Raw genomic sequence first — 55,350 nt, 5'->3', positions numbered from 1 at the left:
GCTGGGCTTCGAGGTCGAGGTCCATCCGGTGCCGGCCGAGCTGGCCAAGGCGCATGGCATGATCAGCGCCAGCAACCTGATCGTCCGCCGCCGCTTCGGCGACGGGCCGGTGATCGCGCTGAACGCGCATGGCGACGTGGTCGCGCCCGGCGAGGGCTGGACCCACGACCCCTATGGCGCCGAGGTGGTCGATGGCTGGATGGTCGGGCGCGGCGCCGCCGTCTCGAAATCCGACATCGCCACCTACGCCTTCGCCCTCAAGGCGTTGGAGCAGGCGGGCCGGCTGACCCGCGGCACGGTCGAGCTGCACATCACCTATGACGAGGAATCGGGCGGCGAGATCGGGCCGAAGCTGATCCTGGAGCAGGGGCTGTCGAAGCCGGACTTCGCCATCGCCGCCGCCTTCAGCTATGCGGTGGTGACCGCGCATAATGGCTGCCTGCATCTCGAGGTCGAGCTGCGCGGCAAATCGGCCCATGCCGCGCTGCCGTCCACCGGCATCGACGCGCTGGAGGCGGCGACGCCGATCCTGGCGGCGCTGTACCAGCATCGGAAGGGCTATGCGGCCACGGTGTCGAAGGTGACCGGCATCGGCTCGCCGCAGCTCACGGTCGGACTGATCGAGGGCGGCATCAACACCAATGTCGTGCCCGACCGGGTGGCGTTCCGGCTCGACCGCCGGCTGATCCCGGAGGAGAACGGTGCTGCGGTGGAGGCGGAGCTGCGCGGCGTGATCGAGGATGCGGCCAGGGCGTTCCCGAAGGCGACGGTCACGGTCCGCCGCATCCTGCTGGCCGAGCCGCTGTCGCCGCTGCCGGGCACCGACCGCCTGGCCGAGGCGATCCGCCGCCGCGCCGCGCCGGTGCTGGGGGAGGAGATCCCGGTCAAGGGCGTGCCGCTCTACACCGACGCCCGGCACTATGCCGCCGCCGGGGTGCCGATCGCCCTCTACGGCGCCGGCCCGCGCACCATCGAGGACGCCAACGCTCACCGCGCGAATGAGCGGCTGAAGCTGGACGACCTGTACAAGGCGACCGAGATCGTCGCTTTGGCGGTGCGGGATCTGCTGGCGGAGGGCTGAAACGAAAGGGCCGGGCAATCGCCCGGCCCTTGTGCCTTACATCGCGCCCTGCAGGTGCGGCCACACCTCCATCGCGCCGCGCCAGATCATGTCGACGGCGACGTAGAGGATGACGGCCAGGCCGACATAGGCGATCCAGCGGTGGCGGTTCAGCAGCTTGGCGATGAAGCTGGCGGCGAAGCCCATCAGCGCGATCGACAGCGCCAGGCCGAACACCAGGATCACCGGGTGCTCGCGCGCCGCGCCGGCCACGGCCAGCACGTTGTCCAGCGACATCGACACGTCGGCGATCACGATCTGCCAGGCGGCCTGGGCGAAGGTCTTGCGCGGCGCGCCGTTGCCGTTCACCTCGTGACCTTCCAGCGCCTCCTCGGCCTGATGCTCCTCTTTGGCCGTATGGCGCAGCTCGCGCCACATCTTCCAGCACACCCACAGCAGCAGCACGCCGCCCGCCAGCAGCAGGCCGACGATGGCCAGCAGCTGGGTGGTGACCAGGGCGAAGCCGATGCGCAGCAGGGTGGCGGCGGCGATGCCGATCAGGATCGCCTTGCCGCGCTGCTCCTTGGGCAGCCCGGCCGCGGCCAGGCCGATGACGATGGCGTTGTCGCCCGCCAGCACCAGGTCGATCATGATGACCTGGAGCAGGGCGCTCAGCGCCTCGCCCGTCAGCAGATGTTCCATGCGAAAACCGTCCTCTTCGTCGTGAGGAGCAGCCTGCATGCCTTCCGGGAATGCGAATCGGTGATCGGCAGGCGGGCCACTCCCTGGGGGAGTTCCAGTCCGACATCGCAGATCCCGGAGGAGCTGCCAGAGGGGCCCGGCCTGGTCGCCGCCCATATAGCGAGGAGGCCTCGCCGGCTCAAGCGGCGGGACGTAGACTGCGGCGCGGGCGCCGCAGGTCGGCCCGGAGGTGTTGCCGAATGGATACACATGAACCCGTGATCCGGTCCGGCGCGATCGCGCCGCAGAAGGCGGGGCAATGGACCGGCTTCGCCGCCGGGCTGTTCGCCGCCACCGGCCATGCGGTCGAGGCCGCGCCGTCGCCGGACCTGCGGCTCAGCCTGCATGTCGGGTCGCCGGTCATGGCGCATTGCCGGGCCGAGGGGCTGGTCCAGGATCGGCTGCAGCGCGAAGGCGACATCGACCTGCTGCCGGCCGGCGCGGCCGGGGCCTGGGAGGATGAAGGGCCGGCCCGATTCCTGCTGCTGCGGCTGACCCCGGCGCTGATGCGCGGCGCGGCGGAGGGGCTGGGCCTGGCCACCGGCCGGCTGGAGATCGCGCCGCGGCTGCAGCTGCGCGACCCGCGGATCGAGCATCTCGGCTGGGCCCTGAAGGCCGAGCTGGAGGCGGAGATGCCCTCGGACCCGCTCTATGCCGAGAGCATCGGCCTGGCGCTGGCGACCCATCTGCTGCGGCGCTATGCGGCGCCGATGCCGGCGTCCGCGGCGGGGCAGGCGCTGTCGCGGCGGCAGCTGGCCCGGGTGCTGGAGCTGATCGAGGCGCGGCTGGACCAGCGCCTGACCCTGGCCGAGCTGGCGGCTGCCGCCGGCCTCAGCCCGTCGCATTTCAAGCCGCTGTTCAAGGCCTCGACCGGGCTGGCGCCGCACCAGTTCGTCATCCGCCGCCGGGTCGAGCGGGCCCGGGCGCTGCTGCTGGACGGCCGCCTGCCGATGGCGCAAATCGCGCTCGACGCCGGCTTCGCGCATCAGAGCCACATGGCCCGGGCGATGCGCCGGGTGCTCGGCACCACCCCCGGCGCGCTGCGGCGCGAGCGGGGCTGAACGCCGCCGTCCGAACCTGCTCCCGCCCGTCCGTTCCGGCGCGACCCGGCGCAAGCCGACGCGTCAAGGTCCCGCCCGGCCCCATCCGGGGCATAGCGGGAGAGGTGTCATGTTCGTGATTATCGGAGCGACAGGCCGGATCGGCGGCGCCGCGGCGCGGGAACTGCGGCGGCGGGGCAGGGCGGTGCGGGCGGTGGTCCGCGACCCGGGCAAGGCGGCCGCGCTGGCCGAGGCCGGCTGCGAGATCGCCGTCGCCGACATCGCCGACACGGAGGCGCTGGCGGCTGCGTTGAGCGGCGCCGAGGGCGCCTTGGTGATCGCGCCGCTGAACCCGTCGCGCGGCGACGCCGCGGCCGAGACCCGCAGCCTGATCGACAACCTGGCCAAAGCACTCGAACTGGCGAGGCCGACCCGCACGGTCGCCATTTCCGACTACGGCGCCCAGCACCCGTCCGGCACCGGCATCACCGTGCTGTTCCACGACCTGGAGCAGCGGCTCGGCGGCCTGCCGGGCGTGACCTTCCTGCGCTCGGCCGAGCATATGCAGAACTGGGTGCGGTCGCTGGGCGCGGCCATGGCGACCGGCGTGCTGGCCAGCCTGCACCACCCGCTCGACAAGCGCTTCCCGACCGTCTCGGCGCCCGATGTCGGGCTGATCGCGGCCGACCTGCTGGACGCGGCGGAGGCGCCGCCGCGCATCGTCCATGCCGAGGGGCCGCAGCGCTACACCGCGATGGACGTCGCCGCCGCCCTGTCCGGGCCGCTCGGCCGGCCGGTGCAGGCGGTCGCGCTGCCGCGCGGCCAGTGGGACCAGGCGCTGGGAGCCGGCGGGCTGGGCGACGGTTATGCCCGGCTGATCACCGAGCTCTACGACGCCCACAATGCCGGGCGGATCGAGGTCGAAGGCGGCGAGATTCGCCGGGGAACGACGCCGTTGGCCGAGGTGCTGGCGGCGCTGGTGCGCCGGGCGGGCTGAGCCGGCTCTACATTCTCATTTTATTGTCATCCTCGGGCTTGACCCGAGGGTCCAGGGGCTTTCAAGAGCCGCTCTTGATGGCCCCTGGATTGCCGGGTCAAGCCCGGCAATGACAATAAAAGTTTGGTCCAGTGCCTAGATCTGCAACCCGGGACGCTGAACCGGAGCAGCGTCAGCCCGGGAACTCCTCATACTGCGGCAGATCGTCGGCGATGGTGTACCAGGGCGCCTTGGAGCCGACGAAGATGTGCTCGGTCGGCCGGATGGTCGGGTCGTCGACCAGCGTGCCCATGGCGACATGGACATAGGCGCCGTTGCGGACGACCGAGAACAGCAGCGACCCGCAGGCCCGGCAATGGGTGTTGTTCTGGTCCGGCTCGCCATAGATCATCAGCCCGTCCCGGCCCTGGGTCACCGTCAGCTTGCCGCGCTCGATCCCGGCGATAGGCTTGAACGCCGACCCGGTCGTCCGCCGGCAGTTCGAGCAGTGGCAGTTCAGGGCATACAGGAACGAATCCGCCACCTCGTAGTGGACGGCGCCGCAATAGCATTTGCCGGCCAGCATGCGTGCGCTCTCGGTCACAAGCGTCTCCTCGGGAGATGATCCTTGCGGCCGAGGGTAACGCCCTGCGCCGCCGCTTGACAGGGCGGGGTCGGCGAGACTAGCGTCCGCTCAATAGAGCATGAATTGCTCAAATGTTGACGGACGCGCCACCGTGACCCTCCAGGCCGATCTCGGGCATCGCGTCACCTCGGATGCCCAGCGCGAGCAGTTCATGGTCCAGGCGGCCAAGCTTTATTACGACCTGGACCGCAATCAGTCCGAGATCGCGCAGGAGCTGGGCCTGACCCGCTGGCAGGTCGGAAGGCTGCTGCAGGAGGCGCGCGAGACCGGCATCGTCCGCATCGAGATCGTGGCGCGCGGCCAGCGCCGGCCGGACCTCGAGGCCCGGCTGCAGGCGCGCTGGGGCCTGCGCGAGGCGATCGTGGTGCCCGGCCCGGCCACCGGGGAGGGCGCGGCCGACGAGGCCATCGCCATCGACGCCGTGGCCCAGGCCGCTGCCCAGTACCTCGCCGCGCTGGCGCCCCGGCCGGATCTGGTCGGCGTGTCCTGGGGGCGCACCATGACCGCGGTGGCCCGGCGCCTGCCGCCGCGCTGGAATGAGGGTGTGCAGGTGGTGCTGCTGAACGGCGCCACCGCCATCCGCGGCACCGCCTTCCGCACCAACGCCGTGGCCGAGGGCTTTGCCGAGGCCGGCCCCGGCTCGGCCACCCTGCTGCCGGTACCGGCGATCGTCGGCAACCCGGCCACCCGCGCGGTGCTGGAGGCGGACCCGGTGATCGCCGGCATCCTCGATGTCGCCCGCGCCGCCCCGGTCGCCTGCTTCGGCGTGGGGCCGATGGCCAGCCGCTCGGTCCATGTCGACTCCGGCTATCTCGACGCCGGCCAGATCGAGGCGCTGCAGCGCGCCGGCGCGGTCGGCGACGTGCTGGGCCGCTTCCTCGATGCCGAGGGCCGGATCGTGTCGCCGGAGCTGGATGCGCGCACCATCGGCCTCAGGCCCGAGGCGCTGCGGGAGAAATCCCATTCGATCGGCGTCGCCGCCGGGGCGCAGAAGGCGGGCATCGCCCGCGCCTGCCTCGTCGCCGGCTTCGTCAATGTCCTGGTCACCGACGCGGCCACCGCCGCGCAGCTCCTGGGTGGGGAATAGGATGGCTGAGAGCCTCGCTGTGCGAATGCGATGGATCCTGTCCGGTTGGGAGCGTGGCCTCTCCCGCTTGCGGGAGAGGTCGGAAATCCGTGAGGATTTCCGGGTGAGGGCACCGGCGGCTGGTTCGCCGCGGTCGCGCCCGATGAGCCCTGACCAACTCGGTGCCGTCCTGCTTTTGCGGATGGAAAACCCCCTCACCCGGAGCCGCTGGCGCGGCTCCGACCTCTCCCGCAAGCGGGAGAGGCAACGCGAATGTCTGACGGGAGGCACTTATGCCTGATCAACGCGCCGACGCCGACACGGCGGTCCGGAACACCCATCGCAACCCCGGCATGGCGCTGGAGCTGGACTGGGTCGAGGCGGCGCGGGTCAATCTCAGCGCCGCCGAGCGCCGGGCCGCCACCCTGACCACCCGGCGCACGGTGAAGAAGGAATACCAGGCCGCCTGGCTGGTGAAGGCGTTGACCTGCATGGACCTGACCACCCTGGCCGGCGACGACACGCCGGGCCGGGTGCAGCGCCTCTGCGCCAAGGCCCGCCACCCGTTGCGCGACGACCTGGTCGAGGCGCTGGGCCTGTCCGACCGGCCGCCGACCGTCGGCGCCGTCTGCGTCTATCCCAGCATGGTCGGCGCCGCGGTGAAGGCGCTGGCCGGCAGCGGCATTCCGGTCGCCTCGGTCGCCACCGGCTTCCCGGCCGGGCTGACGCCGCTGCCGCAGCGCCTGGCCGAGATCCGCTATGCGGTGGAGGAGGGGGCGGCCGAGATCGACATCGTCATCCACCGCGCCCAGGTGCTGAACCGCGAATGGCCGGCCCTCTATGACGAGGTGCGGGCGATGCGCGAGGCCTGCGGCGAGGCGCATCTCAAGACCATCCTGGCCACCGGCGACCTCCGGACCCTGCGCAATGTCGAGGCGGCCAGTCTGGTCTGCATGATGGCCGGCGCCGACTTCATCAAGACCTCGACCGGCAAGGAGGACGTCAACGCCACCCTGCCGGTCAGCCTGGTGATGGTGCGCGCCATCCGCGACTATCTGGACCGCACCGGCGAGCGCGTCGGCTTCAAGCCGGCCGGCGGCCTGCGCACCGCCAAGGACGCCATCGCCTGGCTGATCCTGATGAAGGAGGAGCTGGGCCGGCCCTGGCTGGAGCCGGAGTTGTTCCGCATCGGCGCCTCCTCGCTGCTGGCCGATGTCGAGCGCCAGATCGAGCATTTCGTCACCGGCCGGTACTCGGCCGGCTTCCGCCACGCCGCCGCCTGAGACCGTCCGATACTGCTACTGGTGCGGCCGTCTGATGGCGGTTTCTGCGCTTCCGGTGCTCACGGACCCAAACGTCCGCTGCGCTCCGGTTCTCGAAACCACCACCAGCCGACTCACACCAGCGCAGTCTCGAACGATCTCTGAGGAGACCGACCATGCCCCGGATTGCTGAGATTCTCGACACCATGGAGTACGGCCCGGCGCCCGAGGACAGCGGCATCGCCCGCGACTGGCTGGCGCGGCATGAGGCGGGCTTCGGCCATTTCATCGACGGCAAATTCGTCGCCCCGGCCGAGGGCGGGCGCTTCGAGGTGCTGAACCCGGCCACCGGCAAGCCGTTGGCGCAGGTCGCCCAGGGCACCGCCAAGGATGTCGAGGCGGCGGTCAAGGCCGCGCGCCGGGCGCAGAAGGGCTGGGCCGCGCTGCCGGGGTCCGAGCGCGCCCGCCATCTCTACGCCCTGGCCCGGCACGTCCAGCGCCGCGAGCGGCTCTTGTCCGTGATCGAGACCATGGACAACGGCAAGCCGATCCGCGAGAGCCGGGACATCGACATCCCGCTGGTCGCCCGCCATTTCTACCACCATGCCGGCTGGGCCTCGCTGGTCGAGACCGAGTTCCCCGGCTACCGCCCGGTCGGGGTCTGCGGCCAGATCATCCCGTGGAACTTCCCGCTGTTGATGCTGGCCTGGAAGGTGGCGCCGGCGCTGGCCGCCGGCAACACGGTGGTGCTGAAGCCGGCCGAGTTCACGCCGCTGACCGCGCTGCTGTTCGCCGAGATCGCGCAGGAGGCCGGGCTGCCGCCGGGCGTCTTGAACATCGTCACCGGCGACGGCGCCACCGGCGCGCTGATCGTCGAGCATGCGGATGTCGACAAGATCGCCTTCACCGGCTCGACCGAGGTCGGGCGGAAGATCCGCGAGGCGACCGCCGGCACCGGCAAGAAGCTGTCGCTGGAGCTGGGCGGCAAGTCGCCCTTCATCGTCTTCGACGACGCTGATCTCGATGCCGCGGTCGAGGGCGTGGTGGATTCGATCTGGTTCAACCAGGGCCAGGTCTGCTGCGCCGGGTCGCGCCTGCTGGTGCAGGAGAGCGTGGCCGACCGGCTCTACGACAAGCTGAAGCGCCGGATGGCGACGCTGCGGGTCGGCGATCCGCTCGACAAATCGACCGATATGGGCCCGATCGTGGCCCAGGTGCAGCTCGACCGGATCAAGCATTACGTCGAGCTCGGCAAGACCGAAGGCGCCGCCTGCTGGCAGGACTCGGCGACGCTGCCCAAGGGCGGCCTGTACTTCCCGCCGACTTTGTTCACCGAGGCCGAGCCGGCCTCGACCATCGCGCAGGAGGAGATCTTCGGCCCGGTGCTGTCGGCCTCGACCTTCCGCACCCCGGACGAGGCGGTGAGCCTGGCCAACAATTCGCGCTACGGCCTCGCCGCCTCGGTGTGGTCGGAGACGGTGAACCAGGCGCTGCATGTCGCGGCGCGCCTGAAGGCCGGCGTGGTCTGGATCAACTGCGCCAACGCCTTCGACGCCGCGGTCGGCTTCGGCGGCTATCGCGAGAGCGGCTTCGGCCGCGAGGGCGGCCGGGAAGGCATGTATGAATACCTTGTCCCGGGCTGGGAGAAGGACGCGCCGGCGCTGAAGCCGGTGGTCGCGGCCCCGCTGGCGGCGGTGCCGCTGGGCGGCGACCACGACCTGCCCTCGATCGACCGCACCGCCAAGCTCTATGTCGGCGGCAAGCAGGCGCGGCCGGATGGCGGCTACAGCTATACGGTGACCGATCCCAAGGGCCGGGCGCTGGGCCAGGTCGGCCTCGGCAACCGCAAGGACATCCGCAACGCCGTCGAGGCCGCGCACAAGGCCACGGGCTGGAGCAGCCTGGCCGGGCACAACCGCGCCCAGGTGCTGTACTTCCTGGCCGAGAACCTGGCGGCGCGGTCGGAGGAGTTCGTCCACCGTCTGACCGCGATGGCCGGCGCTACGGCGAAGGCCGCTTCGGCCGAGGTCGAGGCCGCGGTGCGGCGGATCTTCTTCTATGCCGGCTTCGCCGACAAATATGACGGCCAGGTGCACGACGCCCGCGCCCGCCAGGTGACGCTGGCGATGAACGAGCCCTGGGGCGTGATGGGCCTGCTGTGCCCGGACGAGGCGCCGCTGCTCGGCTTCGTCTCGCTGGTGGTGCCGGCGATCGCGATGGGCAACCGCGTCGTGGTGGTGCCGTCGCCGCGCCACCCGCTGGCGGCGACCGACCTGTACCAGGTGCTCGACACCTCCGACGTGCCGGACGGCGTGGTCAACATCGTCACCGGCGAGCGCGACGTCCTGGCCAGGACCCTGGCCGAGCATGACGACGTCGCCGCCCTCTGGTATGTCGGCCCGGCCGAAGGCGGCGCGGCGGTGGAGAAGGCCAGCACCGGCAACCTCAAGGCGACCTGGACCAATCAGGGCCGGCGCCGCGACTGGCTGTCCGACGCCGAAGGCCAGGGCCGCGACTATCTGCGCCGGGCCACCCAGGTGAAGAACATCTGGCTGCCTTACGGGGAGTAGGGCGGTCGTCGCCACGGAGTGGCCGGCTCTCCCCCTCACCCTCCCGTCGCCAACGCGACGGGCCCTCTCCCCGAGGAGAGGGAAATAGGAGCCGCGCCCTATACCTCTCCTTAGGGAGAGGTCGAAATCGCGCAGCGATTTCGGGTGAGGGGGCGAGCCGGCCGGCGGTATCAGCACTATTCTGACGGACTCTAGCGGGCAAAGGAGGGGCGATGTCCGACATCTGGGCCATGCCGTCGGGCGTCCCCGACCTGCCGCCGGGTCAGGTCCATGTCTGGCGCCTCAGGACCGACCGCGACCCGCGGCTTGGCGCCGCCCTGCTGTCGGCGGAGGAGCGTCGGCGCGCCGACGCGTTCCGCACCGACCTGCTGCGGGCCCGCTACGTCGTTGCCCATGCGGCGCTGCGGCTGCTGCTCGGCCGCGCGATCGACATCCCGGCGGACCGGCTGCGCCTCCGCCGGAATTCCTGGGGCAAGCCCGAGCTGGCGGAGGGCGACCTGCGTTTCAACCTCTCGCATAGCGGCCCCTGGGCGCTGGTGGCGCTGGCCCGGGGGATCGAGGTCGGTGTCGATGTCGAGGCCGTGTCGCACCCGCCGCCGATGGAGGTCGCGGGCATCGCCTATTCGGCGGTGGAGCGGGCGGCCCTGGCGGGCCTGTCCGGCCCGGCGCTGGCTGCGGCCTTCTATGCGATCTGGACCCGCAAGGAGGCGCTGTCGAAGGGCATCAGCCGCGGCTTCTCCTTCGACTTCACCGGCTTCACCGTCAGCGCCGATCCGGCCGAGCGGACCAGCCGCCCCGTCCTGCCGCCGGACCTCGCCGGCACTGACTGGCACCTGCACGACCTGCCGCCGGTCGAGGGCGCGACCGCCGCCCTGGCCGTGCCGGCCGCGGGCCTCGAGATCTCCACATGGTGCTTCGAGCCGGGTCTCTGGGGGCTGTAGGATAGCGCCCGGGGACAGGGAGGATCGCATGCTGGATCACGTCACCATCCGGGTCGGCGATTTCGAGCGATCGAAGGCCTTCTACGACGCGCTGCTGGCGCCGCTCGGCATCACCCGGCTCTATGCCGATGGCGAGACCTTCGCCGGCTACGGTGTCGGCCGCCGGGCGTTCTTCTGGATCGGCCTGCATGACGGCGCCGTCACCGGCACCCATGTCGCCTTCGCGGCGCCGGACCGGCCGACGGTCGACCGCTTCCACGCGGCGGGGCTGGCCGCCGGCGGCCGCGACAACGGTGCGCCGGGGCTGCGGCCGCACTACCACCCCGACTATTACGGCGCCTTCCTGCTCGACCCCGACGGCCACAATGTCGAGGCGGTGTGCCGCGAGGCGCCCTGAGGAGACTGAGCCCCGCCGGCAGCATTTGCAGGAGGTCTCATACGGGGACCCTATGAAAAGATCGTCATTGCGAGCGTAGCGAAGCAATCCAGGGCCGCTCGCTGTGGCCCCTGGATTGCTTCGTCGGCTTCGCCTCCTCGCAATGACGGTTCTTTTCTAGGATCTGATCACGAACCCTCAGGCCTCACATCGCCAGGAAGCCGCCATCGACCGGCACGATCGCGCCGTTCATCATCGCCGAGCCGTCGCCCAGCAGGTACAGGATCACCTCGGCGACCTCCTCCGGCTGGGCGAAGCGGCCCAGCGGGATGCGGCCCAGCATCGGGCCGGACTTGGCCGGGTCGCTCCAGGCCTTCACCGCCATCGGCGTCAGCGTCACCACCGGGTTGACGCTGTTGGTGCGGATGCCGTGCGGCCCCAGCTCCACCGCCATCACCCGGGTGATCTCGTCCAGCGCGCCCTTCGAGGCGCAATAGGCGGTGTGATCGGCCAGGCCGATCATCGAGGACACGCTCGACACGTTGACGATGGCGCCCTTCTGCCCGCGGCGGATCAGGTCGCGCGCCACCACCTGGGCCACGATCATCGGCGCCCGGGCGTTCACCGCCATGATCTGGTCGAAGCTCTCGACCGAGGTGTCGAGGAAGGATTCCAGCGTGGTGGTGCCGGCGCAGTTCACCAGGGCGTCGACCGGCAGGGCCTCGGTCGCCGCCCGCCGCGTCGCCTCGGCGTCGGCCAGGTCGACCGCGATGGTGCGGCAGCCGATCTCCTGTTCCAGGCCCGCCAGATCCTCCGGGCTGCGGGTCGCGGCGATCACCTCGGCGCCGCGCCGGTGCAGCATCACGGCCGTCGCCCGGCCGATGCCCTTGCCTGCGCCGGTCACCAGCACCCGCCGTCCGGCGAAATCCTGCCTGTCCACACCGTCCTCCCTATCCATCTGCGCCGCCGCCACCCTATATCAGGAGCGGGACGCCGCCGCCTCCCCCGGGGCCGGCCCAGGAGATCGATGATGCCCGAACCCTATCCCGTGACCCGCACCGAGGCCGAGTGGCGCCAGATCCTGACGCCCGAGCAGTATCAGGTGATGCGGCAGCACGGCACCGAGCGGCCGGGAAGCTGCGCCCTGCTGCACGAGCACCGGCAGGGCGCCTTCTGCTGCGCCGGCTGCGGCAGCAAGCTGTTCGAATCGACGCTGAAGTTCGAGAGCGGCACCGGCTGGCCCAGCTTCAACGACCCGGTGCCGGAATCGGTCGAGACCACGGTCGACCGCAGCTGGGGCATGACCCGCGTGGAGGTGCATTGCGCCACCTGCGGCAGCCATCTCGGCCATGTGTTCGAGGACGGCCCGCCGCCCAGCGGGCTGCGCTATTGCATCAACGGCGTGGCGCTGGACTTCCAGCCGGAATAGCAGCTCCGCAACAAAACAGCCCCGCCCTTTGGGGGGCGGGGCTGTTTCGTCACGTCCGCTGCAGGATCAGCAGCGCCCGACGGCGTGGCAGTTCGTCAGGCCGCCGACGGCCGCGCCGCCGACACCGCCGATAATCGCGCCGGTGCCGACATTGCCGCCGGTGATCGCCGCCGTGCCGGCCCCGAGGCCAGCGCCGAGGGCGCCGCCCGAAAGCGCCCGGGTGCCCGGGTCGCGGCCGCATGCCGCGAGCGCCAGCGTCGCGGCGACAATGATCATGGCTGGCTTCAGCATTCCGTTCTCCGTACCTGTTTACCTCAGACACGGAAACAATGCGGAGCGTGCGGCCGTTCCCAGCTTACGGCGGCAAAGGGACGGGGTGTGGCATGGAAGCCTCACACCCCGATGGCGGCCTTCACCTTGGCGGCGGTCAGCGGCAGGTCGCGCAGCCGGTGGCCGATGGCGTCGGCGATGCCGTTGCCCAGCGCCGCGCTGGCCGGGCCCTGGCCGGTCTCGCCGCAGCCCAGGAAGGGCGCGCCCGGCCGGTCGACGATATGGACCTCGACGCTGTCCGGCACGGCATCGAAGCGCAGGATCGGGTAGGTCGACCAGTCGACCGAGGTGATCCGCCCCCGGTCGAAGCCGACGCTCTCATACAGCGTCCAGCTCATCGACTGCAGCAGGGCGCCCTCGATCTGGTTGCGCACCCCGTCCGGGTTGACCACCTGGCCGGTATCGACCGCGGCGACGGCGCGCGGCACGCGGACCGTCCCGGTCTCGCGCTCGACCGCCACCTCCAGCGCCACGGCGCAATAGGCGGCCAGGTTCTTGTAGCGGGCGAAGGCGAAGCCGCGGCCATGCCCCGGCGCGGCGGGCCTGCCCTGGCTCCAGCCGAAGGCCTCGGCGGCGGCGGTGACGACGTCGCGGGCGCGCGGGTCGTCCAGATGCTTCAGCCGGAACTCGACCGGGTCGGCGCCGGCGGCCAGCGCCAGCTCGTCCATGAAGCTCTCGATCGAGAACACGTTCATCTGCGCGCCGAGCGACCGCAGGGCCGAGATGCGCAGCGGCATGTCCGGCAGGAAGTGGTGCACCACCCGGGCGCTGGCCAGGGTGTAGAGCGGGATGGCGTTGCGGTCGCCGCCGCCCTCCGGCTGCGGCAGCGGCTTGGGCGCCGGCAGCGGGAAGGGCTTGGCCAGGTGCCGGGCGGCCAGCAGGCTGCCGGCCGGGCCGGGGCGCATCGAATGGGTGTTGCTCCACACCCCGTAATCCCAGTCGGCGATGCGGCCGGTGTCGTCCAGCGTGGCGCGGGCCTGCGTCACCATCGCCGGGCCGTAGGGCTCCCAGGCATGCTCCTGCTCGCGCATCCACTGCACCCGCACCGGGCGGCCGGGCAGCGCCACCGCCAGCAGGGCGGCGTCGGCCGCGGCGTCGTCGGCGGCGTTGTGGCCGTAGCAGCCGGAGCCCTGGACGTGGATGCAGCGCACCGTCTCGACCGGCCGGCCCAGCATCTCGACGATCGCCTTGCGGTCGGGATAGACGCCTTGGGTGTGGGTCCAGACCGTCAGCAGCCCGTCCTTGTCCTGCTGCGCCACGGCGCAGGACGGGCCGATCGACCCGTGCATCAGATAGGGCTTGGTGTAGCGGGCCTCGATGGTCCTGCCGCCGGCGGGCGGTGCCGCGTCGTGCCTGTCGAGGATGGCGAAATCCTGGGCGGGCAGGGCCAGCAGCGCCTCCGGCAGCCGGGCCTGGTCGGGCAGCGCCGCATCCTCCTGCCACTGCACCGCCGCGGCCAGCAGCCGCATCGCCTTGATCGCCTGGAACTCCTGCTCCGCCGCCACCGCCAGGAAGTCGCCGTCGCGGATCACCTTGACCACGCCGGGCAGGGCCTCGGCCGCGCTGCTGTCCAGCGCCGTCAGCCGGGCGCCATAGCTGGGCGGCCGCACGATCCGGGCGTGCAGCATGCCGGGCAGGCGCATGTCCTGCACATAGGCCTCGCCGCCCGTCACCTTGGCCGGGATGTCGATGCGCGGCACCGGCTGGCCCATGACGCGGAAGGCGGCCGGGTCGGTCAGCGGCGAGTCCGGCCGGGCCTCGACATGCAGCGACAGGCCGGCCGCCAGCGCGCCGAAGGAGCGGCGGTTGCCGTCCGGCGCCAGCACGACGCCGCGATCGATCCGCAGCTGCCCGGCCGGCAGGCCCATCTGGCGCGCCGCCTCGGCCAGCAGGATCGCGCGCACCTGGGCCGCGGCATGGCGGATGGCGGTGCCGCTGTCCTGCATCGAATGGCTGCCGGCGGTGTAGCCCTCATTGGCGGTGCGGCCGGTGTCGGCGGTGACGATGGCCAGCCCCTCGAAGGCCAGGCCCAGCTCCTCGGCCGCGACCTGGCGCAGGGCGGTGGCGATGCCCTGGCCCAGCTCGGCCTTGCCGGTGAACACGGTGACCGTCCCGTCCGGGGCGACCTGGATCCAGGAATCGAGATAGGGCGCATCCTCCAGGCTGCCGGGCAGGGTGCCGCCCAGCTGCGGCGTCTCGGCCGCCTGCTGGGCGAAGGCGGCGGGCGCCAGGGCGAAGCTGACGACCAGGCCGCCGGCGCCCTGCAGCACGAAGCGGCGGGAGAGGGCGGCGCTCACAGCGCGGTCTCCCGCACCGCCGGCCGGTCGGCCGAGGCGCCGCGCATCTCGTCGGCGGCGCGGCGGATCGCGCGCAGGATGCGCAGATGGGTGCCGCAGCGGCACAGGTTGGGCTGCAACGCCTGGCGGATCTGGGCGTCCGACGGGGTCAGCGTCTTCCGCAGCAGGGCATGGGCCCGCATCATCATCCCGGGGATGCAGTAGCCGCACTGCGCCGCCTGCTCGGCGATGAAGGCGCGCTGCAGCGGGCCGGGCTCGTCCTCGCTGCCCAGCCCCTCCAGCGTCGTCACCTCCTTGTTCTCCGCCAGCAGCACCGGGACGACGCAGGAGAAGGCGGGTTCGCCGTCGACCAGCACGGTGCAGGCGCCGCACTGGCCCAGGCCGCAGCCATATTTGGCGGCGTTGAGCTGCAGCTCGCCGCGCAGCACATACAGCAGCGGCGTGTCGGGATCGGCGGCGATGGTCTGCCGGCGGCCGTTGACCTTGATCTCGATCATGACCTCTCCCTAATGGCTCGCGGCGGAAGCGGCGACCTCGCTGTCGCGGGTCGCGCGGATGGCGGCGTCCAGGCCGCTCCAGGCCGGCTTGTCGGCGAAGCGGCCGCGGAGATATCCCGACAGCGCCGCCAGCTGCCGGTCCGACAGGGAGGCGGCGAAGCCGGGCATGATCGGCGCCCGCGCGCCGGCCTGCGCCGGAACGCCCTGGCGGATGATGCGGATCAGGTTGGCCGGGCTGTCGCCGCTGATGGCGGAGCTGAGGCGCAGGTCGAGGCCGCCGAAGGGCGAGGGCCGGCCGCTCTCATGGCAGGCGGCGCAGGTCGCGGCATAGATCGCGGCGCCGGGATCCGGGGCCGTGGCGGCGGGGGCGATGGTCTGGCTGCCGGCCGATTGCGGCCGGGTGCCGGGGCCGGCGGGATTGGCGGTGGCGGCCACCAGCGCGTCGCCACGCTTGCGTGCGTCGGCGTCCGGCTGGCCCATCACCGAGGCGACGTAGCCGGCGATCGCCCGCACATCGGCTTCCGGGATGCCGGCCAGGCTGTCGGCCACCGGCCCCATCGGCCCCTGCGCCGTGCCGTGCTGGCCGTGCCAGCCGTCGCGCAGATACTGGTAGAGCGAGTCCGCCGTCCAGGGCACCGGCGCCGGCGATCCGCTGCCGATCGGCACGGCGTGCCAGCCCTCGGCATCGCCGCCGGCGAAGCGCCGGCCGGTCTCTTCGGCGCCGAGCAGATTGCGCGGCGTGTGGCAGGCGCCGCAATGGGCCAGCCCCTCGGCCAGATAGGCGCCGCGGTTCCAGGCGGCGTCATGCGCCGGGTCGGGCGCGTAGGGGCCTTCCCGCAGGAACAGCAGCTTCCAGCCGGCCAGGACGAAGCGCTGGTTCAGCGGGAAGGGCAGGTCGTTGTCCGGCGCCCGCGCCGGCACCGGCTGCCGCGTCATCAGGAAGGCGTAGAGCGCCTTGTTGTCCGCATCGGTGACAAGGGTGAAGTGGTCGTAGGGAAAGGCGGGGTAGAGGTTGCGGCCCGCGCGGTCGACGCCCTCGCGCATCGCCCGCTGGAACGCCGCCTCCGACCAGCGGCCGATGCCGGTCTCCGGGTCCGGGGTGATGTTGGTGGTGTAGATCGTGCCGAAGGGCGTCGGCAGCGCCAGCCCGCCGGCGAAGGGCCTGCCGCCTGGGGCGGTGTGGCAGGTGCCGCAATTGCCGACCGAGGCCAGCTCGGCGCCCTGCCGCATCAGCGCCGGGTCGAAGCTTGCGGCGGTCGGCGGGTCGATCGGGTCGATCGCCGGGCGCCAGCCATAGGCGGCCAGCCCCGCCGCGCCGCCGACGGCCAGCAGCAGCCCGACTCCCAGCACGATGCGGCCGGCGCGCAGCAGCCCCATGGAGATCCGTCCCTTGCCCGCCGGCCGGACCTCTCACGGGCCTTCAGCCGGTGCATTCCTGGATATGCAATGGTCGGACAAGAATTCCGTCCTGGCGAGGGGCGATTTGTCGCCGCCGCCCTGCGCCCCGCTCATGCAGGCATCGCCGCGCCGGGCGAAGGGGGAGGGCTGCTCCTCCTTCGCCCTGGCCGCTCAGTTCGTCTGCGCCGAAACCAGCACCGGGTCGGTGCGGTAGGAGTCCGGGAACAGCCGTTGCAGCGCCTCGACCTTCGGCAGGTCGTTGATCGCGATATAGGGGCTGGTCGGGTGCAGGGTCAGGTAGTCCTGGTGGTAGTCCTCGGCCGGGTAGAAGGACCGGCCGGGCTCGATCTTCGTCACGATCGCGGCGTCGAAGGTCCCGGCCTGGTTCAGCTGGTCGACATAGGCCTTGGCCACCCGCGCCTGCTCCGCATCGGCCGGGAAGATCGCCGAGCGGTACTGGGTGCCGCTGTCCGGCCCCTGGCGGTTCAGCTGGGTCGGGTCATGCGCCACCGAGAAGTAGATCTGCAGGATGCGGCCATAGCTGATCTGGTGCGGGTCGTAGGTGATCTTCACGGACTCAGCGTGGCCGGTGCCGCCGCCGCTGACGGTCTCGTACTGCGCCGTCCGGGCGTCGCCGCCGGCATAGCCGGAGACGGCGCTGGTGATGCCCTTGACGTGCTGGAACACGCCCTGGACGCCCCAGAAGCAGCCGCCGGCCAGCACCGCGGTCTCGGTCGCCGTACCGGGGGCCGCGCTCTCGTCGACCGCCGGCGGCGGCACCAGCCGCGCCTCCTCGGCCGAGGATTGGGTCACGGCCAGGCCGGCGGCCACCGCCAGCAGGGACAGGGCGCCGGCGAGGGCCGGCAGGCGCCGCCATGCGGCGGAGGGTCGGATCGGGAAGAGGGGCATGTGTCAGCTCCGCTGTCAGCCGAAGGTGAAGGCGAAGGCCTGGACGCCGGGGTCCAGGAACCGGATCTCGAAGGTGCGGTCGGCCACCGTGCCGTCCTGCCGCACCAGCTGGTACAGGCGCTGGCCGGTCACCGTGCCCTGGCCGGCGGCGTCGGTGTCGGTGCCGTGGCTGTCGCCCGGCGCCCGGCCGTCGATGGTGACGCGGAAGCGCACCGGCTTGCCGTCCGCCGCCGGCCCCAGCACCAGGTGCAGGTCGCGGGCGTGGAAGCGGTAGACGATGCCGCCATCCGGCTGGTTCAGCGCCGCATGCTCGCCGCTGACCGTCCAGTCCCCGGCCAGGCCCCACTGGTTCAGCCGCGGCGTGCCGGCGGCGTAGACATGGCTGGCGTTCTGGACGAAGCCGCCGGGCGACACGAAGTTCTCGGCCCGGTTGCTGCCGAGATAGGTCTCGGGCGACCGCACATCGGCCTGGTCCGAGGCCGCCTCGGCGCCCTGGGCGTCGACCGTGGCCAGCCCGCCGGCGACATCCTTGTGCCCGGCCTCGGCCAGCAGCTGCTGGATCACCCGCTCCGACCCGTCATAGTCGCCCTCGCCGAAATGCTCGTGCCGGATCCGGCCCTCGGCGTCGATGAAGTAATGCGCCGGCCAGTACTGGTTCTCGAAGGCGCGCCAGATGGCGTAGTTGTTGTCGATCGCCACCGGGTAGCCGATCTTCAGGTCGGCGATCGCCTTGCGCACATTGTCGACATTGCGCTCGAAGGCGAATTCGGGCGCGTGCACGCCGATCACGACCAGGCCCTGGTCCTTGTACTTCTCGGCCCAGGCCCGGACATAGGGGATGGCGCGCAGGCAGTTGATGCAGGAATAGGTCCAGAAATCGACCAGCACCACCTTGCCCTTCAGCCCGTCCACCGTCAGGGGCGGGGAGTTCAGCCAGTCGACCGCGCCGGCCAGGGACGGGAAGGTGCCCAGCACCGGCAGGGCCTCGGCCTGCGCCGTCATGGCGGGGCCGCCCTTCATGGCGACGGAAGCGGGCGGGTTGGCGGGCGCCGGCTGCAGCTTGTCGATCAGCCCCTGCTCCAGCGAGGTGGTGCTGGCCAGCGAGACGCGGGTCAAGAGGCCGGTGTCGAGGCCCAGGGCGATGGCGGCAACCCCGGCCAGGACGGCGACGCCCAGGCCGCGGCGGATCCATTCGCCGACGCCCAGCGACCGCTTCATCGCCTTGAACACCCGGCCGCCGACCAGCAGGGCGAGGGCGAGGGAGGTCGCCGCGCCCAGGGCATAGGCCAGCAGCAACACGGAGGTGCCGGTGTTGGCACCGTTCAGCGCCGCGCCGGTCAGGATCAGCCCCAGCACCGGGCCGGCGCAGGGGGCCCAGAGCAGGCCGGTGGCGACGCCCAGCAGCAGCGACGCCGCCGCGGGCGACCGCGCGGTGCCGCCCTGCTCGGCCGATTGCGACAGGCGGCCGCCCAGCGCCACCAGCGGGCGGGTCAGACGGTCGGCCAGGTGCGGCAGCAGCAGGGTCAGGCCGAACAGCGCCAGCAGCACGATCGCGGCGATGCGGCCCCATTCATTGGCGGCGACGGCCCAGCCGCCGGCGACGGCAGCCAGGGTGGCGACGATCGCGAAGGTCGCGGCCATGCCGATCAGCATCGGCAGGCCGCTGCTCAGGAAGGGCCGGTCGGCCCGGGCGAAGACGAAGGGCAGCACCGGCAGGATGCAGGGGCTGACGATGGTCAGCACGCCGCCCAGATAGGCCAGCAGGAACAGCAGCATGATGGGTCGTCCCGGCTCAGGCTGCTGCGGGTCTGAAGGTTGGGGCACGGCCGGCCCTGTCGTGGCCCGGCCATGCGGCGCCACGCCGGACGAGGCGCTGTCTGGTCATGTTGCTTCGCTCCCGTTCGGGCCTGTACAGGCCCACGGCGTCCCGACGATCTGTTCGCGGGAAGTCGCCATATGGTTACGGGAGCGATGAAAGCGGGGCCGGTGTCCCGGCCCCGCCGGATCACACGTCCAGGTTCGTCACCTTCAGCGCGTTCTCCTGGATGAAGTCGCGGCGCGGCTCCACCACGTCGCCCATCAGGGTCGAGAACACGTCCTCGGCGTCGTCGGCGTGCTTGACCTCGACGCGCAGCAGCACCCGGGCGTTCGGATCCAGCGTGGTCTCCCACAGCTGGTCCGGGTTCATCTCGCCCAGGCCCTTGTAGCGCTGCACCGCCAGGCCCTTGCGGCCCTGCTCCAGCACCCGCTCGATCAGGTCCAGCGGGCCGGTGATCGGCCATTCCTGGGCGGCGCCCTTCGGGTTCATCCAGGTCAGCACGCCCGGCCGCTTGTACAGCGCCTGCAGGTCGGCGGCCATGCGGTCGAGCTTGTGCGCCTCGACCGAGCGGACGATGTCGGAATCGATCGTCCGGCTCTCGGTCACGCCGCGCAGGGTGCGGCGGAACACCAGCCCGCCCGGCTGGTTGCCGGAGGGCGGCAGCGGCGCCCCCTGCCAGCCGCGCTCGAATTCCGGCTCCAGCGCGTCGAGCCGCTGGGCGACATAGCTCGCGGTCTCCCCGGCCACGGCCGCGTCGTTGACGATGCGCGACGCCAGGGCGCCGGCCACCGCCACCTGCTCGACCACCGCGCGGCTGCCGACCTTGCGGATCAGCGGCGCCAGGCTGTGCTTGGCCTCCAGCGCCTGCACGATCCGGTCCCGCAGATCGTTGCCGGCCACCTGGGCGCCGTCGAACGGCGTGAACACCAGGTCGCGCATGCCGCTGTCGATCAGGTAGGATTCGAGCGCGTCGTCGTTCTTCAGATACACCGCCTCCTTGCCCCGCGCCGCGCGGTACAGCGGCGGCTGGGCGATGTAGAGGTAGCCGCGCTCGATCAGCTGCGGCATCTGCCGGTAGAAGAAGGTCAGCAGCAGCGTGCGGATATGGCTGCCGTCGACATCCGCGTCGGTCATGATGATGATGCGGTGGTAGCGCGCCTTGTCGGCGTCGAACTCGTCGCGGATGCTGGTGCCCAGCGCCGTGATCAGCGTGCCGATCTCGGCCGAGGACAGCATCTTGTCGACCCGTGCCCGCTCGACGTTCAGGATCTTGCCGCGCAGCGGCAGGATGGCCTGGAACTTGCGGTCCCGGCCCTGCTTGGCCGAGCCGCCGGCGCTGTCGCCCTCGACCAGGAACAGCTCGGATTCGGCCGGGTCGCGGTTCTGGCAGTCGGCCAGCTTGCCGGGCAGGGAGGCGAAGTCGAGCGCGCCCTTGCGCCGGGTCAGCTCGCGCGCCTTGCGCGCCGCCTCGCGCGCCGTGGCCGCCTCGACCGCCTTCTGGATCACCCGCTTGGCGTCGTTCGGATGCTCCTCGAACCAGGTCGCCAGCATCTCGTTGACCACGGCCTCGACCGCCGGCCGGACCTCGGAGGAGACCAGCTTGTCCTTGGTCTGGCTGGAGAATTTCGGGTCCGGCACCTTCACCGACAGCACGCAGGTCAGGCCTTCGCGGGCGTCGTCGCCGGTCAGCGCCACCTTCTCCTTCTTCAGGATGCCGCTCTCGGTGGCGTAGCTGTTCACCTGCCGCGTCAGCGCGCCGCGGAACCCGGCCAGATGGGAGCCGCCGTCACGCTGCGGGATGTTGTTGGTGAAGCACAGCATGGTCTCGTGGTAGCTGTCGTTCCACTGCATCGCCACCTCGACGGTGATGCCGTCGCGCTCCGACGTCACCGTGACCGGCTCGCCATGCAGCGGCTGCTTGGCCTTGTCGAGATAGCTGACGAAGGCCTTCAGCCCGCCCTCGTAATGCATCTCGACGACGCGCGGCTCCGGCCCGCGCGCATCGGTCAGGGTCAGCTTGACGCCGGAGTTCAGGAAGGCCAGCTCGCGCAGCCGGTGCTCCAGCGTGCCGAAATCGAACTCGGTCTTGGTGAAGGTGTGCTTCGACGGCAGGAAGGTGACATGGGTGCCGCGATCCTGGCCCTGCGGGCCGAGGGCCGCCAGCGGCGCCTCGCTCTCGCCGTCGTGGAAGCGCATGAACCATTCATGGCCGTCGCGGAAGATGCGCAGGTCCAGCGTCTCCGACAGCGCATTGACCACCGAGACGCCGACGCCGTGCAGGCCGCCCGACACCTTGTAGGAGTTCTGGTTGAACTTGCCGCCGGCATGCAACTGGGTCATCACCACCTCGGCGGCGCTGATGCCCTCCTCCTCATGGATCGCGACCGGGATGCCGCGGCCGTTGTCGGTCACGGTGACGGAGCCTTCGGCATTCAGCGTCACCGTGACGGTGTCGCAATAGCCGGCCAGCGCCTCGTCGATGGCGTTGTCGACGACCTCGTACACCATGTGGTGCAGGCCGGACCCGTCATCGGTGTCGCCGATATACATGCCCGGCCGCTTGCGCACGGCCTCGAGGCCGCGCAGCACGGTGATGGAGCCGGCATCATAGGCGCCGTCGTTATTCGGGATCGCAGAATCCGACATTACTTCTCATCCATTTCAATCGGCGCCCCGGGCCGCCACCCGGGCGTCGTCGACGCCAAGGTGATGGGCCCGGTTCCCGAGCGGCGCGAACAGCGCCGGGTCGGTGCCGGTCATCCAGGCCTGGGCGCCGAGCGCCAGGATCTCCTCGTACAGCGCCACCCGACGGGCCTCGTCGAGATGCGCTGCAACCTCGTCGAGGAGCAGCAGGGGCGGGGCGCCGCGTTCCCCGGCGAGCAGGCGGGCATTGGCCAGGACGATGCCGATCAGGAGCGCCTTCTGCTCGCCGGTCGAGCACTGCGCCGCCGGCATCGCCTTGGACCGGTGATGGACGGAGAGGTCGCTGCGGTGCGGTCCTTCCGTCGCGGCGCCGGCCGCGGCGTCGATGCGTCGATTATCGCACAAAAGGCTGCGAAAAGCCTCTTCGGCGTCGACCGCCGGCCGACCGTCAAGCCACGCCTCGATCCGGCCGTCGATGGCCAGGTCGGCGCGCGGGAAGGGGCCCTCGATCATCAGCGACTCGGCGCCGCGCAGCCGCGCCACCAGCTCGCGCCGGGCGGCGGCGACGGCGGTGCCGCTGGTCGCCATCGTGTCCTCCAGCGCCGCCAGCCAGGCCGGGTCGGGGCGGCCGTCCTTCAGCAGCCGGTTGCGCTCGCGCATCGCCTTTTCATAGGCGCCCAGCTGCCCGGCATGGTCGGGGTGGAAGCCGAACACCAGACGGTCCAGGAAACGGCGGCGCTGGCTGGCGGCATCGCCGAACAGCCGGTCCATCTGCGGCGTCAGCCACACCATCGGCGCCCGGGCGCCCAGCGCCGTCTGGCTCTGGGCCGGGCGGCCGTCGATCTGCACCGCGCGGCGGCCCTCGCCGGGCTCCAGCTGGGTGCCCAGCCGGATCTCGCCGGTCGGGGTCAGCAGATGCGCCGCGACCGCCCAGCCGGCACCGGCCGCCGCCTGGCGGCGCGTCACCTCCGGCAGCGGCGCGCGGCGCAGGCCGCGGCCGGGCGACAGGAAGGACACGGCCTCCAGCAGGTTGGTCTTGCCGGCGCCGTTCGGCCCGGTCAGCACCACCGGGCGCGGGTCCAGCTCGATCCGCAGCTGGCCGTAGCAGCGGAACTCGGTCAGCACCAGGCGCGTCACCGCGATCCGGGCCCCCGCTCCGGAGGGAGAGGGGCGCCCGGACGAGGCGGCCGCCTGCTCCGGCATGGGGTCCTGGGACATGTGGCTCAAGGCATCCGAAGCGGATGCTTCGCCCCACACGCCCGCATTCCTCGGTTCAAGCCGTCACACCCGCATCGGCATCAGCACGTACAGCGCGCTGGAATCGGCGGTGTCGCGGACGATGGTCGGCGACCCGGCATCGGCCATGGCGAAGCGAGCGCCGTCGCCCTCGATCTGCTGGGTGATGTCGAGGAGATAGCGGCTGTTGAAGCCGATCTCGATCTTCGACGCCTCGTAATTGACCTCGATCTCCTCGGTCGCGCTGCCCTGCTCGGCCGAGTTGGCGGAGAGGGTCAGCGAGCCGTTCTCGATCGTCAGCTTCACCGCCCGGCTCTTCTCGGTCGAGATGGTGGAGACGCGGTCGACCGCCTTGGCGAACTCCTTGGCGTCGACCTCGAGGATCTTGTCGTTGCCGCTCGGGATCACCCGCTCATATTCCGGGAAGGTGCCGTCGATCAGCTTCGAGGTCAGGACCACGCCGTCGCCCGCCGCGCCCGGCAGGGTGAAGCGGGTCTTGGTCTCGGACAGCTGCACCTCGACCGTCTCGCCGCTCTCGTCCAGGAGCTTGCGCAGCTCCATCACGGTCTTGCGCGGCACGATCACGCCGGGGATGGCGTCGGCGCCGTCCGGCAGCGGCATCTCCACCCGCGCCAGGCGATGGCCGTCGGTGGCGACGGCGCGCAGCACCGGCACCGTATCGGCCGTGGCGGCGTGCAGGTAGATGCCGTTCAGGTAGTAGCGCGTCTCCTCGGTCGAGATCGCGAACTTGGTCCGGTCGATCATCACCCGCAGGTCGCCCGCGGCGATGGTGAAGCGATGGCTCAGATCGCCGCCCGCCATGCTCGGGAAATCCTCGACCGGCAGGCAGCCGAGCCGGAAGTTCGAGCGGCCGGCGCGCAGCGTCAGCGAGCCGCCGTCGGGGTTGGTCTCGATCTCGACCTGGCTGCCGTCGGGCAGCTTGCGGACGATGTCGTAGAGGGTGTGGGCGGGGGCGGTGGTGCCGCCCGCGGCCTGGATCTCCGCCGGCACGGATTCGACGATCTCGAGATCCATGTCGGTAGCGGTCAGGCGCAGCGCGCCGCCATCGGCGCGCAGCAGGATATTGGACAGGATCGGGATGGTGTTGCGCCGCTCGACGACGCTCTGCACATGGCTCAGGCCCTTGAGAAGGGCAGCGCGCTCGATGATCAGCTTCATCCCGATTCCACTTCGACGATGCCGGCCGCCGGACTGGGTCATCGGGACGGGCAGAGGCCCGGCCGACGCGGCGGGGGCGCACTATAGCCGAAAGCCGGCGGCGGTGGCGAGAGGCAGGCGCAGGGCCGAGGACGAATGTGACAGGCCTCGCCGGCGCGGCTTTCCGTCATTGCGAGGAGGCGAAGCCGACGAAGCAATCCAGGGGCCACGCCAAACTGCCCTGGATTGCTTCGCTGCGCTCGCAATGACGGCCTGGGATTGCACGTTGGCGAAGCGTTCACACCTGCAGCATGCGGCGCAACAGCTCGACATCCTCGGCGAAGGAGCGGTCCTCGCTGCACAGCTCCTCGATCTTGCGCACGGCGTGCATCACCGTGGTGTGGTCCCGCCCGCCGAATTTGCGGCCGATCTCGGGCAGCGAGCGCGGGGTCAGCTGCTTCGACAGGTACATCGCCACCTGGCGCGGCCGGGCCACGGTGCGGGCGCGGCGGGCCGAATGCATGTCGGCGACCTTGATGTTGTAGTGCTCGGCCACCCGCTTCTGGATCTCGTCGATGGTGACCCGGCGGTCGGAGGCGCGCAGCAGGTCGTGCAGCAGCTCCTGGGTCGATTCCAGCGTGATCGGCCGGTGCACCAGCTCGGCATGGGCGGTGATGCGGTTCAGCGCCCCCTCCAGCTCGCGCACGTTGGAGGTGATCTTGTGGGCCAGGAACTCCATCACCTTGGCCGGGATCTCGACCCGCGCCGTCTCCGCCTTGGCCTGCAGGATGCCCAGGCGCAGCTCGTAGGTGGTGGGGTGGATGTCGGCGACCAGGCCCCAGCCGAGGCGGGAGCGCAGCCGCTCTTCCATCCCCTCGAGGTCGGAGGGCGATTTGTCGGCCGAGATCACCACCTGGCGGTTCTGGTCCACCAGCGCGTTGAAGGTGTGGAAGAACTCCTCCTGGGTGGAGTCCTTGCCGGAGATGAACTGCACGTCGTCGATCATCAGCACGTCGACCGACCGGAACATCTCCTTGAACGTCATCGTGTCCCTGAACCGCAGGGCACGGATGAACTGGTACATGAACTTCTCGGCGGACATGTAGAGCACGCGCCGCTCCGGATGCTTCTGCCGGATGTGCCAGGCGATGGCGTGCATCAGGTGCGTCTTGCCGAGGCCGACCCCGCCATAGAGGAAGAGCGGGTTGAAGGTGACGCTGTTGGCCTCCGCCACCCGGCGGGCGGCGGCGTGGGCCAGCTCGTTCGGCTTGCCGACGACGAAATTGTCGAAGGTGAAGCGCTGGTCCAGGACGGCGCCGAACTCGGCGGCCGACTCGGGCGAGCGGTCGTGCCCCGGGGCCGGTGACTCGGCGCGCGACGCCGGGGCGGTCGCGGCCGGGGCGGCCACGGCGGCCGGCTTGGCGGCCAGCCGGTCCGGCACCACGATCACGTCGATGCTGTGAATGTCCGGATTCTCGGAATGCCACAGGCTGCGGATGCGGTCGGCATAGTGGGCGGCGACCCAGTCGCGCATGAAGCGGGTGGGGGCGGCGATGCGGACCTCGCCGCCGTCGAGATCGACGACGACCACCGGGCGCAGCCAGCTCTTGAAGGCGCCTTCGCCCACCTCATCGCGCAACCGGCCGCAGACCCGGGTCCATTGTTGCTCGATCGATGCGATGACTCCCCCCATCGACGACATGCTGCCTTCCGACCCCTCTCGATCCGATCCGCGGCGCGCTGCCCGCCACGCCCCCGACTGTACCTGCTCCCACCACCAACAACACCAGATGCCCGATGCGCGGCTGCCATGCTCGCAGAATTCAAACTGTAATAATCACAGTATCACGACCGACGTGCAGGAACAATTCCCCACAGCTACTTGTGAAGCTGCGAAGGCGGTTAATAAAAAATGTATGAGTATTTCTCAGGGACACCAATAGACTTCTGCCAATCTTCGTGAGGAAGGCTGGTAGCCGGGCAAGTTGTGTCCTGAGGTCATCTTCACCTGCTGATGTGCAGGCGAAAGACGATCATATGCAGGGTGGGCGCGGGCTGGCAACGGAACAAATCCGGACCATCCCAAAACGCAAAAAACGGTCCCGGACGGCGGCCCGTTGTGCCGCATCCGCCGTTATCCCCGGCAATAAGAAAGCCGTTCCGCGGCGGCTGCCGCGGAACGGCTTGTCGGTGATCGAGGCTTAGAGGGCCTTGATGCGGCCGGACAGGCGCGACAGCTTGCGCGCGACCGTGTTCTTCTGCAGCACGCCCTTGGTGACGCCGCGATGCATCTCCGGCTGCGCCGCCTTGAACGCCTCGGCCGCGGCGGTCTTGTCGCCGGACTCGATCGCCGCCTCGACCTTCTTGACGAAGGTGCGGATGCGGCTGACGCGGTTGCGGTTCACGACCGTGCGGCGCTCGGTCTGGCGGATGCGCTTCTCGGCGGACTTGTGGTTGGCCATTGTCGGTCCCAGTTCGGGCCAACGACGGCCCCAAGAAAAACGAGGGCGCTTGATAGTCCCTTCGCGCCCGGGCGTCAAGACGAGTCTCGGCGCCGCCTGCGGTCCCCCATGTGGCCCGCCCGCGAGGCATTGGCAAGTCTGTCGTCATGTTCTATATTTGTTCCATGCCGATCAAGCCGCCAGACCCAGATCTCGACGAGCTGCCCGACCAGCCGCGCAAGGGCCGCGGCGCGGTCAGCAACCGCACCGGCCGCTTCGAGGCCGCCACCCGCCACCGGGTCGACGACGGCTGGGCCGGGCTGGCGCCGGAGGAGGACGAGGAGCCGCCGCTGCGCACGCGGCTGCATGTCGACACCGCCCGCACCATCATCACCCGCAACGACTCGCCGGACATCATGTTCGACCGGTCGATCAACCCCTACCGGGGATGCGAACACGGCTGCATCTACTGCTTCGCCCGGCCGACCCATGCCTGGCTGGGCCTGTCGCCGGGCCTCGATTTCGAGACCCAGCTCTTCTACAAGCCGGACGCGCCGGAGCTGCTGGAGGCGGAGCTGCGGCGCCCCGGCTATGTCCCGGCGGTGATGGCGATGGGCACCAACACCGACCCCTACCAGCCGATCGAGCGCGAGCTGAAGCTGACCCGCCGGGTGATCGAGGTGCTGTCACGCTTCAACCACCCGCTCGGCATCGTCACCAAATCGGCGCTGATCGCCCGCGACATCGACCTCCTGGCGCCGATGGCGGCCAAGGGGCTGGCGGCGGTCTGCATCTCGCTGTCGACCCTCGACCGCGAACTGGCCCGGACGCTGGAGCCGCGGGCCGCGACTCCGCCGCGGCGGCTGGAGACGATGCGGCAGCTGACCCAGGCCGGCATCCCGGTGATCGTGCTGACCTCGCCGATGATCCCCGGCCTCAACGACCATTCGCTGGAGCAGGTGCTGGAGGCGGCGGTGAAGGCCGGGGCCACCGCGGCCGGCTGGACCCTGCTGCGGCTGCCGCTGGAGATCGCCGGGCTGTTCGAGGAGTGGCTGCAGGCGCATGCGCCGGACCGCGCCGGGCGGGTGATGTCGCTGATCCGCCAGACCCGCGGCGGCAAGCTCTACAAATCCGGCTTCGGCGAGCGGCATCGCGGCGAGGGGCCGGTGGCGGAGCTGATCCGCACCCGCTTCAACCACGCCGTCCGCCGGCTCGGCCTCGACCGCAAGCGCTGGGTCCTGGACACCACCCAGTTCACCCCGCCGCCGCGGCCGGGCGACCAGATGAGCCTGTTCTGAGGGCGGGCCGTCGCTCCCGACACCGTCATTGCGAGCGCAGCGAAGCAATCCAGGGGCCGGTTCGCGCTGGCCCCTGGATTGCTTCGTCGGCTTCGCCTCCTCGTAGTGGCGGGCACGCTTCTTCTTGACTTAGATGTTCTTGTTATGTTCCAATTCGGGATGGCCGATGCCGATCCCAGGACCGAGACTGCGCCCACCGCCCCGCCGATGCCGGACGAGGACGCGATCCTGTCCGGCCTGATCGAGCTCAGCGCGGCGATGGCCCGGGCGTTCCAGGCCGAGGCCGTCGCCGCCCTGCAGGCCGACGACCTCGACCGGGCCTGCAAGGCCGAAGCCCGTTTCAGCCGCCTCTTCCTCGGCATCCGCCGCGCCATCGCGCTGAAGGCCAAGCTGCGCCAGCAGCGCCAGGAAGCCCTGCGCGCCGCCGACCAGGACCGGGACGACCRGCGGGACCAGGCGGCCGACCGCCGCCGCCGCGTCGCCCAGGGCGTCACCGGCGCCATCGTGGCCGCGACCGCCGGCGCCACGCCCGACGATACCGAGGCCCGGGAACAACTGACCGCCGATCTCTGGGACCGGCTGGCCGGCGACCATNGCGGGACCAGGCGGCCGACCGCCGCCGCCGCGTCGCCCAGGGCGTCACCGGCGCCATCGTGGCCGCGACCGCCGGCGCCACGCCCGACGATACCGAGGCCCGGGAACAACTGACCGCCGATCTCTGGGACCGGCTGGCCGGCGACCATGCCGACCGTCCCGACACCGCCGACAGGGCCCTGCCGATCGAAGCCCTGATCCGCAGCCTRTGCCGGGCCCTCGGCATCCCGCCCGACCGCGCCGCGATCGCCGCGGCCATCGCCGGGACGGACGAGGCCCCCGACGGGGACAGGGCGGAGACCGCCGGACAAGCGCCCGCACAGGGCTGGCTCCGCCCAGCGGACGCGCCCGTCGCCAGCCGGCCTCCGCCGAGGCCGCCGGGACCGGACAGCAGNTCGCCGCGGCCATCGCCGGGACGGACGAGGCCCCCGACGGGGACAGGGCGGAGACCGCCGGACAAGCGCCCGCACAGGGCTGGCTCCGCCCAGCGGACGCGCCCGTCGCCAGCCGGCCTCCGCCGAGGCCGCCGGGACCGGACAGCAGTTGAAGGATCAGCGGCCCAAACCATAAGCCGTCATGGCGAGGTGCGCAGCGCCGTGGCCATTCAGCGGCTCGATCCCTGGATGGCCACGTCGGCTTCGCCTCCTCGCCATGACGGTTTGGGTGGAGAGCGGGTTGGGTTCGCCTGCCGCGCGCCCGACCTGCGAATGCGCACTGGGGGATGGCGTCCGGGCCTTCTTCTCTCTTGTCACCCTCGGGCTTGACCCGAGGATCCAGGGGCGGCCGGAGCGGCTCCCGTGGCCCTGGATTGCCGGGTCAAGCCCGGCAATGACGATCGGGGTAGCGGCACCAGACACCCTGTTCATCGACCATCCGGGCTTGGCTCTTCGCCCGGCCGGCGCTATGCCCTGGGGCAGGAGGGTGCGGATGCCGGATTGGAGTCTCGAGATCGAGTGCGGCGCGCCGCGGCGGAGCGTCGCCGGGCTGGACGAGGTGGGCCGCGGCCCGCTGGCCGGCCCGGTGCTGGCCGCGGCCGTGGTGCTGACCCGGCCGCTGGACCCCGATCTCGCCTCTCTCATCGATGACAGCAAGGTGCTGACGGCGCAGCGGCGCGAGGCGCTGGTGCCTCGCATCCGGGCGGTGGCGCAGGTGGGCGTCGGCTGGGCCTCGGTCGAGGAGATCGACCGAATCAACATCCTCCAGGCCAGCATGCTGGCGATGCGGCGCGCGCTCGACGCCCTGCCGGAGCGTCCGGACATGGCGCTGGTCGACGGCAACAGGGTGCCCGACGGGCTGCCCTGCGACGGCCGCGCGGTGGTCGGCGGCGATGCCCTGTCGCTGTCGATCGCGGCGGCCTCGATCCTCGCAAAAGTTGTGCGCGACCACGAGATGTTGCGTCTCTCCACCCTCCATCCCGGCTATGGGTGGGAACGCAACGCCGGCTACGGCACGCCCGAGCACATCGCCGCGCTCGACCGGATCGGGGTCTGCGCGCATCACCGGCGGTCGTTCGCCCCGGTGTTTCAGCGACTCGCCATAACCGGCTGATTCGAAGGGGTATTGACGCCGAGTCCTTCGCGACTCATCGTCGCCCTATGAGCGAATCACCCATCCTCACCGAGCGCCTGCCGCCGGGCTGCCGGATCGTCCTCGGCGACTGCGTCTCGGCGATGCGGTCGCTGCCCGCCGGCTCGGTCGATTGCGTGTTCGCGGATCCGCCCTACAACTTGCAGTTGGGGGGAGAACTGCGCCGGCCCGACGAGAGCCGGGTCGACGGCGTCGATGCGGAATGGGACAAGTTCAGCGACCTCGCCACCTATGACCGGTTCACGCGGGACTGGCTGGCGGCGGCGCGCCACGCGCTGAAGGACGACGGCACGCTGTGGGTGATCGGCACCTACCACAACATCTTCCGGGTCGGCGCCATCCTGCAGGATCTCGGCTTCTGGATCCTGAACGACATCGTCTGGCGCAAGTCGAACCCGATGCCGAATTTCCGCGGCACCCGCTTCACCAACGCACATGAGACGCTGATCTGGGCCGCCAAGTCGCCCGACAGCCGCTACACCTTCAACTACGACGCCATGAAGGCGCTGAACGAGGAACTGCAGATGCGCAGCGACTGGACGCTGCCGATCTGCAGCGGCGGCGAGCGGCTGAAGATCGACGGCCGCAAGGCGCATCCGACGCAGAAGCCCGAGGCGCTCCTGTGGCGCGTCCTCCTGTCCTCGACCCGGGCGGGGGAGACCATCCTCGACCCGTTCTTCGGCAGCGGCACCACCGGCGCCGTGGCCAAGCGGCTGGGCCGCAGGTTCATCGGCGTCGAGCGCGAGGAGGTCTATGCCCGCGTCGCCGCCCAGCGCATCGCCACCATCGAATCGCCGGCCGATCCCAGCATGCTCGACACCCTGTCGAAGCGCCAGGCGCCGCGCGTGCCCTTCGGCTGGGTGGTGGAGCGCGGCATGCTGCGGCCGGGCGACCGGCTGTTCGACACCCAGCGCCGCTACGTCGCCAAGGTGCGAGCCGACGGCACGCTGATCGCCAGCAACAGCGAGGGCGACCATGCCGGGTCGATCCACCGGGTCGGCGCGGCGCTGCAGGGCGCCCCCTCCTGCAATGGCTGGACATTCTGGCATTTCGAGGCGCAGCGCGACCGGCTGGCCCCGATCGACCTGCTGCGCCAGAAGATCCGGGCCGAGATGGCGGTGCATTGAGGCGGCGGTCGCCGTCTCAGCTCACTCCGCCAGCCGGTTGTATTTCCTCAGAATCTCCCGCAGCCGGTCATGCGGGATCGCGTGCAGCGTGTTGCCGTCGCGGCCGGTCATGGTCTCGGCCGCGACCATGGCGTTCACGATCGCCTCCTCGGTCGCCTGGGCCGCGGCCTCGATCAGCCCGTCCATGGCGTCGTTCGGCAGCACCTGCACCAGCCGGCTGTCCCTGCGGCTGAAGGCCCCGGGATTGGCGGTCGAGAAGGCGACGAAGATGTCGCCGCTGCCATTGGCGCCATAGCCGCCGGTGCGGGCGATGCCGATGGGCGCCCGCCGGGCCAGGCGCTTCAACTGGTGCGGCAGCAGCGGCGCGTCGGTGGCGATGACGACGATGATCGACCCGGTGTCGCGGTCCCGGGCCAGGTCCGGCAGCAGGTCCGGGATCTCGCGCCCGACCGGGACGCCGGCGATCATCAGGTTCTTGCGGCGGCCGAAATTGCCCTGCACCAGCACGCCGACGGTGTGGCCGCCCTCCTCGGGTGAGAGCCGGCGCGAGGCCGTGCCCGTGCCGCCCTTGAAGCCGAACAGCGACATGCCGGTGCCGCCGCCGACATTGCCCTCCGCCACCGGGCCCGGCCGGGCGCCGTCCAGCGCCTCGACCGCATGCTGCGCCGTGACGTGGAAGCCGTTGATGTCGTTCAGGGTTCCGTCATAGGTCTCGGCCACCACCGGCAGGCACCAGTAGAGGTCGTTGGCCAGCGGCGCCACCAGGCCGTGGCGGCCCTGCCAGCCGATCACGGCATCGCGCACCACGCCGACGCTGTGGCTGTTGGTGATCGTCAGCGGCCCTTCGAGGAAGCCCGATTCCTCGATCCAGATCGTGCCGGTCATCTCGCCATTGCCGTTCAGCACGCCGGTGCCGGCGAAGACCGGGTCGAACACCCGCCCGCGCGGCAGGATGGCGGTCACGCCGGTGCGTGCCGGCCCCCGACCGACCTCCAGCCTGCCGTCGCCGGCGATGATGGTGGCGGTGCCGACCTCGATCCCGGCGATATCGGTGATGGCGTTGAGCGGCCCGGGCTCGCCGTCGAAGGGGATGCCCAGATCCCGGGCTCGAGGCTTGGTCATGGTCGCATCCTCCGCTGTGCCGTTTCCTTCCGGCTAGCGCGGCGGCAGCCGGCTGTCCATGCCGGTCATCAGCCGGGCCGCTGCCGCACCAGCCGCTTCGGCGCCACCTCGCGCCAGGCCTCGGCCACCAGCGCCGCCATCTGCTCGTCATCGACCTGCGGCAGGGTGACGAAGGTCCAGACCAGCCGGCCCCAGCGCGCCGGGGCGAAGGCCTCGGGGCGGGCGGCGAACAGCATCTCCTGGTGGTCGTGCGGCAGCTTCAGCACCGCCCGCCGTTCCGCCGGGCGCAGCACGGCGAAGATCTTGCCGCCGACCCGGAAGGATGGCCGCTCCCAATGCGCCTCCTCCGTCACCTCGGGCAGGGCCAGCGCGGCCCGCCGCACCGTCTCCTCATCCGCCATCTCGGGTCTCCTTCGCTCCCCATGGGAAGGATGCGCGCTTGCGCCCGGGTTTGCCTGGGGAATGTTTGCGGTTATGCTGCCGGCCTCACAGCGCAGGAGAGGCCCCGATGGAAAGCACGACGGACCGGAATTTCACCCGCCCCGTCACGCTGAATCCGTCGAGTCCCCATGCCTCTCCTTGCCGCCGAGTCGCTGTCCCACCACACCCCTGACCATCGCCCGCTCTTCGAGGATCTGACGCTCGCCTTCGGGGCGGAGCGGACGGGCCTCGTCGGCCGCAATGGCGTCGGCAAGTCGACGCTGCTGCGCCTGCTGCTGGGCGAGATCCCACCGCAATCCGGCCGGGTCCTGCGCCAGGGCCGCGTCGGCCTGCTGCCGCAGGCCGTCCGGGTGATGCCCGGCATGACCGCCGCCGACGCGCTGGGCATCGCCCCGGCCCTGGCCCGGCTCGACCGGCTGCTGGCGGGGGAGGGGGACGAGGAGGACCTCGCCGCCGCCGACTGGACGGTGGAGGAGCGCGCGGCCGCGGCGCTGCCCAAGATGGGCTTGCCCGGCGATCTCGACCTGCGCCGGCCGCTCGGCACGCTGAGCGGCGGCGAGGCCACGCGCCTGGCCCTGGCCGGGCTGCTGGTCGACCCGCCGGACATGCTGGTGCTGGACGAGCCGACCAACAATCTCGACGCCGACGGCCGTGCCGCGATCTGCGCCCTGCTGGAGAGCTGGCGCAGCGGCGCCCTGGTGGTCAGCCACGATCGCGAGGTGCTGCGCCGGATGGACCGGATCGTCGAGCTCTCCAGCCTCGGCGCCCGGATCTATGGCGGCAACTGGGACGAATACCGGGCCCGGCGCGAGGCCGATGCCGAGGCGGCGCGGCACGACCTGGCCCATGCCGAGCAGGAGGTGGCGCGGCTGGCACGGGAACGGCAGGCGGCACTGGAGCGCAAGGCCCGCAGCGATTCCCGCGCCCGCAGGTCCCGCGCCGGCGGCGGCCAGGCCAAGATCCTGCTGGACTTCAAGAAGGAGAAGGCGGGGCAGAGCCAGTCGCGCCAGACCGGGCTGCGCGACCGCCGCGAGGAAGGGGCCGAGGCGGCGCTGGCCGAGGCGCGGGCCGCGGTCGAGCGCACTGACAGCCTCGCGGCCTCGGTGCCATCGACCGGGCTGGCCGCCGGCACCACCGTCCTGGCCTTCGAGCATGTCTCCTGGGCGCCGCCGGGCGCTGTGCGGCCGGTGCTGCGCGATTTGTCCTTCGCCCTGACCGGGCCGGAGCGGGTGGCGGTCACCGGCCCGAACGGCGCCGGCAAGTCGACGCTGCTGCGCCTCGCGGCCGGGGAGCTGGAGCCGGATGAGGGCCGGGTCCGCCGTTTCGGCGGCGGCGTCGCCATGCTCGACCAGCGAGCCGGCGGGCTGCGGCCGGACCAGACCATCCTGGAGAATTTCCGGGCGATGCATCCGGACGCGACGGACAATGCCTGCCGGGCGGCGCTGGCGCGCTTCCTGTTCCGGGCCGATGCGGCGCTGCGCCCGGCCGGGGACCTCAGCGGCGGCGAGACGCTGCGGGCGGCCTTGGCCTGCGTGCTGGGCGGGCCGCGGCCGCCCCGCCTGCTGATCCTGGACGAGCCGACCAACCATCTCGACCTCGACTCGATCGCGGCGATCGAGCGGGCGGTGGCCGCCTATGACGGCGCCCTGCTGGTGGCCAGCCACGACCCGGACTTCGTCGCCGCGGTCGGCATCGGCCGGGTCATCGCGCTGGGCAAGTGACGCTGACAGTCGGAATCCCAGAACCGTCATGGCGAGGCGCGAAGCGCCGTGACCATCCAGGGGCCGGTGCGAGCCGCCCTGGATGGTCACGCCCCTGCGGGGCTCGCCATGACGGTGAAGGGGACGGAGAGCCGATCTCAATGGCCCATAAACGAAAAGCGGGCCCGAAGGCCCGCTTCCCCCGCACGCACTGAGAAGGCGGAGCTTAATCCAGCCCTTCGAACAGCGCGGTCGACAGGTAGCGCTCGGCGATCGACGGCACGATCACGACGATCTTCTTGCCCTCGTTCTCCGGCCGGGCGCCGACCTCGAGCGCCGCGGCCAGGGCGGCGCCGGAGGAGATGCCGGCCGGCAGCCCCTCCAGCTTGGCGACCTGGCGGGCAACCTGGAAGGCCCGCTCGTTCGAGATCCGCACGACCTCGTCGATCACCTTGGTGTTCAGGATACCGGGCACGAAGCCGGCGCCGATGCCCTGGATCTTGTGCGGGCCGGGGTTGCCGCCGGACAGGACCGGGCTGTCCTCCGGCTCCACCGCGATCGCCTTGAAGGTGGGCTTGCGCTGCTTGATCACCTCGGCGACGCCGGTGATGGTGCCGCCGGTGCCGACGCCGGAGATCAGGATGTCGACGCCGCCATCGGTGTCGTTCCAGATCTCCTCGGCCGTGGTGTGGCGGTGCACCTCCGGGTTGGCCGGGTTCTCGAACTGCTGCGGGATGATCGCGTTCGGGATGCTCTGGACCAGCTCCTCGGCCTTGGCGATCGCGCCCTTCATGCCCTTCGGGCCTTCGGTCAGGTGCAGCTCGGCGCCCAGCAGCTTCAGCATCTTGCGCCGCTCGACCGACATGGTCTCCGGCATGGTCAGGATCAGGCGATAGCCCTTGGCCGCGGCGACGAAGGCCAGCGCGATGCCGGTGTTGCCCGAGGTCGGCTCGATCAGGGTGCTGACGCCGGGCTTGATCTTGCCCGACGCCTCCAGCGCCTCGATCATCGCCAGGCCGATGCGGTCCTTCACGCTCGACAGCGGGTTGAAGAACTCCAGCTTGGCCAGGATGTCCGCCCGGGCATCATGGGCCTCGGCCAGCTTCTTCACCCGCACCAGCGGGGTCGCGCCGATGGTGTCGAGGATCGAGTCGTAGATCTTGCCTCGGAACTCGGTCTTCCCGGCGGTGGAAGAGGACATATTACTCTCCAAGGGCGTAAATTGATTGATCAGCATTTATACGCGTCGGCCCTGGAGAAGGCCAGACGCTCGGATCGGCGCAGGAAGGCCTAGATCGAGAAGTCGACCGGCGCGGCGCGTTCCCGCGGAATGCCCTTGTCGCGGGCCTGGTTCGACAGGTCCTCGATGCTCAGGGCGTCGAGCTTCTTGACCGCCTCCTCCTGCAGCTCGGCCCAGAGGGGGCGGACGATCTCCTGCCCCAGCCGCGATCCCGGCGGCAGCGCGTCCTCGTCATCGGCCGCGGTCTCCAGCGAGCGGATGGCGCGCACGATCTCGCCGACGGTGATGCGCCGGCGCTCCCGCGCCAGGCGATAGCCGCCACGCGGCCCGCGCACCCCGGTCAGGATGTCGACCCGCACCAGCTGCTGCAGCACCTGCTCCAGATACCGGCGCGGGATGCCCTGGCGCTTGGTGATCTCGGCGCTCTGCACCGGCGTGTCGACGGCGTTGTAGGCGATGTCGAGAACCGCCTCGATCGCGAACAGCATCTTCTTCGGCAGTCGGAACATCCGTCAGGCTCCCGTTCCGGTGGATCCATAACCGCCCGTGCCGCGGGCGGTGGTGTCGAGGCTCGCGCGCTCGTCCCAGGTGACGGTCGCGTGGCGGGCCACGACCATCTGGGCGATGCGCATGCCCCGGGTGATGGCGACCGGCTCGTCGCCATGGTTGATCAGCACCACGCCGATCTCGCCCCGATAGTCGGAATCGATCGTGCCGGGCGCGTTGACGATGGTGATGCCGTGCTTGAAGGCGAGGCCGGAGCGCGGGCGCACCTGCGCCTCCCAGCCGCGCGGCAGGGCGATGGCGATGCCGGTCGGGATCATCGCCCGACGCCCGGGTGCCACCGTCACCGGCTCCGCCACCGCGGCCAGCAGGTCCAGCCCGGCCGCCCCCTCCGTGGCGGCGGCGGGCAGCGGCAGGTCGGCGCCATGCGGCAGGCGGGTGATGGCGATGGGGACGGCTTCGGTCATCGGAATGGGCTCAGGCCTTCTCGAAATGGCGGGCGATGGCCCCGGCCAGGCGGGTGCCGATATCGGCCTTGCTCAGCCGCGGCCAGGTCTCGGTGCGGTCGGCGGTGATCAGGTGCAGGATGTTCGAATCGCCGCCGAAGGCCTGGGTGCCGGGCGATACGTCATTGGCCAGGATCCAGTCGCAGCCCTTGCGGGCCAGCTTGGCCTGGGCATGGGCGATCACGTCCTCGGTCTCGGCGGCGAAGCCGACCACCAGGGCCGGCCGGTCCGGCCCGGGCGCGCTCAGAGTCGCCAGGATGTCGGGGTTCTCGGCCAGAGCCAGAGGCGGCGGGCCGCCGGCGCCCTTCTTGATCTTGTGCCCCGACGGGGCGGCGACGCGCCAGTCGGCCACGGCGGCGGCGCAGATCGCGGCATCGGCCGGCAAGGCGGCGCGGCAGGCGGCCAGCATCTCGTCGGCGGTCTCGATCGGCACGACCGCGACGCCGTGCGGCGCCGGCTCATGGGTCGGGCCGCTGATCAGCGTCACCCGCGCCCCGGCCTGGCGCAGCGCCGCGGCGATGGCGTGGCCCTGCTTGCCGGAGGAGCGGTTGGCGATGTAGCGCACCGGGTCGATCGGCTCATGCGTCGGGCCGCTGGTGACGATGACATGGCGGTCGTGCAGCGCCCCGCCGGTGCCGAAGCGGTCGAACTCCTCGAAATACGCCTCGACGGCGGCGACGATCTCCAGCGGCTCGGACATCCGGCCGGGGCCGTATTCGCCGCAGGCCATCTCGCCCGGATTCGGCCCGACCACGCGGACGCCGCGGCGCTGCAGCAGCGCCAGGTTGTCCCGCGTCGCCGGATGGTCCCACATCCGCACATTCATCGCCGGCGCCACCAGCACCGGCTTGTCGGTGGCCAAGAGGGCGGTGGTGGCCAGGTCGTCGGCCAGGCCGGCCGCCATCCGCGCCAGGATGTTGGCGGTGGCCGGCGCCACCACCAGCAGGTCTGCGTCGCGCGACAGGCGGATATGGCCCATCTCCGATTCGTCGGTCAGCGAGAACAGGTCGCGATAGACCTTGTCCTCGGTGAGGGCGGAGACGGCGAGGGGGGTGACGAACTCGGTCGCCGCCTGGGTCAGGATGCAGCGCACCCGCGCGCCCCGCTCGCGCAGCCGGCGGATCAGGTCCAGCGACTTGTAGGCGGCGATGCCGCCCGCGATGACCAGCAGGATGCGGCGGTCACGCAGCGTCAGCGTCACGGCAGGTCCTCAGGGGCGGCGGAGAGCGAATTACATCGCATGAATGTTCTTTAGGGTGCTCAGCCGGATTCGGCAAGCCCTACGATCGCCGCTTGCGACGAAATGCGCGACAGGGGCCGTGAAATCCTACCCAAAGCCTCGGTTCATCATCCAGTCGACCGCGGCGATGATGGCGTCGCTCTCGGCGGCGAGATTCGTCACCAGCGGTCCCAGGCGATCCGTCGGAACCGTAAGGAGATCCAATGTCATCAGAGAACAGGATTGGCCTTCGATCTCGAACACGGGGTGCAACTGCCCGTTCCCGGGAGAACGGCGTGCGGTTCGAGCCAGTGGGATGACAACGCGACGATCTGATTCTCGGAAGAGGCTCGACTGCAGAACGATCAGATAAGGATATCCGGCTCTTGTCGTTCCCAGATTCCGATGCACATCGAATTGCCGCATCGGTATTTAGATTTCGCAATACTCGTCCGCGGGCGTCCCAAATTGAGCCCTATGCTCGTTCCAGAACTTCATCAAGGCGTCGGTCTCCTCTTGGATCCGCCGGCGCTCGGCCTGTTCGATGGCGGTGAGGAGACCGGCCTCGGCCGCTGCAGAGACGTTGATACCCATGGCCTTCGCCCGGGCCACGAGGTCGCTGTTCATGCTGCAGTTGACGGGCTTCTTCGGAGCGTCTTCGCGATAGCGGGTGAGCATATCGTCATCCAATCGATGCGCATAACCTGACCCAAATTTATGCGCAACTCCGAGCAAATACAATCGCCGGAACCTGGATGGTCCGGTCCGAAGCCTCAGATCCGCCACCCCGTATGGATCGCCGCGATCCCGGCCGACAGGTTGGTCCAGCGCACCCGCTCCAGCCCGGCGGCCTCGATTCGCTCGGCCAGGCTCGGCTGGTCGGGGAAGCGGCGGATGCTCTCGACCAGGTAGCGGTAGCTGTCCTCGTCCTTGGCCACCACCTTTCCCATGCGCGGGATCACGGTGCGGGAATAGACGTCGTAGGCGCGGTCCAGGCCGGGCAGCACGACCTTGCTGAACTCCAGGCAGAAGAAGCGCCCGCCCGGCTTCAGCACCCGCCGCGCCTCGCGCAGCGCGTCGTCGATCCGGGTCACGTTCCTGAGGCCGAAGGAGATGGTGTAGACGTCGACCGACCGGTCGGCGACCGGCAGCGATTCGGCGTTGCCGACCATGTGCAGGATCGGCCCGACCCGGCCGCGGTCGATCGCGCGGTCGCGGCCAACCGCGACCATGCCCTCGGTCAGGTCGCAGATGATGGCGCGCCCGGTCGGCCCGGCGCGGTCGAGGAAGCGGAAGGCGATGTCGCCGGTGCCGCCGGCCACATCCAGCAGGGTCTCGCCGGGCCGGGGCCGGATCGCGGCGATGAACTGGGCCTTCCACAGCCGGTGGACGCCGCCGCTCATCAGGTCGTTCATCAGGTCGTAGCGCTGGGCCACGCTGCTGAAGACGCCGTGGACGCGGTGGGTCTTCTCCGTCGGATCGACCTCGGTGTCGCCGAACCAGCGGGATTCAGGATTATGGGGCGCGTCGCTCATGGCCGGGACCATAGCGTCCGGCGCCGGGTCGTGCCAGTGTGCCGGCCATGCCCGAGCTTCCCGAAGTCGAGACCGTTCGTCGCGGCCTGGTGCCCGTCCTGGAAGGCCAGGTGCTGGCCCGCGTCGAGCAGCGCCGCCCCGATTTGCGCTTCCCGCTGCCCGAGCGGATGGTCGAGCGGCTGACCGGCCGCCGCATCGTCCGGCTGGACCGCCGCGCCAAATACCTGCTGATCCATCTCGACGACGGCATGGTGCTCTTGATCCATCTCGGCATGTCCGGCCGGATGATGGTCAGCCAGGGCCGGCCGCAGGTCGTCAGCCCGCACGACCATGTCGTGTTCGAGACCGAGGCCGGGTCTGTCGTCACCTTCAACGACACCCGCCGCTTCGGCATGATGGACCTGGTCAGCCAGAACGCGCTGCACGCCCATAAATCGCTGGAGGCGCTGGGGCCGGAGCCGCTGTCGGACGAGTTCGACGCCGCGTATCTCGACCAGGCCCTGGCCCGCAAGATCACGCCGATCAAGGCGGCGCTGCTGGACCAGCGCGTGGTCGCCGGCCTCGGCAACATCTATGTCTGCGAGGCGCTGTGGGCGGCGCGGATCTCGCCCCGCCGGGTCGCCGCCTCGGTGGCCGGGGTGCGGGCGGCGCGGCTGGTGCCGGAGATCAAGGCCGTGCTGCAGCGCGCCATCGAGGCCGGCGGGTCCAGCCTGCGCGACTATGTCCAGGTCGATGGCGAGCTCGGCTATTTCCAGCATTCCTGGTCGGTCTATGACCGCGAGGGCGAGCCGTGCCGCACGCCGAAATGCCGGGGCACGGTGCAGCGCCTGGTCCAGTCCGGCCGCAGCACCTTCTTCTGCCCGGTCTGCCAGCGCTGACCGGCGATGCCCATTCCGAAAGACCCGATGCGGAGGATCCCTTCATGACCGCGACCTACGAGACCATCCTGGTCGAGACCCGGGGGCGGGTCGGCCTGATCACGCTGAACCGGCCGCAGGCGCTGAACGCCCTGAACGACGCGATCTTCCGGGACCTCGCCCAGGCCCTGGCGGCCTTCGATGCCGATGACGGCGTCGGCGCCGTGGTCCTGACCGGGTCGGAGAAGGCCTTCGCCGCCGGCGCCGACATCAAGGAGATGGCGTCGAAGGACTTCATCGCCGCCTATCGCGGCAACCTGATCGAGAACTGGACCTGCATCGTCAAGCTGCGCAAGCCAATCATCGCCGCGGTGGCCGGCTATGCCCTCGGTGGCGGCTGCGAGATCGCGATGATGTGCGACTTCATCATCGCCGCCGACACGGCGAAGTTCGGCCAGCCGGAGATCAAGCTGGGCACCATTCCGGGCTCCGGCGGCACCCAGCGGCTGACCAAGCTGATCGGCCGGTCCAAGGCGATGGACCTGGTGCTGACCGGCCGGATGATGGATGCGGCGGAGGCCGAGCGGTCGGGGCTGGTCGCCCGCGTGGTGCCGGCGGCCGAGCTGCTGGCCGAGGCGGTGAAGGCGGCGGAGACCATCGCCGGCTATTCGCTGCCGATCACCATGATGGCGAAGGAGGCGGTGCACCGCGCCGACGAGACGCCGCTGGCCGAAGGCATCCTGTTCGAGCGGCGGATGTTCCACGCCACCTTCGGGACCGAGGACCGGCGCGAGGGCATGGCCGCCTTCGCCGAGAAGCGTCCGCCGCAGTTCAAGCACCGCTGACCCGAACGAAAACGGCGGGCCCGGGGCCCGCCGTCTTCACGTCATGCAGCGATCTCGCTCAGTCGCGGCCGGGGCCGACGGCCCAGGCGCCAGGGCCGAAGGCGGTGACCATCAGCAGGCCGCCGGCGATGGCGAGGTTCTTCATCGCCATCAGCTGGTTCATCTGCATCTCGGCGTCGGCCATGGTCCAGAAGTGGTGGACGATGACGATGGTCAGCAGCGTGAAGCCGGCCATGATGAAGGCGGCCAGGCGCGAGAACAGGCCGAGGATCAGGAGGATGCCGCCGCCGAGCTCGACCAGGATGGTCAGCGCGGCGAAGAGCTGCGGCACCGGCAGGCCGTTGGAGGCGACGTAGCCGACCGTCCCTTCGAAGCCGGTCAGCTTGGCCCAGCCGGACATGACGAACAGGACGGCGAGGAAGATGCGGGCGAAGAAGGCGAAGAAGGAAGAGAAGGCCGACATTTCACCATCCGGGCAAGTGATTCGATGCGGGCACTATGACATCAACCGCCCGGCCCGGATGGAGAAATCTTTATAAACAGTGTGTTGACGGACCGCCCGTCTCAGGTCCTGACCTCGAAGCCGGCGCCGGTCGCGAACTTCCACAGGTTGCGGTAGCCAAGACGGGCATAGGTCAGCGGATGCGCCTTGGCCGGGTCCTGCTCGGCCTCTACCACCATCCAGCCGCTGTAGCTCTTCGGCAGGGCGTCGAAGATGCGCGGGAAGTCGACCATGCCGTCGCCCGGCACGGTGAACAGCCCGCCGATAACGCCATCGAGGAAGCTCCAATCCTCGTCGCGCACCGTCTGCAGCACGTCGCGGCGGACATCCTTGGCGTGGACGTGGTTGATCCGGCTGGCATAGCGCCTGGCCAGCGCCGCCGCGTCGCCGCCGGCCACGGTCATGTGGCCGGAATCGAGCAGCAGCCCGACCGACAGGCCGGTGTGCTGCATCAGCAGGTCGACCTCGGCCTCGCTCTGCACCAGCGTGCCCATGTGATGGTGATAGGCCAGCCGGACGCCGCGCTTGGCCATGTGGTCGCCGACGGCCGTGAGCTTGCGGCCGAACTCCGGCCACGCATCCTCCGGCAGGGTCGGGCGCTGGGTCAGCGGCGTGCCGCGGTCGCCGTGGACAGCGCCGGAGGTGTCGCAGAACACCATGACCTTGCAGCCGAGCGCGGCGAGCAGGGCCAGGTGCGGCTCCATCGCCGCGATCTCCTCCTCGACCGAGCGGTCGAGGAGGTTGGCGCTGTACCAGCCGGAGATCAGGGACAGGCGGTGCGCCTCCAGGATCGGCCGCAGGGCGTCGGCCTGGCGCGGGAACTTGTTGCCCAGCTCGATGCCGGTGAAGCCGGCCTCGCGCGCCTCGAACAGGCAGGTCTCGAGCGGCGTCTCGCCGCCCAGCTCCGGCAGGTCGTCGTTGCTCCAGGCGATCGGGTTGGTGCCGAGGGTGACGGTCATCGCGGCGGTCTCGTGCGGTCGGTGGGTGGATGGATCAAGCGGAGCGCCCAGTGACGGGATGCCCGGCCAACTGGTCTTCGTAGCCGGCGCGGGCCCGGCGCACCTGGTCGCGGTCGGAGACTTCGGGGACGGCGACGTCCCACCAGGCGCCGCCGGCCTCGGTCGTCACCACCGGGTCGGTGTCGATGACGATGACGCTGGTCTGGTCGGTGGCCTTGGCGCGCAGCAGCGCCCCCTCAAGCTCGGCGATGCCGGCCACCTTCTCCGACGCTGCGCCCATGCTGGCGGCGTGCAGGGCGAAGTCGATCGGCTGGGCGCCGTCGATGTCGCGGAACAGGTTGTTGAAGGAGGCGCCGCCGGTGGCGTTCTGCAGCCGGTTGATGCAGCCGAAGCCGCGATTGTCGAGCACGACGATATTGAGCTTCACGCCCTGTTGCACGGCCGTCGCGATCTCGGAGTTCATCATCATGTAGCTGCCGTCGCCGACCAGGACATAGACCTCGCGGTCCGGCCGGGCCAGCTTGACCCCGAGGCCGCCGGCGATCTCGTAGCCCATGCAGGAATAGCCGTATTCCAGGTGGTAGCCGCCCGGCGCGTCGGTGCGCCACAGCTTGTGCAACTCGCCCGGCAGGCCGCCGGCGGCGCAGACCACGATGGCGCCGCGCCCGGCCCCCCGGTTGACCGCGCCCAGCACCTGGGCGTCGGAGGGCAGGCGGGCATTGCTGGCGGCGGTGGCACGGTCGACCGACGCGGTCCACTCCGCGATCAGCCCCTTCGTCCGGTCGGACTGGGCCTTTGGCGCGGTCCAGGAGCCCAGCGCCTCGGACAACGCGTCGAGGCCGCGGCGCGCGTCGGCCACCAGCGGCAGGGCGCCGTGCTTGCCGGCGTCGAACACGGCGGCGTTCAGCTGGATCAGCGTCCGCCCCGGCGCACGGAACAGGGCGCGCGAGCCGGTGGTGAAGTCCTGCAGCCTCGTCCCGACCGCCAGCACGACATCGGCATCGACGGCCAGGGCGTTGGCGGCGCTGGAGCCGGTGACGCCGATCGAGCCGGCATTGGCCGGGTGGTTCCAGGCCAGGCTGCCCTTGCCGGCCTGGGTCTCGGCCACCGGCAGGCCGTGGCGCTCGGCGAAGCCGGCCAGGGCCTTCTCGGCACCGGAATAGAGAACACCGCTGCCGGCGATCACCAGCGGCCGTTCGGCCTTGCGCAGCGCCGCGACGGCCTGGGCCAACTCGGCCTCGTCCGGACCGGGGCGGCGGATGCGGTGGATCTGGTCCTCGAAGAACCAGGCGGGGAAGTCATAGGCCTCGGCCTGCACATCCTGGCACAGGGCCAGGGTCACCGGCCCGCATTCGGCCGGGTCGGTCAGCACCGCCAAGGCGCGGGGCAGGGCGGTCAGGATCTGCTCCGGCCGGGTGATCCGGTCGAAATAGCGCGACACCGGGCGGAAGCAGTCATTGGCGCTGACCGTGCCGTCGCCGAAATCCTCGACCTGCTGCAGCACCGGGTCGGGCCGGCGGCTGGCATAGACGTCGCCGGGCAGCAGCAGCACCGGCAGCCGGTCGACATGGGCCAGCGCCGCGGCGGTGATCAGATTGGTGGCGCCGGGCCCGATCGACGTGGTGACGGCCATCATCCGGCGCCGGAACTTCGCCTTGGCATAGGCGACCGCGGACAGGGCCATCGCCTGCTCGTTATGCGCCCGCAGCGTCGGCAGCTCCTCGCGATGGGCGTACAGGGCCTCGCCCATGCCGGCGACGTTGCCGTGGCCGAAGATCGCCCAGCAGCCGGCGAACAGGCGCTCGCGGCTGCCGTCCTCGGCCTCGATCCACTGCGCGGCGAGGTGGCGCACCAGGGCCTGCGCCATGGTCAAACGCACGGTTCCCATCCCTATCGCTCCTTCAAGCCGCAGCCTGGGCCGCGGCGCGGGCATTCTCCCAGGCGGCGATCAGGCTGCCATAGCTGGCGGCCATCCGTCTCACCGCTTCGTCATCGTCGATGCGCCCGGCGATCCAGTCCTCGGCGGCGCGGCCGAAGATGGTGCGGCCGACCGCGAAGCCGCGGCACCAGGGCTGGCGCGCGGCCAAAGTGAAGGCGGCCATCAGTTCCTCCTCCGGCGCCTCCAGCCCCAGCAGCACCACGCCGCGGCAATGCGGGTCGCGCCGGGCGATCACCTCCTGGATCGCCGCCCAGGCGGCCTCCGAGGGCGGGGGCGGCAGCTTCCACCAGTCCGGATGGATGCCGATGCCGTAGAGATGGTCCAGCGCCCGGGCCACGGTGCGGTCGTCGGCCGGCATCGATTTGGGCGGGATCACCTCGATCAGCAGCTCGTGCCGGGTGGCGCGGCTGGCGTCGAATAGGGCCAGCAGCTGGCGGTCCTGCGCGGCCCGGATCTCCGGCGGGTCGTCCGGGTGATACTGCACCAGGCACTTCACCACATGCTCCAGCGGCCATTCGCGCAGGGTGACGCCGACATCCGGCCCGCCCTCGAAGCGCAGCGGGCGCGACCCCGGCAGCTCGATCGGCCGGCCGATCCAGGCGCCGGTGCCGGCGGCGGCGAACAGCGCCTCGCTGCCCAGCCGCCCGTCGATCAGCACGCCGAAGCCGGGCCGGTCGCCATGCGCCTGCTTCGCCGCCTGCCAGGCCAGCAACTTGAAGTCGCCGATCCGCTCCGGGTCCACTCCGTGGCGCGCCACCATCTCCTCCAGCTGAGACCGGTGGTCGAAGGCCATGGCGTGGACCTCGGGCCAGTCGCGGATCCGGGTCGTCGCCCAATGCACCTGGTTCAGGGCCGGGTCCTCGCGCAGCCGGTGATGGGCGCTGCCCTCGGCCAGGAACTGCGACAGCTCTGCCCAGCTCGGATAGGACGGGGCGCAGCCATGCCGCGACACGGCGAAGGCGCCGCAGGCATTGGCATAGCGGCAGGCGGCCTCGACCGGCTCGTCGCGCAGCCAGCCGCGCAGGAAGCCGGCCATGAAGCCGTCGCCGGCGCCCAGCACGTTGTAGACCTCGACCGGGAAGCCGGGGCCCTTCACCCCCTGCTCGATATCGTCCGGGATCGCGCCCGGGAACACGACGCAGCCCATCGGCCCGCGCTTGACCACGATGGTCGCGGCACTCAGCTCGCGGATCCGGCGCAGCGCCGCCAGCGTGTCGGTGGCGCCGCCGGCGATGTGGATCTCCTCCTCGGTGCCGACGATCAGGTCGCAGTCCGGCAGGATCGCCTGCAGATGGGCGCTGACCGCCGAACTCTCGACGAAGCGCTCCTCGCCCAGCCCGTGGCCGGTCAGGGCCCACAGCACCGGGCGGTAATCGATGTCCAGCGCCACCTTGCGGCCATGGGCATGGGCCAGCCGCATCGCCTTCCGGCTCATCGCCGCGACGCCGGGGGTGGAGAAATGGGTGCCGGTGACCACCACGGCCCGGGCCGAGGCGATGAAGGCCTCGTCGATGTCGTCCTCGGACAGCGCCATGTCGGCGCAATCCTCGCGGTAGAAGATCAGCGGGAAGGTGTGGCGGTCGCGGATGCCGAGGATCACCAGCGCGGTCAGCCGCTTCTTGTCGGTGATGACATGGCTGGTGTCGACGCCCTCCGCCGCCAGCTGCTCGCGGATGAAGCGGCCCATATGCTCGTCGCCGACCCGGGTCAGCAGGGCGGTGCGCAGGCCAAGGCGGGCGCCGCCGACCGAGATGTTGGTCGGGCAGCCGCCGACATATTTGGCGAAGGAGGCCATGTCCTCCAGCCGGCCGCCGACCTGCTCGCCATAGAGGTCGACCGAGGACCGGCCGATGCAGATCACGTCGAGAGTCGGCTCAGCCATGACGCGAGACTCCCTCCGGGCGCCAGAACCCGGCCGTCTCGTCCATGGTCCAGCGATGCTCCTCGGTGAACTCCGGCACGGTGTAGGGATTGCCGGGCAGGTGCCGGATCACCCAGGCGTAGTACATGCCGTAGCCGGGCGCCGCGCATTGCGCGTGGTCGAAGCCGTCGAAGATCTTGATGGTGTCGTTGGCGCGCACCTTCAGCACCGTCTCGCCGAGCTCGGCATGGCCGTAGCCGCGCGGATCGGTGAAGCGGTAGTGGTAGATCTCCGGCTGCGGGTGGTGGTGCGGCGGATAGCTCGACCAGCGGCCGGGGAAGGTCACCACCTCGCCCAGCACCAGCTCGGCGTTCGGGTCGCTGTTGCGCAGGTCGAAGATGGTGCGGACGTAGCGGTAGCAGGCCCCGTCGACCTGGCCTTTGCCGCGGTGCTCGTTCGGCACGTCCGCCGGCCCGAAGACGCGGGACGGGAAGGGCTTGGCGTTCTTCGTCTCGTAGACGGTGAACTCGGCCTCGGTCTCGGCGGTCAGGCGCACCCGGGCGCCGGCGGCGACATGCACGGCGCTGGCCGATTCATCGAACAGCGAGGCGCGGGAGAAGCGGACCGATTGGTTGTCGACGGTCACCTCGGCGGTGCCGGACATCAGCAGCCAGGCGGTCTCGTTCGCGGTCTCGACCTCGCGGCTCTCGCCCGGCGCCAGCTTCAGCACGGAAACGGCGATGCCGGTGTCGTCCTCGGGCTCGTCGAAGCGGGTGATCTGCGTCAGCCCCGGGCCGAAGCCGCCGCGGTGGCCGGTCAGATGGCGGGTCATGGGCTGGTCCTCCCGAACGCTATTTCAGTCAAATAGAACAAATATTCCATTTGACTGCAACCTCAGAATTCTGATTTTTCTGTCGCCGTCGGCCGCCGCCGGGACGATGATCCGGCGCGTCGCGAGGGAGAGGAATCCATGCTCAAGATCTGCCAGTTCGGTGCCGGACGGATCGGGAAGATCCATGCCGACAACATCGCCCGGAACCCGCGCACCCAGCTGGTGGCGGTGGTCGACGTCCACCACGAGGCGGCCGAGGCGCTGGCCAAGCAGCACGGCGCCGTGGTCGGCGACGGCCTGGCGGCACTGGACGGCGCCGATGCGGTGGTGATCGCCAGTTCGACCGACACCCATGCCGACCTGATCGAGGCCGCGGCCAAGGCCGGTAAGGCGATCTTCTGCGAGAAGCCGATCGACCTCGACAGCGCCCGGGTCGAGGGCTGCCTCGACATCGTCGCCCAGGCCGGCGTGCCGCTGGCGCTGGGCTTCAACCGCCGGTTCGACCCGAGCTTCGAGGCGGTCCATGCCGGCATCGCCGAGGGCCGCATCGGCAAGGTCGAGCTGGTGGCCATCACCAGCCGCGACCCGGGCCCGCCGCCGGCCAGCTACATCCGCGTCTCCGGCGGGCTGTTCCGGGACATGATGATCCACGACTTCGACATCGCCCGCTGGCTGCTGGACGAGGAGCCGGTGGAGATCTACGCCACTGCCAGCAACCTGGTGGACCCGGCGATCGGCGCCGAGGGCGACGTCGACACTGCGGTGGTGACGCTGAAGACCGCGGGCGGCTCTATCGCCCAGATCTCGAACAGCCGCCGCGCCGTCTACGGTTACGACCAGCGGGTCGAGGCCTTCGGGTCGCTCGGCATGCTGCGGGCTGAGAATCGCGCCGCGACCACGGTGGAATATGCCGGTGCCGACGGGGTGGTGCGCGACAAGCCGCTGCATTTCTTCCTGGAACGCTACGCCGAAGCCTATCGGCGCGAGCTCGACGACTTCATCGACGCGGTGCTGGAGGGGCGGGCGCCCCGGGCCGGGGGAGAGGACGGGAAGCGGGCGCTGCTGCTCGCCGACGCGGCCTGGGAATCGGCCAAGACCGGCGCTCCGGTGCGGCTGTCACGCTGAGTCAGCCTCGATTTGTCGTGCGAAAGATTCTCTCCGATGTCGGCGGAACGCCTATGGTCAAGGCGCGCGGCCTGAGGTTATAGTCCACGCGGGTGTCTTCTGTAGGCTCGGCTGAGGGGTATGGAGACGATCGTCGCCCGCGCGTGGCCAACCACACGCGGGCTGGTTGTCTCAGGTAACGAATGGTCGTCTCGACAAAAACGTTCAGACCGTCCAGCACCGGCTTGTCGTCGGTTGCGAGCGGACAGATTCTGGTTTCCGCTCGCGGAAGCCGCACCCTTGGTCCTGGTGCAGCACTTTCTCTTGGAGTTTCAGTTCAATGATGAACCGACGTCATCCGCCGCGCGTCGGAGGCGGCGAATATCGCCGTGACGTGACGGCAGTGGTCAAGTGGTTCAACCCGACGAAGGGCTTCGGCTTCGTCCAGGTGACGGACGGTTCGCCGGATGCGTTCCTGCACGCCTCGGTCGTGGAACAGTCCGGCCATCGCGAGATGTATGAGGGCACGAAGATCGTCTGCGACATCGCGGAAGGTCAGAAGGGCCCGCAGGTCGCGGTGATCCATCGCATCGAGGAGCTCGGCGCCCCGCCGGCCGGCGGTGGCGCCGGCGCTGGTGGCGGCTTCCGCCCGAGCCGCTTCGGTGACGGCGGTGGCCGTGGTGGCTTCGGCGGCGGTGATCGTGGCGGCTTCGGCGGCGGCGATCGCGGCGGCTTCAGCGGCCCGGCCACCGAGGTCGAGGGCACGGTGAAGTTCTTCAACGCGGAGAAGGGCTTCGGCTTCGTCACCCCGGACGACGGCGGCAAGGACGTCTATGTCGCCTCGCGCGCGCTGCAGAAGGCCGGCCTGCCGAGCCTGAACAGCGAGCAGCGGGTGCGCCTGACGGTCCGCATGGGCCAGAAGGGCCCGATGGCGGAAGCCGTCCAGCTCCTGTGACGACGGACGCGGCCCGGGGGAAACCCCGGGCCGTTGCCTTTCTTGGCTGAGCCCCGCTCCGGCCCATCCGATCGCGTGCCCCCAAGCCAAGAGATTGGCGATAAACCAGGGCCCCGCGCGAAGTTCACGCGCGAATTGCCGGCGGTCAGACGCCGGGCGCTGATCGAAGCCACGGCCCGTTGCCTGGCCGAACGCGGCCACGCGGCCACATCGGTGCGTGAGGTCTGCGCGCGTGCTGGCGTGTCCCTCGGGCTGGTGCGCCATTATTTCGGCGGCATCGACACCCTGATCGCCGAGACCTACCGATCTATCGGCAGCCATGTGGCCGAGACGCTGGCCGCAGCGCTGGACGCGGCCGACACGACGCCGGAGGCGCGGTTGCGCGCCTTCATCGATGCCAGCTTCCGGCCGCCGGTGCTGGATCCTGACCTGCTGTCGATCTGGCTGTCCTTCTGGGCGCTGGTGCGCCGCGACGAGGCGATCCGCCGGATCCACCGCGACGTCTACGCCGCCTATCGCCGCCGGCTGGAGGGGCTGATCGCCGAGGCCGCCGCCGCCCGGTCGCGCCGCATCGACACGGCGCTGGCGGCGCTGGCCTTCACCGCCATGCTCGACGGGCTGTGGCTCGAGCTCTGCCTCGACCCCTCCGTGTTCACGCCGGACGACGCCGTGCGCATCGCCAATGGCTGGGTCGACGGTTTGCTCTCCGGCAACGCCATGGGGCTGGCGGACACTTAGCTCTCGCCTCGCAGCAGCGCCCGGCTGTCCCGCATCAGCCGGACGATGCGCTCGATCACCGCGCGCACCGCGGGGTGGCGGCGCTCGTCCTGGTGCAGCACCAGCCATTGCTGGTGGCGCAGCGCCTCGACCTCCTCCAGCCGCTCGATCTCCGGCTCGGTGTCGCCGACGAAGCAGGGCAGCACCGCCCGGCCGACGCCGCGGCGCAGCAGGTCCAGGATCAGCCGCGGGTCGTTGCCGCGGACCACGGTGGCGGCGGCATGCCGCTCCGCCACCCAGCGCGCCGAGGGGGTGACGGCGCCATCGCCGGTGACGCCGATCCAGCGCTCCTCCAGCCCGCCGCCGCGCCGGCCATAGACGGCGAAGGCGACGTCGCCGGTGCGCCGCCCGGCCAGCCACGGCTCTTCCGGCCGGCGGTTGCGCACGCCGATATCGGCTTGGCCGCGGGCGATGTCGAGCCGGGCATTGGCGGCGACGAAATCGATGGTCCAGGCCTCGCCGGGCGACCATAGCGCGTCGATGTGCCGGGCCAGGAACCAGGAGGTCCAGGTGCCGGCCGAGATCCGCACGGTGCGGCGCGGCGACAGCCCGTCGCGCCAGCGCTCGATGCCGGTGGCGGCGGCCTCCATCTCTTCCGCCTGGGCCAGGAACTGGCGCCCCGGCTCGGTCAGGCGGTAGCCCAGCCGTTCGCGGATGAACAGGCGCTGGTCCAGGCTGTGCTCCAGCGCCGTCATCCGCCGCCCCAGCGTGGCCGGGCTGGAGCCTGCCTGGCGGGCCGCGCCGCTCAGCCCCTCGCCGCGGGCCACGGCCAGGAACAGGCGGATGTCCTCCCAGTCGATCGCGCTTTTCATTCCTGAAAGGCTCATTGCAGCCCTGGTTGTTCCAGGTGCGGAGCATAGCCGATAGCCTGCCCTTGATTGATCGATATTCTTTTCGATCTTGAAAAGGGAGAGCGCCATGACCGACCGCACCGCGCCGCATCCGGTGATCCGCCTGTGGGACGGGCGGGAGGTGTCTCGCCTCGGTCTCGGCTGCTGGGCGATCGGCGGGCCGTTCTTCGCCGGCGACACGCCGCTGGGCTACGGCACGGTCGACGATGCGGAATCGATCGCGGCGATCCGCTGTGCCGTCGACCTCGGCATCCGGTTCTTCGACACCGCCGACGTCTATGGCGCCGGCCATTCCGAGGAAGTGCTGGGCCGGGCCCTCGAAGGCCATGACGATGTCGTGATCGCGACCAAGCTGGGCAACCGCTTCGATCCCGCGACGAAGCAGTACATTGGCAGCATCGAGGAGGGCGATCTGCGCCAGGAGGTGCTGGCCGCGGTCGACGCCTCGCGCCGCCGGCTGCGGCGCGACCGGCTGGACCTGGTGCAGCTGCATCTGAACACGCTGGCGATCGACCGGGCCGGCGAAGTGTTCGATGCACTGGACGGGCTCCGCGCCGACGGTACCGTCGGCGCCTATGGCTGGAGCACCGATTATCCGGAGCGGGCGGCGGCCCATGCCGGGCGCGACGGCTTCGTCGCCGTGCAGCATGGCATGAACCTGTTCTTCGGCGCGCCGAGCCTGTCCGCCGTGGCCGAGCGGCACGGGCTGATCTTGATCAACCGCTCGCCGCTGGCGATGGGGCTCTTGACCGGCAAGTTCGCGGCCGGGCAGGCGCTGCCGGCGGGCGACGTCCGATCGAACACCTTCGGCTGGATGGACTATTTCAAGGACGGAAGGGTGGTGCCGGACTTCGCCGAGCGGCTGGAGCGGATCCGGCACCTGCTCACGACGGATGGCCGGACCCTGGCGCAGGGCGCGCTGGCCTGGCTCTGGGCCAGGTCGCCGCGCACCCTGCCGATCCCCGGCTTCCGGTCGGTGGCGCAGGTGCGGGAGAATGTCGGCGCGCTGGAGAAGGGCCCGCTGCCGGCCGAGGCGATGGCCGAGATCGAGCGCCTGATCGACCGCCCGCCGGAGGGCGCCGCCCGGGAGCGGTGAAGGGGGAACCCTACACCACGTCATTGCGAGGAGGCGAAGCCGACGAAGCAATCCAGGGCCGGTGCGTGCGGCCCTGGATTGCTTCGCTGCGCTCGCAATGACGATGGGTAGCGTTAATCCTTCGTGCTGGCCTCCCAACTCGCATGGCTGACACCGGGCTGCTTGCCGAGCCGGGCGACCAGGGCCTCCAACTCCTTCGGGTCGACCGCGGTCGAGACCAGGGTGGCGACGATCTCGACCGATTCTTCGCCGCGCTCGATCACCTCGTCGTCGCTGGCCGGGTAGCGCGCCGCCTGCAACTGGTCCAGCAGCCGCTCGCGCACGGCCGGCATGGCGGCCGGGGTGGTGGTCACCCGCACCTCATAGGTCGCCTCCGACGCCTGCTCATTGAACGGGATGCGGTTGATGGCGTTGACCAGCGGGCGCAGCAGCGTGTTGCCGGCGATGACGAAGACGGTCAGCAGCGTCGCCTCGGCCACCATGTCGACGCCGGCGCAGGCGCCGACGGCGGCGGAGCACCACAGCGTCGCCGCGGTGTTCAGGCCGCGGACATTCATCCCCTCCTTCATGATCACGCCGGCGCCGAGGAAGCCGATGCCGGAGACGACATAGGAGATCACGCGCACCGCCTCGGCGCTGCCGGCGATGCGGGCGGCCAGGTCGACGAAGGCGGCGGCGCCGACCGCGACCAGGACGCAGGTCCTGAGGCCCGCGGTGCGCTGGCGGTACTGCCGTTCGGCGCCGATCAGCGTGCCCAGCACGAAGGCCGCCGTCAGGCTGACCACCGTGTCGAGGAAGGGGTAGAGGTCGAAGGTCTCGATGAAGCGCATCGCCGGCTCCATCTCCGGATGTTGCGTCGCGCCGCCGCTATGGCCCGCCCCGGCTGCGGCGGCAACGAAAATTGATCGCGAGGATGATTGACCGCCTCTCGGAGACTGTTATACGGTCGTATAACAAGGCGGCCTGAAGGCCGCGGGAGGCCAGCCACATGATCGAACCGATGCACCGCCGCGCCGAGGCGGGCCTGCCGGATGACGATGTCAGCCTGCCGGCCTGGCTGTATCGCGATCCGGAATTCTTCGCGGTCGAGCAGGAGGCGGTGTTCCGCACCTCCTGGCAGGTGGTCTGCCACCTGAACGACATCCCGCAGGCGGGCGACTTCCACACCTTCGAGTTCCTGGGCGAGAACGTGGTGGTGCTGCGCGGCCGCGACGGCCAGGTGCGCGCCTTCCACAATGTCTGCCGGCACCGCGCCGCGCGGCTGCTCGACGGGCCGAAGGGCCAGTGCGGCAGCCGCATCGTCTGCCCCTACCACGCCTGGACCTACGAGCATGACGGCCGGCTGATCGGCATGCCGCAGCGCTCCAGCTACGGCGATTTCGACTTCGGCACCCATGGGCTGGTGCCGGTCGAGCATGAGGTGTTCTGCGGCTTCATCTTCATCCGCCTCGCCCCCGGCACGCCGAGCGTGGCCGAGATGATGGGCGGCTATGCCGAGGAGATGCAGGCCTACCGGATCGAGGAGATGGTGCCGCTGGGCCGGGTGACGATGCGGCCGCGCGCGGTCAACTGGAAGAACGTCGCCGACAACTACTCCGACGGGCTGCACATCACCGTCGCCCATCCCGGGCTGACCCGGCTGTTCGGCCGCGGCTACGGCGTCGAGGCCCGGCCCTGGGTCGACAAGATGTGGGGCCAGCTGCAGGAGCGGCCGTCAGCCGTGCTGTCCGAGCGCGCCTACCAGCACTTCCTGCCGGAGGTGCCGCATCTGCCGCCGGAGCGGCAGCGGCTGTGGACCTATTTCAAGCTCTGGCCCAACATCGCCTTCGACATCTATCCGGACCAGATCGACTTCATGCAGTTCATCCCGGTCTCGCCGACCGAGACGATGATCCGTGAGATCGCCTATGTCCATCCGGACCACCGGCCCGAGATGAAGGCGGCGCGCTACCTGAACTGGCGGATCAACCGCCGCGTCAGCATCGAGGACAAGACGCTGATCGACCGGGTGCAGGCCGGCATGGGCTCCTCCAGCTACACCGTCGGGCCGCTGGGCACGACCGAGGTCTGCCTGCGCAGCTTCGCCCGGGCGATGCGCCGGCTGATCCCCGAGAGCCGGCTGCACCGGCCGCCGCCGGCGGGCTGGAGCCTGCGGCGCGAGGCCTCGCAGGCGCCCGCCTTCGCGGCGGAATAGACTTCAAGCTCCCCTGCCGCGACACCGCGGCAGGGGCAAACAGACAGGGGCAGGGCCGGGCGGATCTTCATGGCGAACACACAGGTCTTCGACGTCGCGATCATCGGCGGGGGCCATAACGGCCTGGTCTGCGCCGCCTATCTGGCGGCCGCCGGGCTGAAGGTGACGGTGCTGGAGCGACGCCACGTCGTCGGCGGCGCCGCGGTGACCGAGGAATTCCATCCCGGCTTCCGCAACTCCGTCGCCTCCTACACCGTCAGCCTGCTGAACCCCAAGGTGATCCGCGACCTCGATTTGCCGGGCCACGGGCTGAAAGTGGTGGAGCGGCGGCTGTCCAACTTCCTGCCGGTCGACGACCACCGCTACCTGCTGTCCGGCCCGGGCCGCACCAAGGCGGAGATCGCCCGCTTCTCGGCTCGCGACGCCGAGCGCTACGATTCCTATGGCGACCGGCTGGACGTCATCGCCGACGTGCTGCGCGACATCGTGCTGCGCACCCCGCCGAATGTCGCCTCCGGCGGCTGGTCCGGCGCGCTGCCGGAGCTGATCAAGGCCGGGTCGCTCGGCAACCGGCTGCGCAAGCTCGACATGGTGATGCGGCGCGACCTGCTGGACCTGTTCACCAAATCGGCGACCGATATCCTGGAGGGCTGGTTCGAGACGCCGGTGGTGCAGGCCCTGTTCGGCTTCGACAGCATCGTCGGCAACTATGCCAGCCCCAGCCATGCCGGCACCGGCTACGTCCTTCTGCACCACGTCTTCGGCGAGGTGAACGGCAAGAAGGGCGTGTGGGGCCATGCCATCGGCGGCATGGGCGCGATCACCCAGGCGATGGCGAAGTCGGCGGCGTCGCGCGGCGCGGTGATCCGC

Annotated in this window: 51 protein-coding genes (2 of these 51 running past the window's edge); 21 read left to right on the top strand and 30 right to left on the bottom strand. The window is 70.7% G+C overall.

The window, feature by feature from the left end; translation table 11 throughout:
- Positions 1-1,081, top strand: partial view of an ArgE/DapE family deacylase gene (locus BWR60_RS04720; RefSeq protein ID WP_230982949.1) — the 3' portion only. It extends 155 nt beyond the left edge of the window; the window shows 1,081 of its 1,236 coding nt (coding positions 156-1,236); its start codon lies beyond the left edge, outside the window; its stop codon occupies positions 1,079-1,081.
- A 36-nt stretch (positions 1,082-1,117) separates the two neighbouring features.
- Here the strand turns inward: BWR60_RS04720 and BWR60_RS04715 are convergent, their stop codons facing one another.
- Positions 1,118-1,762 carry a TerC family protein gene (locus BWR60_RS04715; RefSeq protein WP_088149849.1) on the bottom strand — a complete coding sequence of 215 codons (645 nt, stop codon included), beginning with the start codon at positions 1,760-1,762 and terminating at the stop codon, positions 1,118-1,120.
- Between the two features lie 239 nt (positions 1,763-2,001).
- Between BWR60_RS04715 and BWR60_RS04710 the strand changes: the two genes are divergently transcribed.
- A complete protein-coding gene (locus BWR60_RS04710) occupies positions 2,002-2,862 on the top strand; it encodes a helix-turn-helix transcriptional regulator (protein ID WP_144445519.1) in 861 nt (286 codons plus the stop codon).
- A 109-nt stretch (positions 2,863-2,971) separates the two neighbouring features.
- Positions 2,972-3,838 carry an NAD(P)H-binding protein gene (locus tag BWR60_RS04705; RefSeq protein WP_088149847.1) on the top strand — a complete coding sequence of 289 codons (867 nt, stop codon included), beginning with the start codon at positions 2,972-2,974 and terminating at the stop codon, positions 3,836-3,838.
- A 172-nt stretch (positions 3,839-4,010) separates the two neighbouring features.
- Here BWR60_RS04705 and BWR60_RS04700 read toward each other — a convergent pair whose 3' ends face one another.
- The gene (locus BWR60_RS04700; protein WP_218823343.1) at positions 4,011-4,421 is read right to left on the bottom strand and encodes a GFA family protein; all 411 of its coding nucleotides are present in this window, start codon (positions 4,419-4,421) and stop codon (positions 4,011-4,013) included.
- 133 nt (positions 4,422-4,554) lie between these two features.
- Here BWR60_RS04700 and BWR60_RS04695 point away from each other — a divergent pair, with 133 nt between their 5' ends.
- From BWR60_RS04695 to BWR60_RS04675, 5 genes are all read left to right on the top strand, one after another.
- Positions 4,555-5,550 carry a sugar-binding transcriptional regulator gene (locus BWR60_RS04695; RefSeq protein WP_218823342.1) on the top strand — a complete coding sequence of 332 codons (996 nt, stop codon included), beginning with the start codon at positions 4,555-4,557 and terminating at the stop codon, positions 5,548-5,550.
- 272 nt (positions 5,551-5,822) lie between these two features.
- Positions 5,823-6,812, top strand: a complete 990-nt coding sequence (gene deoC, locus BWR60_RS04690) for a deoxyribose-phosphate aldolase (RefSeq protein WP_179221630.1) — start codon at positions 5,823-5,825, stop codon at positions 6,810-6,812.
- Between the two features lie 155 nt (positions 6,813-6,967).
- Positions 6,968-9,361, top strand: coding sequence for an aldehyde dehydrogenase family protein (locus BWR60_RS04685; RefSeq protein WP_088149844.1), 2,394 nt, complete (start codon positions 6,968-6,970; stop codon positions 9,359-9,361).
- 212 nt (positions 9,362-9,573) lie between these two features.
- Positions 9,574-10,302 (top strand): 4'-phosphopantetheinyl transferase family protein, encoded by a 729-nt coding sequence (locus tag BWR60_RS04680; protein WP_088149843.1) that lies wholly within the window; start codon positions 9,574-9,576, stop codon positions 10,300-10,302.
- A 28-nt stretch (positions 10,303-10,330) separates the two neighbouring features.
- Entirely contained in the window at positions 10,331-10,699 is a 369-nt protein-coding gene (locus BWR60_RS04675; protein ID WP_088149842.1) for a VOC family protein, read from the top strand.
- Positions 10,700-10,883: 184 nt separating this feature from the next.
- Here BWR60_RS04675 and BWR60_RS04670 read toward each other — a convergent pair whose 3' ends face one another.
- A complete protein-coding gene (locus BWR60_RS04670) occupies positions 10,884-11,618 on the bottom strand; it encodes an SDR family oxidoreductase (RefSeq protein ID WP_230982948.1) in 735 nt (244 codons plus the stop codon).
- A gap of 90 nt (positions 11,619-11,708) precedes the next feature.
- On the opposite strand from BWR60_RS04670, the gene msrB reads away from it, so the two are divergent.
- Positions 11,709-12,107, top strand: a complete 399-nt coding sequence (gene msrB / locus BWR60_RS04665; protein ID WP_202964813.1) for a peptide-methionine (R)-S-oxide reductase MsrB — start codon at positions 11,709-11,711, stop codon at positions 12,105-12,107.
- 66 nt (positions 12,108-12,173) lie between these two features.
- Here the strand turns inward: msrB and BWR60_RS04660 are convergent, their stop codons facing one another.
- The 11 genes from BWR60_RS04660 to rpsT all read right to left on the bottom strand — a co-directional run bounded on the left by BWR60_RS04660 (position 12,174) and on the right by rpsT (position 26,856).
- Complete coding sequence (locus BWR60_RS04660) at positions 12,174-12,398, bottom strand: hypothetical protein (RefSeq protein WP_088149841.1); 225 nt, start codon at positions 12,396-12,398, stop codon at positions 12,174-12,176.
- 101 nt (positions 12,399-12,499) lie between these two features.
- Positions 12,500-14,734, bottom strand: a complete 2,235-nt coding sequence (locus BWR60_RS04655) for a xanthine dehydrogenase family protein molybdopterin-binding subunit (RefSeq protein WP_088149840.1) — start codon at positions 14,732-14,734, stop codon at positions 12,500-12,502.
- Positions 14,731-15,231, bottom strand: coding sequence for a (2Fe-2S)-binding protein (locus BWR60_RS04650; protein WP_088149839.1), 501 nt, complete (start codon positions 15,229-15,231; stop codon positions 14,731-14,733). The genes BWR60_RS04655 and BWR60_RS04650 overlap by 4 nt, the downstream gene beginning before the upstream one ends.
- Positions 15,232-15,240: 9 nt before the next feature.
- Entirely contained in the window at positions 15,241-16,608 is a 1,368-nt protein-coding gene (locus BWR60_RS04645) for a c-type cytochrome (protein ID WP_088149838.1), read from the bottom strand.
- Positions 16,609-16,800: 192 nt separating this feature from the next.
- Positions 16,801-17,538, bottom strand: coding sequence for a peptide-methionine (S)-S-oxide reductase MsrA (gene msrA / locus BWR60_RS04640; RefSeq protein ID WP_088149837.1), 738 nt, complete (start codon positions 17,536-17,538; stop codon positions 16,801-16,803).
- Positions 17,539-17,553: 15 nt separating this feature from the next.
- A complete protein-coding gene (locus tag BWR60_RS04635; RefSeq protein ID WP_088149836.1) occupies positions 17,554-19,314 on the bottom strand; it encodes a cytochrome c biogenesis protein DipZ in 1,761 nt (586 codons plus the stop codon).
- A gap of 229 nt (positions 19,315-19,543) precedes the next feature.
- The gene (gyrB, locus tag BWR60_RS04630) at positions 19,544-22,003 is read right to left on the bottom strand and encodes a DNA topoisomerase (ATP-hydrolyzing) subunit B (protein WP_088149835.1); all 2,460 of its coding nucleotides are present in this window, start codon (positions 22,001-22,003) and stop codon (positions 19,544-19,546) included.
- A 15-nt stretch (positions 22,004-22,018) separates the two neighbouring features.
- Complete coding sequence (recF, locus tag BWR60_RS04625; RefSeq protein ID WP_343216359.1) at positions 22,019-23,218, bottom strand: DNA replication/repair protein RecF; 1,200 nt, start codon at positions 23,216-23,218, stop codon at positions 22,019-22,021.
- A gap of 63 nt (positions 23,219-23,281) precedes the next feature.
- Positions 23,282-24,415, bottom strand: coding sequence for a DNA polymerase III subunit beta (dnaN, locus tag BWR60_RS04620; protein WP_088149834.1), 1,134 nt, complete (start codon positions 24,413-24,415; stop codon positions 23,282-23,284).
- A gap of 277 nt (positions 24,416-24,692) precedes the next feature.
- Positions 24,693-26,087: a chromosomal replication initiator protein DnaA gene (gene dnaA, locus BWR60_RS04615; RefSeq protein ID WP_088149873.1), complete on the bottom strand. Its 1,395-nt coding sequence runs from the start codon at positions 26,085-26,087 to the stop codon at positions 24,693-24,695.
- Positions 26,088-26,595: 508 nt separating this feature from the next.
- Positions 26,596-26,856, bottom strand: coding sequence for a 30S ribosomal protein S20 (gene rpsT / locus BWR60_RS04610; RefSeq protein WP_088149833.1), 261 nt, complete (start codon positions 26,854-26,856; stop codon positions 26,596-26,598).
- Positions 26,857-27,020: 164 nt separating this feature from the next.
- Here rpsT and BWR60_RS04605 point away from each other — a divergent pair, with 164 nt between their 5' ends.
- The 3 genes from BWR60_RS04605 (at position 27,021) to BWR60_RS04590 (ending at position 31,441) form a co-directional block, all read left to right on the top strand.
- Positions 27,021-28,133: a PA0069 family radical SAM protein gene (locus BWR60_RS04605; RefSeq protein WP_088149832.1), complete on the top strand. Its 1,113-nt coding sequence runs from the start codon at positions 27,021-27,023 to the stop codon at positions 28,131-28,133.
- 1,521 nt (positions 28,134-29,654) lie between these two features.
- The gene (locus tag BWR60_RS04595) at positions 29,655-30,275 is read left to right on the top strand and encodes a ribonuclease HII (protein WP_088149830.1); all 621 of its coding nucleotides are present in this window, start codon (positions 29,655-29,657) and stop codon (positions 30,273-30,275) included.
- 47 nt (positions 30,276-30,322) lie between these two features.
- The gene (locus tag BWR60_RS04590) at positions 30,323-31,441 is read left to right on the top strand and encodes a site-specific DNA-methyltransferase (RefSeq protein WP_088149829.1); all 1,119 of its coding nucleotides are present in this window, start codon (positions 30,323-30,325) and stop codon (positions 31,439-31,441) included.
- A 21-nt stretch (positions 31,442-31,462) separates the two neighbouring features.
- On the opposite strand, the gene BWR60_RS04585 is transcribed toward BWR60_RS04590, so the two are convergent.
- Together BWR60_RS04585 and BWR60_RS04580 are read right to left on the bottom strand one after the other, a co-directional pair.
- Positions 31,463-32,563: a P1 family peptidase gene (locus BWR60_RS04585; RefSeq protein ID WP_088149828.1), complete on the bottom strand. Its 1,101-nt coding sequence runs from the start codon at positions 32,561-32,563 to the stop codon at positions 31,463-31,465.
- A 68-nt stretch (positions 32,564-32,631) separates the two neighbouring features.
- The gene (locus tag BWR60_RS04580) at positions 32,632-32,964 is read right to left on the bottom strand and encodes an MmcQ/YjbR family DNA-binding protein (protein ID WP_088149827.1); all 333 of its coding nucleotides are present in this window, start codon (positions 32,962-32,964) and stop codon (positions 32,632-32,634) included.
- 168 nt (positions 32,965-33,132) lie between these two features.
- On the opposite strand from BWR60_RS04580, the gene BWR60_RS04575 reads away from it, so the two are divergent.
- The gene (locus BWR60_RS04575) at positions 33,133-34,725 is read left to right on the top strand and encodes an ABC-F family ATP-binding cassette domain-containing protein (protein WP_088149826.1); all 1,593 of its coding nucleotides are present in this window, start codon (positions 33,133-33,135) and stop codon (positions 34,723-34,725) included.
- Between the two features lie 205 nt (positions 34,726-34,930).
- Here the strand turns inward: BWR60_RS04575 and cysK are convergent, their stop codons facing one another.
- The 7 genes from cysK to BWR60_RS04540 all read right to left on the bottom strand — a co-directional run bounded on the left by cysK (position 34,931) and on the right by BWR60_RS04540 (position 39,708).
- Positions 34,931-35,905 (bottom strand): cysteine synthase A, encoded by a 975-nt coding sequence (gene cysK, locus BWR60_RS04570; protein WP_088149825.1) that lies wholly within the window; start codon positions 35,903-35,905, stop codon positions 34,931-34,933.
- Between the two features lie 89 nt (positions 35,906-35,994).
- Entirely contained in the window at positions 35,995-36,453 is a 459-nt protein-coding gene (locus BWR60_RS04565; RefSeq protein ID WP_034848448.1) for an RrF2 family transcriptional regulator, read from the bottom strand.
- Positions 36,454-36,456: 3 nt separating this feature from the next.
- Positions 36,457-36,915 carry a dUTP diphosphatase gene (gene dut / locus BWR60_RS04560; RefSeq protein ID WP_088149824.1) on the bottom strand — a complete coding sequence of 153 codons (459 nt, stop codon included), beginning with the start codon at positions 36,913-36,915 and terminating at the stop codon, positions 36,457-36,459.
- 10 nt (positions 36,916-36,925) lie between these two features.
- Positions 36,926-38,155: a bifunctional phosphopantothenoylcysteine decarboxylase/phosphopantothenate--cysteine ligase CoaBC gene (gene coaBC / locus BWR60_RS04555; protein WP_230982947.1), complete on the bottom strand. Its 1,230-nt coding sequence runs from the start codon at positions 38,153-38,155 to the stop codon at positions 36,926-36,928.
- Positions 38,156-38,281: 126 nt separating this feature from the next.
- Positions 38,282-38,599, bottom strand: coding sequence for a CcdB family protein (locus tag BWR60_RS04550; RefSeq protein ID WP_088149823.1), 318 nt, complete (start codon positions 38,597-38,599; stop codon positions 38,282-38,284).
- Between the two features lie 6 nt (positions 38,600-38,605).
- Complete coding sequence (locus tag BWR60_RS04545) at positions 38,606-38,851, bottom strand: type II toxin-antitoxin system CcdA family antitoxin (protein ID WP_088149822.1); 246 nt, start codon at positions 38,849-38,851, stop codon at positions 38,606-38,608.
- Between the two features lie 95 nt (positions 38,852-38,946).
- On the bottom strand, positions 38,947-39,708 hold the full coding sequence (locus tag BWR60_RS04540) for a class I SAM-dependent methyltransferase (RefSeq protein ID WP_088149871.1): 762 nt from the start codon (positions 39,706-39,708) through the stop codon (positions 38,947-38,949).
- Positions 39,709-39,755: 47 nt separating this feature from the next.
- Between BWR60_RS04540 and mutM the strand changes: the two genes are divergently transcribed.
- Both mutM and BWR60_RS04530 read left to right on the top strand, forming a co-directional pair.
- Complete coding sequence (gene mutM, locus BWR60_RS04535; RefSeq protein ID WP_088149821.1) at positions 39,756-40,586, top strand: bifunctional DNA-formamidopyrimidine glycosylase/DNA-(apurinic or apyrimidinic site) lyase; 831 nt, start codon at positions 39,756-39,758, stop codon at positions 40,584-40,586.
- A 44-nt stretch (positions 40,587-40,630) separates the two neighbouring features.
- Positions 40,631-41,410 (top strand): enoyl-CoA hydratase, encoded by a 780-nt coding sequence (locus BWR60_RS04530; RefSeq protein ID WP_088149820.1) that lies wholly within the window; start codon positions 40,631-40,633, stop codon positions 41,408-41,410.
- 58 nt (positions 41,411-41,468) lie between these two features.
- Here BWR60_RS04530 and BWR60_RS04525 read toward each other — a convergent pair whose 3' ends face one another.
- The 5 genes from BWR60_RS04525 to BWR60_RS04505 all read right to left on the bottom strand — a co-directional run bounded on the left by BWR60_RS04525 (position 41,469) and on the right by BWR60_RS04505 (position 47,503).
- Positions 41,469-41,873: a DoxX family protein gene (locus BWR60_RS04525; protein WP_088149819.1), complete on the bottom strand. Its 405-nt coding sequence runs from the start codon at positions 41,871-41,873 to the stop codon at positions 41,469-41,471.
- Between the two features lie 101 nt (positions 41,874-41,974).
- Positions 41,975-42,871: a myo-inosose-2 dehydratase gene (gene iolE / locus BWR60_RS04520; protein WP_088149818.1), complete on the bottom strand. Its 897-nt coding sequence runs from the start codon at positions 42,869-42,871 to the stop codon at positions 41,975-41,977.
- Between the two features lie 34 nt (positions 42,872-42,905).
- Positions 42,906-44,759, bottom strand: a complete 1,854-nt coding sequence (gene iolD, locus BWR60_RS04515; protein WP_088149817.1) for a 3D-(3,5/4)-trihydroxycyclohexane-1,2-dione acylhydrolase (decyclizing) — start codon at positions 44,757-44,759, stop codon at positions 42,906-42,908.
- 13 nt (positions 44,760-44,772) lie between these two features.
- Positions 44,773-46,692: a bifunctional 5-dehydro-2-deoxygluconokinase/5-dehydro-2-deoxyphosphogluconate aldolase gene (locus tag BWR60_RS04510; RefSeq protein ID WP_088149816.1), complete on the bottom strand. Its 1,920-nt coding sequence runs from the start codon at positions 46,690-46,692 to the stop codon at positions 44,773-44,775.
- On the bottom strand, positions 46,685-47,503 hold the full coding sequence (locus BWR60_RS04505; RefSeq protein ID WP_088149815.1) for a 5-deoxy-glucuronate isomerase: 819 nt from the start codon (positions 47,501-47,503) through the stop codon (positions 46,685-46,687). The genes BWR60_RS04510 and BWR60_RS04505 overlap by 8 nt, the downstream gene beginning before the upstream one ends.
- Positions 47,504-47,641: 138 nt before the next feature.
- On the opposite strand from BWR60_RS04505, the gene iolG reads away from it, so the two are divergent.
- The 3 genes from iolG (at position 47,642) to betI (ending at position 50,300) form a co-directional block, all read left to right on the top strand.
- Complete coding sequence (iolG, locus tag BWR60_RS04500) at positions 47,642-48,628, top strand: inositol 2-dehydrogenase (RefSeq protein WP_088149814.1); 987 nt, start codon at positions 47,642-47,644, stop codon at positions 48,626-48,628.
- A gap of 373 nt (positions 48,629-49,001) precedes the next feature.
- Positions 49,002-49,562, top strand: a complete 561-nt coding sequence (locus tag BWR60_RS04495) for a cold-shock protein (RefSeq protein ID WP_343216358.1) — start codon at positions 49,002-49,004, stop codon at positions 49,560-49,562.
- A 75-nt stretch (positions 49,563-49,637) separates the two neighbouring features.
- Complete coding sequence (gene betI, locus BWR60_RS04490; RefSeq protein ID WP_230982946.1) at positions 49,638-50,300, top strand: transcriptional regulator BetI; 663 nt, start codon at positions 49,638-49,640, stop codon at positions 50,298-50,300.
- Here the strand turns inward: betI and BWR60_RS04485 are convergent.
- Positions 50,297-51,151, bottom strand: a complete 855-nt coding sequence (locus tag BWR60_RS04485; RefSeq protein ID WP_179221629.1) for a LysR family transcriptional regulator — start codon at positions 51,149-51,151, stop codon at positions 50,297-50,299. The two genes, betI and BWR60_RS04485, sit on opposite strands and share 4 nt — an antisense overlap.
- Positions 51,152-51,257: 106 nt before the next feature.
- Between BWR60_RS04485 and BWR60_RS04480 the strand changes: the two genes are divergently transcribed.
- Positions 51,258-52,286: an aldo/keto reductase gene (locus BWR60_RS04480; protein ID WP_088149811.1), complete on the top strand. Its 1,029-nt coding sequence runs from the start codon at positions 51,258-51,260 to the stop codon at positions 52,284-52,286.
- 113 nt (positions 52,287-52,399) lie between these two features.
- On the opposite strand, the gene BWR60_RS04475 is transcribed toward BWR60_RS04480, so the two are convergent.
- The gene (locus BWR60_RS04475; RefSeq protein ID WP_088149869.1) at positions 52,400-53,116 is read right to left on the bottom strand and encodes an MgtC/SapB family protein; all 717 of its coding nucleotides are present in this window, start codon (positions 53,114-53,116) and stop codon (positions 52,400-52,402) included.
- Between the two features lie 158 nt (positions 53,117-53,274).
- Here BWR60_RS04475 and BWR60_RS04470 point away from each other — a divergent pair, with 158 nt between their 5' ends.
- Together BWR60_RS04470 and BWR60_RS04465 are read left to right on the top strand one after the other, a co-directional pair.
- A complete protein-coding gene (locus BWR60_RS04470) occupies positions 53,275-54,480 on the top strand; it encodes an aromatic ring-hydroxylating oxygenase subunit alpha (protein WP_088149810.1) in 1,206 nt (401 codons plus the stop codon).
- Positions 54,481-54,549: 69 nt separating this feature from the next.
- Positions 54,550-55,350: the start of a phytoene desaturase family protein gene (locus tag BWR60_RS04465; protein WP_088149809.1), read on the top strand. It continues 828 nt past the right edge of the window; only the first 801 of its 1,629 coding nucleotides appear in the window; it begins with the start codon at positions 54,550-54,552; the stop codon falls past the right edge of the window.

The organism is Inquilinus limosus, assembly GCF_002195995.1.
In the GTDB taxonomy this organism is placed as follows: Bacteria; Pseudomonadota; Alphaproteobacteria; order DSM-16000; family Inquilinaceae; genus Inquilinus; species Inquilinus limosus_C.
Note: the sequence above shows the minus strand (reverse complement) of the source record. Positions and strands in the feature narration are given on the sequence as shown.

Excerpts from the sequence above, each read along its gene's own strand:
- BWR60_RS04715 (WP_088149849.1), bottom strand. The coding sequence starts at position 1,762 with ATGGAACATCTGCTGACGGGCGAGGCGCTGAGCGCCCTGCTCCAGGTC.
- BWR60_RS04710 (WP_144445519.1), top strand. The coding sequence starts at position 2,002 with ATGGATACACATGAACCCGTGATCCGGTCCGGCGCGATCGCGCCGCAG.
- BWR60_RS04705 (WP_088149847.1), top strand. The coding sequence starts at position 2,972 with ATGTTCGTGATTATCGGAGCGACAGGCCGGATCGGCGGCGCCGCGGCG.
- deoC (WP_179221630.1), top strand. The coding sequence starts at position 5,823 with ATGCCTGATCAACGCGCCGACGCCGACACGGCGGTCCGGAACACCCAT.
- BWR60_RS04685 (WP_088149844.1), top strand. The coding sequence starts at position 6,968 with ATGCCCCGGATTGCTGAGATTCTCGACACCATGGAGTACGGCCCGGCG.
- BWR60_RS04680 (WP_088149843.1), top strand. The coding sequence starts at position 9,574 with ATGTCCGACATCTGGGCCATGCCGTCGGGCGTCCCCGACCTGCCGCCG.
- BWR60_RS04675 (WP_088149842.1), top strand. The coding sequence starts at position 10,331 with ATGCTGGATCACGTCACCATCCGGGTCGGCGATTTCGAGCGATCGAAG.
- msrB (WP_202964813.1), top strand. The coding sequence starts at position 11,709 with ATGCCCGAACCCTATCCCGTGACCCGCACCGAGGCCGAGTGGCGCCAG.
- BWR60_RS04660 (WP_088149841.1), bottom strand. The coding sequence starts at position 12,398 with ATGCTGAAGCCAGCCATGATCATTGTCGCCGCGACGCTGGCGCTCGCG.
- BWR60_RS04650 (WP_088149839.1), bottom strand. The coding sequence starts at position 15,231 with ATGATCGAGATCAAGGTCAACGGCCGCCGGCAGACCATCGCCGCCGAT.
- BWR60_RS04645 (WP_088149838.1), bottom strand. The coding sequence starts at position 16,608 with ATGGGGCTGCTGCGCGCCGGCCGCATCGTGCTGGGAGTCGGGCTGCTG.
- msrA (WP_088149837.1), bottom strand. The coding sequence starts at position 17,538 with ATGCCCCTCTTCCCGATCCGACCCTCCGCCGCATGGCGGCGCCTGCCG.
- BWR60_RS04635 (WP_088149836.1), bottom strand. The coding sequence starts at position 19,314 with ATGCTGCTGTTCCTGCTGGCCTATCTGGGCGGCGTGCTGACCATCGTC.
- gyrB (WP_088149835.1), bottom strand. The coding sequence starts at position 22,003 with ATGTCGGATTCTGCGATCCCGAATAACGACGGCGCCTATGATGCCGGC.
- recF (WP_343216359.1), bottom strand. The coding sequence starts at position 23,218 with ATGTCCCAGGACCCCATGCCGGAGCAGGCGGCCGCCTCGTCCGGGCGC.
- dnaN (WP_088149834.1), bottom strand. The coding sequence starts at position 24,415 with ATGAAGCTGATCATCGAGCGCGCTGCCCTTCTCAAGGGCCTGAGCCAT.
- dnaA (WP_088149873.1), bottom strand. The coding sequence starts at position 26,087 with ATGGGGGGAGTCATCGCATCGATCGAGCAACAATGGACCCGGGTCTGC.
- rpsT (WP_088149833.1), bottom strand. The coding sequence starts at position 26,856 with ATGGCCAACCACAAGTCCGCCGAGAAGCGCATCCGCCAGACCGAGCGC.
- BWR60_RS04605 (WP_088149832.1), top strand. The coding sequence starts at position 27,021 with ATGCCGATCAAGCCGCCAGACCCAGATCTCGACGAGCTGCCCGACCAG.
- BWR60_RS04595 (WP_088149830.1), top strand. The coding sequence starts at position 29,655 with ATGCCGGATTGGAGTCTCGAGATCGAGTGCGGCGCGCCGCGGCGGAGC.
- BWR60_RS04590 (WP_088149829.1), top strand. The coding sequence starts at position 30,323 with ATGAGCGAATCACCCATCCTCACCGAGCGCCTGCCGCCGGGCTGCCGG.
- BWR60_RS04585 (WP_088149828.1), bottom strand. The coding sequence starts at position 32,563 with ATGACCAAGCCTCGAGCCCGGGATCTGGGCATCCCCTTCGACGGCGAG.
- BWR60_RS04580 (WP_088149827.1), bottom strand. The coding sequence starts at position 32,964 with ATGGCGGATGAGGAGACGGTGCGGCGGGCCGCGCTGGCCCTGCCCGAG.
- BWR60_RS04575 (WP_088149826.1), top strand. The coding sequence starts at position 33,133 with ATGCCTCTCCTTGCCGCCGAGTCGCTGTCCCACCACACCCCTGACCAT.
- cysK (WP_088149825.1), bottom strand. The coding sequence starts at position 35,905 with ATGTCCTCTTCCACCGCCGGGAAGACCGAGTTCCGAGGCAAGATCTAC.
- BWR60_RS04565 (WP_034848448.1), bottom strand. The coding sequence starts at position 36,453 with ATGTTCCGACTGCCGAAGAAGATGCTGTTCGCGATCGAGGCGGTTCTC.
- dut (WP_088149824.1), bottom strand. The coding sequence starts at position 36,915 with ATGACCGAAGCCGTCCCCATCGCCATCACCCGCCTGCCGCATGGCGCC.
- BWR60_RS04550 (WP_088149823.1), bottom strand. The coding sequence starts at position 38,599 with ATGCGGCAATTCGATGTGCATCGGAATCTGGGAACGACAAGAGCCGGA.
- BWR60_RS04545 (WP_088149822.1), bottom strand. The coding sequence starts at position 38,851 with ATGCTCACCCGCTATCGCGAAGACGCTCCGAAGAAGCCCGTCAACTGC.
- BWR60_RS04540 (WP_088149871.1), bottom strand. The coding sequence starts at position 39,708 with ATGAGCGACGCGCCCCATAATCCTGAATCCCGCTGGTTCGGCGACACC.
- mutM (WP_088149821.1), top strand. The coding sequence starts at position 39,756 with ATGCCCGAGCTTCCCGAAGTCGAGACCGTTCGTCGCGGCCTGGTGCCC.
- BWR60_RS04530 (WP_088149820.1), top strand. The coding sequence starts at position 40,631 with ATGACCGCGACCTACGAGACCATCCTGGTCGAGACCCGGGGGCGGGTC.
- BWR60_RS04525 (WP_088149819.1), bottom strand. The coding sequence starts at position 41,873 with ATGTCGGCCTTCTCTTCCTTCTTCGCCTTCTTCGCCCGCATCTTCCTC.
- iolE (WP_088149818.1), bottom strand. The coding sequence starts at position 42,871 with ATGACCGTCACCCTCGGCACCAACCCGATCGCCTGGAGCAACGACGAC.
- iolD (WP_088149817.1), bottom strand. The coding sequence starts at position 44,759 with ATGGGAACCGTGCGTTTGACCATGGCGCAGGCCCTGGTGCGCCACCTC.
- BWR60_RS04510 (WP_088149816.1), bottom strand. The coding sequence starts at position 46,692 with ATGGCTGAGCCGACTCTCGACGTGATCTGCATCGGCCGGTCCTCGGTC.
- BWR60_RS04505 (WP_088149815.1), bottom strand. The coding sequence starts at position 47,503 with ATGACCCGCCATCTGACCGGCCACCGCGGCGGCTTCGGCCCGGGGCTG.
- iolG (WP_088149814.1), top strand. The coding sequence starts at position 47,642 with ATGCTCAAGATCTGCCAGTTCGGTGCCGGACGGATCGGGAAGATCCAT.
- BWR60_RS04485 (WP_179221629.1), bottom strand. The coding sequence starts at position 51,151 with ATGAAAAGCGCGATCGACTGGGAGGACATCCGCCTGTTCCTGGCCGTG.
- BWR60_RS04480 (WP_088149811.1), top strand. The coding sequence starts at position 51,258 with ATGACCGACCGCACCGCGCCGCATCCGGTGATCCGCCTGTGGGACGGG.
- BWR60_RS04475 (WP_088149869.1), bottom strand. The coding sequence starts at position 53,116 with ATGCGCTTCATCGAGACCTTCGACCTCTACCCCTTCCTCGACACGGTG.
- BWR60_RS04470 (WP_088149810.1), top strand. The coding sequence starts at position 53,275 with ATGATCGAACCGATGCACCGCCGCGCCGAGGCGGGCCTGCCGGATGAC.